Raw genomic sequence first — 57,671 nt, 5'->3', positions numbered from 1 at the left:
TATTTCAAGTATGGATTTAAAAATTGGTGGCATCACTTATCCTACTGCGCCATTTAACGGTTGGTATATGGTAAATGAAATTGCCGTTCGTAATTTTACTGATGTCTATCGCTATAATTTGTTAGAAAGTGTTGCAGAAGCATTTGAATTTGATACACTTAAAAATAATTCTTTCAATAAAGATCGTGCATTGGTTGAATTAAACGATGCTGTGTATCATTCTTTTAAAAATGCTGGCGTCTCTATCGTCGATCATTTAACAGCATCTAAACAATTTGAAAGATTCGAAATGAATGAAACGAAACACGATAGAGAAGTTACTGGTAAATGGTCTTGGTTAGCACCCTCTTTGTCTCCCACATTGGTGCCCAATTATCATCACGGATACAAAAATGTGATGAAAGAACCTAATTTCTTTTATAAAAAAACCGAAGACTCAGGTTGTCCATTCCATTAAATGATTCACTATATTTAGATAAACAAGGGGTTACATTACATGAAACTTTATTATTTAGGACCAAAGGGCACATTTTCTTATTTAGCTGCGACACAATATAAATCAGAATCAGAAATTGAATTTGTTCCAAAATCTAATTTATACGAAGTCGTCGCATCTGTTTCAGAAGATAGTCAAAGTATTGCTGTTGTGCCTATAGAAAATTCAATAGAAGGTACGATTAATATCGTAGCCGACGCATTAACACAACAGAATATATATACACAAGGTGAACTTCATTTAGATATACAATTTGCTTTATATGGTTCAGAAAACGCAACCGTAAATGATATTTCAACAGTATACTCAATTGGGCCTGCTATTAGTCAAACCAGCCAATATATACAAGCGCATGGATTTGATATTGCTTATGTAGACAGTACAATTAAAAGTTTAGATAAAATTTCACAAAATGTTGGTGCAATCGCACCTTTAGGTAGCGGTGAAGCTTATGGCTATACATCAATTGCACAAAACATTGAAGATTATCCACATAACGTCACTCGTTTCCTAGTCGTCAGTAATCAACCAAAACACATCGAACAAGCAACCGACACGATGTTATTAATTACACCGAAATTTGATAAACCAGGTCTATTAGCCAGTATATTAAATACGTTTGTATTATTTAATATTAACTTGTCTTGGATTGAATCTCGTCCATTAAAAACGCAATTAGGTATGTATCACTTTTTCGTTCAAGCAGACACACCTATTTCCGAAGACCTTTCAAAAGTGATAAAGATACTTAATACTTTAGACTTTCAAGTCACGATTATAGGTACCTTTAATAAACTCAATTAATTCTTGCTAGTAACTGTCCCATACAACTGTTTAGATGTTTTCATAGCAAAACTTCATCTTGTTATCATGTTGAATATGAAAAGAAGCGTTTGTAACAAAGTTTTGTTACAAACGCTTCTTTTATTTCAATGGCAATGGTTGTGTAACATCTATACCTAAAACAGGTGGCACTAAGAAGTATACAACCAACACGATTACGACAATACTTAATAAATTCACCCAAAAACCAACCGATGCCATTTTTTTGATACTGATTTTGCCAGTGCCAAATACAATGGCATTCGGAGGCGTTCCTACTGGTAACATATATGCACAATTTGCTGCCATAGCAGCAGGAACCATGAGTAACAATGGGTGCACATTAACTGCGACAGATAATGTGGCTAAGATCGGTAATATCATTGTAGCTGTAGCTGTATTGGATGTGATTTCAGTTAAGAATAAGACAAAAATTGTAATTACAAGCACAATAACCAATGGGCTGACACCTTCAATTAACTTTAATTGTTCTCCTAGCCAATTCGCTAAACCACTTTCTGAGATACCTTTTGCTAGTGCTAAACCGCCACCAAACAAAATTAATACTCCCCATGGTAAATCCTTAGCTACTTCCCAGTCTATAATACGTTTATGCTTTTCTTTATTTTTAGCAGGAATTAAGAATAATAAGACAGATATAAACATGGCAATCGTCCCATCAGCAACTTCTGAAGTGAATGTCCAATGCTTTAATAAAAATTCTCGTGTTATCCATAAAAAACTAGCAAGTAAAAATACAATCAATACTACTTTCTCTTCATATTTCATTTTTCCAAGTTCACTTAATTTTTTTCTAATTAAATCTTGCCCACCTGGCAATGTTTTCATATCATGTTTAAACGCAATGTAACGAATATATATCCAAACTAAAAACAGTAAGACGATGACTGTTGGTACACCAATAATCATCCATTTTGCAAAGCTAATTTCTTCACCAAAAGCTGATTGATATTGCCCCTTTAATATAATTAATGGTGGTGTTCCAATTAATGTACCTAAACCACCAATCGTACCTGCATAACCTATCGCTAAGACTAATGCTTGCTCAAATTTAGAAATACTTTCAGGTTTTGTATCTCCGTTTTTCAATTCATTTGCTTCTTTAATAATTGCTAAACCAATAGGTATCATAATCATAACCGCTGCAGTGTTCGAAACAAACATGGATAAAAAACCGGTTGCTATCATAAAGCCTAATAATATTCTTCCTGTACTCGTACCTAATGTATTAATGATTCGGAGCGCTACCCGAGTATGTAGATTCCACCTTTCCATTGCAATAGCTAGAATAAAGCCCCCTAAAAATAAGAAAATAATGTCATTACCATATTGAGCAGATACTTCTTCTGGATTGAGCACATGACCAACTGGAAGTAATATCAAAGGTAATAAACTTGTAGCAGCAATTGGAATCGCTTCGGTAATCCACCAAGTGGCAATCCATAATGTGATAGCTAAGACAAATACACCTTTATCAGATAAATTGTCAGGTTGAAATAACAACAATGTTAGTACAAAGAGCAAAGGACCTAAAATTAACCCTACTAATTGACCAACATTATAAGATTTATTCTCTTTTTTATTTGAGAAAAACATCAAATACTGCGACCTTCTCATATCCCCTTTATTTAAATTATTCATCAAGCTCCCCCTTTAAATTATTATCAGAATATTCACAATAATTTATTAGAGTATAACATAATATATTTCAAATTGGTTTATAATTTTAAATCGTTTACATCACCATTATTTATTATTCAATTTACAAATGATAATCAATCTATATTTACTTTTTTGAATCTGATATCGGCTTCGTTAGATATGTAAAGATGTTTGATATCCTTTAAATACACGCTTTGTGACTCATGATCAAATTCATTTTTTGCTATAACGATATTTTCATGTTTGATATTATTATAACTTTGAATACGTATAGCTTCTTTACGCATTTCTCCTATAAATTGATTTTGGAAAATATTTAAATTGTTTCCTGCTTGTGTCCCCCTTTCATTACCTTTCATATCTTTCGCATTTTTCCCATCTTTTACAGCTAAAAAGCGTATACCGCCCTCACAATTTTTAAAAACATTATGGTGAATATACGTATTTTTATTTTTCAATGGTGTGAGTGCATATTGTTTCATATTTTCAAAAACATTATAGCGAATATGAATATTGTCATAGTATTTATGATAACGGCTTGCATGAGAACCAATTGCTCGGTTCCAAGGTTGCATACCGGGTGTTTCTGAATTACCAAAATAGCAATTTTCTATTATGACATTCTTCGTAATTGTCCCATCAGTTGCACCAAATTTTGGAAAAGCACCTGAAACTTGTATATCTAACTGCACCGCTTCAGAAAAAAATCTTGTGCCATCCGGATCATTGAAACCTAAGAACTTGCATTGATTGATGTACAAACCGTTCACTCCACATGCATCCAAACAATGTCCTCCAACCACATCTTTAAAAGTAACATCCACAATTTGAACGTCACATGCATGTCCCATGCACATCGTCGTATTATTATAAGGGTAGTCGTACCCATTCATATCAAACGTGCCACCTGCTATATGAATATGACTATTTCCGTTATAACCATAATACGATTTAAAACGACGTCCGTTTTTCAATAATGTATCTTTACCGCATCTTTTTAAAATTGCTTTATCATCTAAAAGTAATGTTGTTGCCTCATATATCACAAGCGGCTTGCGAATATGATATTCTCCTTGAGGCACATATATCGTTGTTCCTTTATTTTTCTTTGCATAATTGAGTGCTTTTTGCATTGCACGTGTATCTGCCCATTTGTGTTCCCCTTTTAAACCAAATTGTTTTGCATTAATAATCATAGGCCAGTTCCTTTCATCGTTATTACTTAATAATTAACATAAATATGTTTTTTTAAACGCGTTTACTATATCTTTAATGATTTATCATCTTAGTATATAATTACTATTATATTTAATATTGGGAGTGTAACCATAATATGAAAAAAAGTGCGTTAATTGTAGTAGACTATTCAAATGATTTTGTAGCTGAAAATGGAAAATTAACTTGTGGATTTCCAGGTCAACAAATTGAAAGCTACATAGTGGAAAGAATCGAAGTTTATAACAAAAAGCAATCTGATATCTTTTTTATGATGGATTTGCATTATGAAGAAAATAAATATCATCCTGAAAGTAAGTTGTTTCCACCACATAATATCATCGGTACGTTTGGTCGTGAACTTTATGGTAAAGTAAATGATATTTATCAAAATATTTTATTTAACGATCATATCCACTATTTAGATAAAACACGTTATGATTCATTTTGCGGTACACCTTTAGACTTAATGTTGCGTGAGCGAAATATTAATCATTTAGAAATCGTTGGCGTTTGTACGGATATTTGTGTACTCCATACTGCAATCAGCGCATACAACTTAGGATATGGTATTTCCATTTCACATAGAGGTGTCGCTTCCTTTAATCCTTCAGGTCACGAGTGGGCATTAGATCATTTTAAAAATTCACTAGGTGCTGAAGTAGAATAACAATGCGAAATCATGCTAGAATAACATTAACTACTTAAAATAAGGAGAATTTAGATATGGCAAAAACTTATATTTTCGGACATAAAAATCCAGATACAGATGCAATTTCATCTGCTATTATCATGGCAGATTTTGAACAACAAACAGGTAATGCTGAGGCTACTGCATACCGTTTAGGCGAAGTAGGCCCTGAAACACAATATGCTTTAGATCATTTTAATGTAACTGCACCAGAGTTACTAAATGATGATTTAGCCGATCAAAATGTCATTTTAGTTGACCATAATGAATTCCAACAAAGTGCTGATTCAATTGCTGATGCAGCTGTTCAACACGTTGTCGATCATCACAGAATAGCTAACTTTGAAACTGCAGCACCTTTATATTACCGTGCTGAACCAGTTGGCTGTACTGCAACAATTTTATACAAAATGTATAAAGAACGTGGATTTGAAATCAAACCTGAAATTGCTGGTTTAATGATATCTGCAATTATTTCAGATAGTCTATTATTCAAATCACCTACTTGTACTGAGCAAGATGTACAAGCTGCAGAAGCATTAAAATCAATTGCTAATGTTGATTTAGAATCATATGGCTTAGAAATGTTAAAAGCTGGTGCTTCTACAAAAGATAAATCTGTTTCTGATATTTTATTTATGGACGCAAAATCATTTAATATGGGAGATTTTGTTACACGTATTGGTCAAGTAAATACAGTAGATATTGATGAAGTATTTGCACGCCAAGAAGAATTAGAAAAAGAAATGCTTGAAGTAAGCGCCAATGAAAAATATGATTTATTTGTATTAGTTGTTACTGACATTATTAATAGTGATTCTAAAATTCTTGTTGTTGGCGCCGAAAAAGATAAAGTCGGCGTTGCCTTCAATGTAACACTTGATAATAATACTGCCTTCTTACCAGGTGTCGTTTCACGTAAAAAACAAGTTGTACCACAAATTACAGAAGCATTAACGAAGTAATACATCTTTATTAACACAACACTTCGTACAATTTATTCAACATATTAAGTTTTTACAATTCATTATACTGGGACATAGTTGATATGTTCCAGTTTTTTATCAATATAAGTATATTGGACACCCATTCGTACTAGGAGGAATACATTTGAATTCAATAGAACAAACTTTCCATAATAGTAAACAATATTTTAATACACATGCGACCAAGGATCTTAAATTCAGAAAAAAACAACTAAAGCTCCTAAGCAAAAGTATTAAAAATCATGAAGATGCATTATTAAATGCTTTTCAAGAAGATTTAGGTAAAAACAAAGTAGAAGCCTATGCAACAGAAATCGGCTTTACTTTAAAAAATATCAAAACGGCTCGTAAAGAATTAAAAAACTGGGCTAAAAAGAAACAGGTTAATACACCGCTTTATATGTTTCCTACCAAAAGTTATATTGTTAAAGAACCATATGGCACAGTACTAATTATTGGGCCATTTAACTATCCATTCCAATTGCTTATTGAACCGCTTATAGGTGCTATAGCTGCAGGCAATACTGTAATCATTAAACCTTCGGAATTCACGCCACATGTGTCAGCAGTTGTAAAAAATATTATTGAAGATGTGTTCGAGCCTGAATACATCAGTATTTGCCAAGGTGACGCCGATACTACACAGTCACTGATTCATTTACCCTTCGATTATATCTTTTTCACCGGAAGCGAACGCGTTGGAAGAATTGTTTATCAAACAGCAAGTACCAATTTAACACCTGTCACTTTAGAATTAGGTGGCAAATCACCTGTCATCGTAGACGAAACCGCTAATATCAAAGTCGCTAGTGAACGCATCAGTTTTGGTAAATTCACTAATGCTGGCCAAACATGTGTCGCTCCAGATTATGTTCTTGTAAACCGTAAAGTCAAAGAAGACTTGATTAAAGCTTTAAAAAATACAATAACAGAATTTTATGGTAAAGAAATACAAGCAAGTCCTGACTTTGGACGTATCGTAAATCAAACGCATTTTGACCGTTTAAACGATTTATTAGGTGTACACAAATCGGAAATTGTTTTTGGTGGCCATTCTGATTCAGCTGAAAACTATATCGGACCTACTTTATTAGATGGTATTACATTTAATGATAAAATTATGGAAGGTGAAATTTTCGGTCCTATACTACCAATTATTACTTATGACGATTTTGATGAAGCGATTGATTTAATTCATACGAAACCCAAGCCACTCAGCCTTTACCTATTCAGTGAAGATGAAAACGCAACAGAACGTGTTCTAAATGAAATTTCTTTTGGTGGCGGTGCTATCAACGATACATTGATGCAATTAGCAAATCCAAACTTACCATTCGGTGGTGTTGGTGCTTCCGGTATTGGTCAATATCACGGCAAATTTAGTTTTGACACATTCAGTCATGATAAATCTTATATATTTAAATCAACTCGATTAGAGTCAAGCCTACTCTTTCCACCTTACAAAGGAAAATTTAAGTATATTAAAACATTTTTCAATAAATAATAAACACCTTTTTATAGGCTTGGACTATAAACTGTAGCTAATGAGAGTGGAACAGAAATCTTTATTTTATAATTTCTGTTCCACTCTCATTTATGTTATATAGTCACTACTTAAGTATTGGCCTGGATGTTCTTAAGCATATTATTTTCTATTTCATGATTACTTTCCTATTTTATGTCATCGACGATTTTAAACAAACGATTCCCTTTTATCTTCTATGGTTAAGATGCTACAAATGATATAATTGAAAAGTCGTCGTTCTACTTCTGTGCTGATTTTAGCATGGAAGGAGGTGACATCATGTTCAGTACACTATTTGTAACGTTTATAGCACCTATCGTAGTAGGTGTTATTGTCACATTATTTTCTTATTGGCTGAATAATCGTGACTGACGACTGACGACGGCAGCGCCAATACACCAAAAAGAGCCCGATAGCTATTCGTAGTAGCTACCGGGCTCGGTGTTTATCATGTTAGTACACTATTTGTTAACTGCATTATAACACCATTCATAATAAAAATGCAAAGTATATTATCTTAGAAACTGTACACAAACACCTTCTGGTGCCGTTTCTTGATTATCAACGATTTCTATGTTTCCAGTAACTTTATCACGTTTAAAAACGGTCAGAGCATAATCGCCTTCTTGGTGTGCACAAACTAAATAATCATCAGATTCAGTTATATTGAAGTCACGTGGAAATTCTCCACCACTTTTAACGATGTCTACTAATGAAATTGTTGCACCCTCGTCTCCTACTTTAAATATAGCAAGACTATCATGACCGCGATTACTTATATATAAGAAATTTTGATCATGCGATATTCTCACTGCTGCCAATTTAGTATCACCATCAAAGTTTTCTGGAATTGTTAAATGTCTTTCGATTTCAGTAAAATGACCATTCTCATATTTTAAAGTACTTACGATATTTGATAACTCATGTACAACGTAAGCATATTTTCCATTTTCATGGAACGTAATATGTCTTGGGCCATCTCCAGGCTCAAAATCTATAGTATCGTATACTTTTAAACCGTCATCTCTATATTCGTACGTAATCACTTTATCTGTACCTAGATCCATTGCCACAACATATTTTTCATCTGGTGTTGTGTTGAGATAATGGACATGTGGTTGCTCTTGTCTTTCAGAAGGACCAGTTGGATAATCATGCGCTAATTCTTGTATTAGACGAACAATTTCTCCTGTTTCTGGATTTGCTTCATAAATTCTTGCTAAACCAGCACCATAAATTGCTTCGAATATATATTTTCCATCCGGTGATGCAGATACATAGCAACCATTTCCAGCAGTTGACGCTAGACATTTGTTAATCAGACTTAATGTACCATCTGACTCTATTTTCAAACTAGCAATACCACAATCATCGCCTTCTTTAGTTACAGCATATAAAAAATGATTATGTTGATTTACATATGTTGATGCTTCTAGTTCATAGCCTGTTTTAACTTCCGTTATCTTGCCAGTTTCTTCATCTAGTTGGAAACGGTAAACCCCTTTACCTTCTTTTTTTGTATATGTACCAATATAACCTGTTGTCGTCATGTAAACCCCTCCATATTATTATACTCATATTTTAATAAAGATTTTGGGCAAAGACAATATAATGATTTAACCACTTGAAAAATAGAACGTATGTTCGTATAATGGATATATACTGATTGGAGTGATAATAAGTGAATGACTACAAGAATCAAGAAACAGATTATAGAAAAATACCTAGAGAACAGTTGAATCCCAACATACCGCAAGGCCGTGGCATGGTCAAATGGGCGCCCTTTGCTACTTTACCTGAACAATTCGAAAGTATTCAACAATATTTAATAGATCAAAATAAAATTGATCGTCCAATACTGTCAGATGACCAGCTAAACGAACTTAATTTACAACTCCATCAAGCCTTACATTCAGATACTTTTGTACATGTTGAATATTATAAAGACGGATGGCTAGAAAATATAACTGTTAAAATTAAAAATATAGATATGACGCAAATGTTTTTAGAAGGATACCTTTTAAAAACTTCAAACACAATCAAATTGTCCCTTTTTGATATTACAAAAATCACGATAGATAACTAGTTAGCCAACCATATTTAAGCATAGTCAAGTATTCTATAGGGCATACAAGCGATATGAATAGCATAAAAAACTGTCGATAACATTATCGACAGTTCAAAGTAAAAAACCTATTCATTTTCAATCAATTAATTATTAGATTCGATATCTGAAATAATTTCTTTTGTTTTGCTTTCGATATCTTCAAAGTCTTTTTTGAAAATATAAGCAAATACAACTGCACCAATGCCTGCTGCTAATGATACAGTTAGGATTGTACCGAATACAAATTTAAATAAACCTTTAATAAAATTCCACATTCTGTTTCACCTCAATAAATTATTAACATCACTATTATTAATGATAGCATATTTGATTACATCAATAAATATATACCCACTTTTCATTAATTTAAATCAACATATGAAAGTCGTATTTTTATGATATTATTGTATTAATGCTTCAACAAAACATAAAAAAATTGTTATCTACCAAAGGTTCTTACTACTTTAATATTCAGATAAACATGCGTATTACGTTTATAAGCATTTAAACATAATCATGAACATGAAAAAATTCAAACTTGTTTTGCTTTTAATATATATAGATTCATAGACATTCCAGTGATTATGCTTAATTGATAGAAATTTGCGCTATCACTATCATTGAAGGTGGTTTAACCAAAAAAGAGTGAGCTGAATATATCAGGCTCACTCCCATCGTAATTTGATTTATCTCCACCAAGTGGATACTGCATCTTTAATAGCATCATAATAGTTAGCCATTAACAATCACCTCATTAAAAGTATAATTCCTTAATCAGTCGTCGTTGTTATTCTTAATGATAAGGTCTAGTACCCTGTAATGCAATTAACACTACGTTACATTAAAGTTACAATTTTGTAAGACTACACTTTAAACATAGGAGATTTTGAAATGCAAAAAGTAAAATCTGATATTTTAACGCATCGTGGTTCACATTTCGACCTAGGTGTACAAACTGCACAATGGATGCAACATACACCACTATTAAAAAATAGAGAACAAGAATGGAAAAAACGTATGCCACGCTTTGATATTCACATCAAAGAGACTTATGATATTTTTCAAACTTACGCACCTCAAATCTGGGAAGAAATCAGAGGTATGCAGGAAGTGCTTAATTTACCTACACGTCAAATGATTTTAAATTTTGCCCATTACCGCTTTACACCTTTGAAAAATAGCGGTTGCACTGTCTATTTAGGTAACGATTATATGGTACGTAATTATGATTATCACCCTGCCACATATGATGGTCGCTATTTATTGTTTCAACCCAATGATGGTGGTTTAGCTCAAATTGGGCCAACATCTCGTGTCACGGGTAGAATGGATGGCATGAATGAGGCTGGATTAGCAATGGGGTATAATTTTATGCATCGTAAACATCCCGGTGACGGCTTTGTATGCTACATGATTGGCAGACTTGTATTACAGTACTGTAAAGATGTTCCTGAAGCTATTAAATTATTAAAAGAAATACCTCATAGAAGTTCATTTAGCTACATTGTTATGGATAAATATTTAAACCACGCAATCATTGAAGTTACACCACGTTCCATCGATGTGCGTTATGATCATACTTGTACAAATCACTTTAAATTATTAACGCATGAAAATAGAAATTATACAAAAGAATCAACAGAGCGTTTAGATAGGTTAATTAAACAAACACCTGCTCAATTAGGGAAAATGGATGCTTTCAAACTTTTTAATAACCCTGAATTTGAAATTTACAGTAAATTATTTAAAAGTTGGTCTGGCACGATACACACAAGTATGTATGAACCTCAATCGCTAACCGCTCATATTACTTTAGGTGAGAATAAGGCACCTGTGGAAATTGACTTTCAACAATGGTTGAATGGTGAATCTTTGAACATAAACGAACTCACAGGTCAAATTGATACCGAATTAACCTTTGCAACATATTAATATCAAAAGGAAAAAAAGAGTGGGATTAAGAAATCTTGCATACTTTGATTTCTATCCCACTCGCTCATTTAATTTATATAAATATCCCCATTTAATGTATAGAATTCCAATACATGATTACCAGCGCCTACTCTATCATTTGCAAAAGTTTTGTTATTAACGTTGGCTTTCCCTTTTTCTGGGTTTAATTTCAGCAAAGTATTATCCGGTGCTTGATTGTACGACATCTTTATATCCCCATGTTGTGTTGACGCTTTAAAAGCAGAGTCAATATCCATATCACTTAAATTGATATTACCCTGTTTCGCAGATAGTACCGAATCTTTAATTAGAGATTGCTTTCCGATAATACTGGCATTTTTAGTTTTTATATCTGCATTCAAGATCTCACTGCTATTAAAGTGAACTGTGGATTTTATACCTCTGTATATTAATTTTTTAATTGATGAATTCTTGATGAAAACACGTGCTGCACCAGTTTCAGGCATTGATAAATTAGCACTTTCGATATCTAAGTTCTGTATATTCACTTCATTAACTCTATTAGAAACATACAAATCATCCATTTTTTCACTTGGCATTGTGATATTAATTTCAGCATGTATCTGCCTAAACGGATTAAAATTCAAACCGTACTTATCTACTTTTTCATTGGTTTCATGAACACTTAACTCATTACCTTCTTGATTGATATCTACCTTATTTTGCCCCTTGTAACGCACTGTAAATTTGGCACCTTTTGTGATATTAACTTTAGTTGATATCCCTTTTATATTTAAAGAGTCGATCGATTTATCAGTAATGTTTTTATCTATGGTATTAATTTTATTATTTTGTTTTTCAAAGCCAAACCACGTTATACATCCTAGAAGAAAACAGACAATGAACAAACTCAAACCACTCAAAAATAATTTCTTCATTCTTCTGCACTTCCTTTAATCGTTCTAATATTCCAGCGTAAATATTTTAATATTAATCGATACACCAGTTCAGCCAACTTCGCAATAATTACAAATAAGACAATACCTAAACCACTAAATGCAAATGCAAATAAATAATTACTAATAGCCAAACTAAACATACTGTTCAGTAATCCATGTATGATTAAGAGTAACGGACTTATAGCTAAAACCATTGCAGCACATAACAATATCAACATAAATCCACCGACAAATATCATTGGAATCAGTATAATCACTAAGGATAAAATGCCCATACCTAACGAAGCCATGATTGCTCTTAAAATTGTCCTAGCATTGGTCCGGTATTCAGCAGATACAATTGCACTTCTAGCATTTATTTCTTTACCTATTTTTTTTGGTGGTTCTAAAGCCCCAATAATTTGATATTCATTTTTACCTTCACTTTCTTGCTCAAAAAAATATTGTTCATATTCATACATCACTTTATCTCGCTCAGCCCTAGGTAAATTATCGAGCTCTTGTTCAAGTTCATTTAAAAAAGTGATTTTATCCAAAATATCTACCACCATTCAAATTCTAAAGTCTATTTCTTAAATTATGTAAAATTAAAGAATGGTAATTATCCAATAAAATCACCATTCTTTAATTATTATTTTGAGTAAACTTCAATCTTTTTTATTTTATCATGTTTGTATATAATAGATAACTTTATATGATTATCTTTATCATAATATATCATTAAACGATAGGCATCGCGTAATTTCTTTTGTTTATAGCTACTTCCTAAATGATGTACAACATCTTGAATATTCCCTTCAATTTTCCCACCAAAGTTTGTATAAACATCAGTGTTTTTAATTAATGTCATACCCTTTATTTTTGAATTACCTTTATTCACTTTAAATACTAAATTAGGTTGATTATGTTTAGTGTATAAATTGTGTTTTTTTAAAAGAATTTCGTCATCTTCTATAAATTTATCTTTGTCTATTTTTGCATTTAATTGCATGTCATCAATGGTAATACGAGATAAATCTGTAGTATGTTCATTTTTTATGTAACTTACAATGAGTAATGTAGCTATTCCCATTAACATAAAAACACTCCATACTAGCCATTTATTTATTTTATGAAAATTCACTTTCCTTCAACTCCATTTACTTAATCAATATAGCATACACAATAGTCTCTTTCATCTTAAAAGAATGTCGTAAAATGCATAACTTTTCAAAGTATTTAAAATTTTCTTTCATATAAAATAATTGATATAATAATATCTAATAAGCTAAAGGGGGAAATATTATGACAAGTTTAGAAACATATTTCAAAAACAGTCAACCACTTGATCAATATATCGAGGTCATGACTGAAAACAAAGAGAATGTCTTATCTATTTACAATTCTTTCTCTTTACCATTAAATGATGATCGTATTGAAAAAATTAAATCATTAAATTATTCAAAAGTGTTAGTTATCACGGAAGATTGGTGTGGCGATGCCATGATGAATGTACCTATCTTAAAACATATTAGTGAAGCTTTAAATTTAGAAGTTCGCGTTTTCCATCGTGATGAGAACACTGATTTAATTGATCAGTATTTAACAAATGGTACTGCACGTTCAATACCTATTTTTGTATTCCTTAATGATAATTTTGAACAAGAAACGGTTTGGGGTCCCCGTGCTAGACAAGTTCAACATTTTGTTGAAGATACACGTTCAGATGTCCCTTCAAAAGATGATCCTACCTTTGAAGATAAGTCTGCAGAAGCACATAAAATTATGACGAATCGTTATAAAACAGATTCTCAACTTTGGAAATATGTATATGACTCCATTTTAGATAAATTAATCATTAAATAGTAAAAAGACGTATGAATGATGCTGAGACTAACCGCAAATTCATACGTCTTTTATATATTGACTTACTTATCGGTTATTATTTTAAATATCTTTCTTAGAAACATAGAAAATATTTACAATAAATAAAATTACAATTGAAGCTGAAGTAATAAACCATTGCCAATTTGTGAATGTATAGTCCCCAGAAGTTGTTTTTGAAGTTAAATAACTAAAAGGTATATACTTTAATGAATCTTGAATATGATCACCAATTTTAGGAATCATTGGTAAAAATGGTTCTGCGAAAGGAACAATTAATACTAAAAATATGCCTAGTGTAAAAATAAGTGCTGTCTTAGGCACAATAAGTGAAAATAAATAAAGTAATAAACCAAAGAATAAATGGAACATTAAGAAGAACCATAGTAATTCAAAAGCTTTACTAGTAGTAATGTTCTTCCCATCAACTACACCTTGCACAATATGTACAAATCCCACAAGAACTGCTGTAATCAGTATCGCAATAAGTATGATAGAAATTACTTTAGCTATTACATAACCAATACGGCTTGATGTTTTATTCATATAAAGCTGAATTGTACCTTGTGAAATATCACGCGTAATTGTTTTTATTACAAATAGTAAGCCCATAATTGAAAAGAACCAACTACCGATAGAGAGTAATGTATTACCATTCATTTCATCTGATTGTTGAACAAATAATATTGTAAAACCAATCAATGGTAAAATTGTTAAAAGTAATGCTAAGTAAGTTAATGGACTTTTAAAAATACTATACATATCATATTTTACGAGTTGTAAACTATTCATTATTGGCCACCTTTCTGATTAATATTGAAGTAAGTATCACGTAACGAACTCTTACGCGTCTCAATAAATTTAGGGAAAACAGATTCACTTGCTAAACCTTTTAGTACTTCTTTATAGCTGCGTTGTGCATTGATAATCACTTCGCCACTATCTTCTTGCGTTTGTACTACATTATATTGCTCTTTTAAGAAGGCTAATCCAGCTTCAAAATCCTCATTTTCAAATATAATGACTGTAGAATCAGATGCTGTGCCCTCTTTCATATTTACATCTTGCACGAACTTACCATCACGTAAAAATACGGCTCTATCACAAATCAATTCAATATCTTCAAGTTTATGACTAGAAATTAAAATTTTCATATCTAAGTCTTTAACAAGCGATTGTATTGTTTTAAGCACATCAATTGAACCATCCGGATCCATACCATTTGTTGGTTCATCTAAAATTAAATACTTTGGTTTATTCATTAATGAAACTGCTATGGCCAATTTTTGTTTCATACCCATAGAGTATTTTTTAACTTTCTTTTTAACATAGGGTCTCATACCAAATGCATCGATAATTTGATCTGCATATTTTTTATCAAAACCATTACCAAGGACATTAGCAAAAAGTTTTAAATTAAATAAACCTGTTTTATTATCATACAATTTAGGATGTTCAATTAAGTAACCAACATTTTGCTTATTACCTAATTTGACGTCTCCTTTATAATTGATAATATTTCCATTCATGACTTTCATTAAGGTTGTCTTTCCGACACCATTTTTACCAATCAAACCAACAATCTGACTTTGACCAAAATCAAAATCAATATGGTCAAGCACATTATTATTTCCATATGTTTTTGTTATATTCTTTAATTGCATAAATGCGCCTCCTTTTAAAGTTAATTTACTTTTTTATACTGTATAAAATAATTAGCTATAAGAAAAATGATACTTAAGCCTAAAAAGCCATAATTAAAAACTGGCTCAAAATAATCAAGTGCAGTTAACTTAATTTTGAATATGAGTAATACTGCTAATGTTATAAGCACTGCAACAATTGGAATAATGAGTGACATCACAAGCAAATACATTAAATAAGAAATATTTTCAGATTTTTGTTCGGAATATTTTTTAAATGCGATAGGTATTGCAAAGAAATTAATTGCGATATATGAATAAGGTAAAGTAACATCAATACTAATGCCACTAGCAGCAAAATTTGAATTAGGAATATGTAAAAAGTGATAATATTCCAGCCCCAATCAGTGTAAATAAAATTAAGGTTACATAGTTTGCATTAAGCATATCCTTTTTGGATACTGGCAAACTACCAAAAAAATCATACGCATTTGAGTGGCCTAACTTACTATTCAGTCGAAATACATGTCCTGAATCAAGGACAGAAACAAATAGTAAAATCATAGCAACTAAAGAATAAAGTATTCTTGTAAGCAATGAATGATTTTCGATTATTAATTGTAATGGAGATATTAATAATAATACGGCATAAATAACGATAGTCCATTTACGTAGTTTAATATTTCTAATTAGTAAATTCTTCATCGAATGGCCTCCCCACTATATAATTCCATCACTATACTGTTTATGTTTTCGTTGCCCTTTTTCGAGGTAAACCATTAGTTCTTCGATGGTTGGATTCGTTATTGCCACATCACTACCAAATAGTTCTTTAAACACATTAGCATGTGTCGTAAGTGCTGTAAAACCCGTATGATTATATTCAATGTAATGCGTTAAATCAATCAATTCATTATCTAGTTGATTTGGGTCGCCTTTAACAATTTGATATTGATTTAGAATATCATCTAAAAAGTGGTTCAAAATGATTTCTCCATCCTTGATATAAACCAGATAATCAGCAATTTTCTCCAAATCTGAAATGATATGTGTAGAAATAAAAACGGATTTTTTTCATCAATTAATTCTTCTTGAATGACATCTAACACTTCATTTCTAACAATTGGATCGAGACCAGAGGTTGGTTCATCAAGTATAAATAGCTCTGCATGATGACTAAATGCTATTGCATAAAAAGGCGCAATATAAGACTCAATTTTTTTAACATTCCACTTATCATTTAAATATAATTCTGAATAAATAAAACCAATTTTATTTTTTATTTCAACTGCATGACGATCCATTCTTTTATCAAATAAGCGAATTTCACCTTCATCTGGTTCTATAAGATCCATAATTAATCTAATGATTGTCGTTTTACCAACGCCATTAGCTCCAATAAATCCAGTAACAAATCCTTGAGGAACTCGAAAAGAAACGTCCTTTAGTTTGAATTCTTTATACTGATAATTGACAGCATTCAATTCTATCGCGTTCATTCTTCGCCCTCCTCAAAAATCAGCTCAACGATTTCTTGTAATTCAGATAAAGACATGCCTATTGTCTTAGCTTCTTTACTCATTGATTTAGCTAATAACTCAATAACAATAAATTGTTTTTCTTTTAAAATCGAATTATCTTGTTCCTTAACATAGGTACCTTTTCCTCTAACAGTATAAACAAAGCCGTCTTTTTCTAAATCTTCGTATGCACGCTTTGTTGTTATCACGCTAACACTTAAATCATGTGCTAATTCTCTCATAGACGGTAAATGCTCACCTGGTGCAACATAGCCCTTTAAAATGTTTTCTTTAATTTGTTGCTTAATTTGTTCATAAATAGGTCGTTCACTACTATTTTTTAAAAGTATTTTCATGGACGTCCTCCCCCTACAACTGTATATACACAATATATACAATATATACACGTTTGTAAAGTGTTAATTTATAATTAATTGCATATACTTTATTATTTTACTTGATAATGCAATTCGTCATTAGTCATTTTGCGTTTTAAAATAAAAAAATATAGCTAGTGCTTTGCTAAATTCGACTCAGCTCCACACTAACTATAGTTTTATTGACTCTATTTTCGATTTTGATTTCTCTTCTTACGTCTATTATTGCTTCTATTAATAAAAGCACAAATCATAAACATAATTGCAGCAATAAGTAATTTAATTCCAGAATCTTCTTGTCCTGTTGCCTGTAAATAATAACCAACGATGAACAAGACGATTGCAATAATTACAAATATCTTTGTTAAATGTTTCATCTCTTCACCTCAAACAATGTTATTGTACCAAATTTTACCAATAATTACTAAAAACCTATAATTGAGAACTTATATTTTTTTAATCATAAGTTATGTTAACTGTAAAATAAATTGATTGCAGTATTTCGTTCTGGATGATAAACTTGTAAATGTATCCACGGATTATATTACACAACCCCAAGTCTGGGCCAACAGACTTGGGGTTTTTTGTGTAAGGCCACCTATTTGTCATTCCATTTATTTTCTAACCAAACACGAAAAACAACAAGTAAGCTACCTGTTAATAAAGTTGTAATTATTTCTTGCCACCACGAGATCATATTACACCTCCCACAGAAAAAAGTACCATGTAGGAATTCGATGGCCTATCCACATTCTAACACAAAACAGAACGTGTGTTCGTATAAATGTATAGATTTTTTAAATTTTAATTTAATATAGCCACTAAGCTTTAATTTTAAGCTATTTCAAGATAATATAAAGGTATCATTGAAAAAGTAAAAGAGAGGTTGACCCACATATGAATCCTTTAGCTTTAGATTTAAATGAACAATTATCTAAATCAAACCCTGAAATTGCAGATATGTTATCTGACCTAGGAAAATTAATGTATTATCCAAAAGGCATTTTATCTCAATCTGCTGAAGCAAAATCTACTCAATATAATGCCACAATTGGTATGGCAACATATAAGCATAGCAAGATGTATGCTGACACGCTTAATGACGTTTTTACAAACTTAGAACCAGATGAAATCTTTCCATATGCCCCACCACAAGGTATAGAATCACTACGCGATTTATGGCAGCAGAAAATGCTAAAAGAAAATCCTGATTTAAATGCAACTGATATGACAAGACCAATACTTACAAATGCGTTAACACATGGTTTATCACTCGTTGCAGATATGTTTATTGATAGTGGCGATACGATTTTATTACCAACGCACAATTGGGGAAATTATAAATTAGTTTATAGTACGAGACATAGTGCGGATATCGAAACTTATGATATTTTTGATGAGTTAGGACACTTTACGACAGAAAACTTAATTGCAACTTTAGAAAATTATACAAAAGATAAAGTGATGTTAATTTTAAATTATCCAAATAACCCAACAGGCTATACACCTACAAAAGATGAAGTAAAAACAATTGTTGAAACAATTCAAGCATTAGCTAAACGTGGTACCAATGTAATTGCTTTAGTAGATGATGCTTATTACGGCTTATTCTATGAAGATGTTTATACACAATCATTATTTACTGCACTAACAAACTTGCATTTAGATAATTTATTACCTATCAGATTAGATGGTGCAACGAAAGAGTTCTTCGCTTGGGGATTACGTGTAGGTTTTATGAGCTTTGGTGTATCCAATGAAACAACAAAACAAGTCCTAGAAGCAAAAGTTAAAGGACTAATCAGAAGTAATATATCTAGCGGACCTATGCCTTCACAAAGTGCAGTGAAATATGTATTAGAGCATCCTGAAACTTTCGACAAAGAGATTCAAGAAAATATTGATACGCTACAAGCGAGATATGAAGTTACAAAAGCAGTGGTTTATGACCCACAATATGCATCCTACTGGAAAGCTTACGACTTTAATTCTGGTTATTTCATGGCTTTAAAAGTTTATGATGTAGATCCTGAACAATTACGACTTCATCTTATCAATAACTATTCTATCGGTATCATCGCACTTAACGATACTGATATTAGAATTGCATTTAGTTGTGTTGAAAAAGATGATATTCCACATGTATTTGATTCTATTGCAAAAGCTATTGCTGAGTTACAAAAATAATATAGTTAAAAAAATGGAGCATGTCACATCAGACACGCTCCATTTTTTTATTGTTGTTGTTTAAGTACACGCGACATTTCTTCTATTTTTCCAGCGTGTAACGGAATATGAATCGCATTGAGAACTAATAATTCATTTAATGTACTACAACCAGCTATTGTTTCAGTAAGCTCTTGTTCTAATTGTTCATCTGTAAGTTTGCGAGCACGTTCAGGTAATGTTCTAATGTGTTTAAATATTTCATCAATTGTAGGTACGTCACTATCTCCCCATTTTTCAGGTGAAGAACCATATCCAAATAAATTTGTATACTTAGCAATATCAACTTCATTTTGTTCACATAATGACAATACACTTTCAAAAATCGTTAGCACATGCCCATATTGCCAGTGAATTGTATTAGGAAAAGCGTCAATTTTATCGTCTAATACCTGTTCATTACTCCAATTATCGTAACCTGATAACAGATAATTCACTCCTGAATCAAGAACCTCATACACTGTTGGTTTTGTCATAATTTAGCTCCTTTTCTTATAAAATATTAGAAACTTATCACACTTGTATAAGAACCGTTACTAATTATACCTACTTACTTTACCCAAATCGTTAAAAAATTATTCATATAACAAATGTAATTCCTTATCTTATATATTGAAATTTTATTTTCTTAATATGAACGATACGACTCATTGACACTTAATATTTGTTATATAACCAAATTTCTATACATATTTTTAATATTTGACGGAAAATAGTTAAGGTGCTAAACTATTTTTAATTTCAAAAATTCAAAAATAAAGTGAGGAATCATTAATGTATCATTTCAGAACTGTGGCTATGCGTGACTTGAATACTATTTTACAAATTGAGAATAAGGGTTTTTCATCTGAAGCCGCTTCAAAAGAAGCACTTATTAATAGAATTAATGTTATCAAAGATACATTTATCGTAGCAGAATATGATGGTGAAATCGCTGGCTATGTCAATGGTCCTGTTATTAATCAAGCTTTTATCACTGATGATTTATTTGATGAAACTACAAAGAACCCTCCCCATGGCGGCTATATCGCTATTTTAGGGCTGGTTGTAGGTGAAAGTTATAGAAACCAAGGTCTTGCAGGAAAATTATTGGATCATTTAGAACATCTTGCAATAGAACATGAACGTCAAGGTATAACATTAACTTGCAAAGCTTCTTTGATTTCTTTTTACGAACAATATGGCTATATAAATTATGGCGTTTCTGAATCAAAACATGGCGGCATACAATAGTTTAATTTGGTTAAAAATTTGGATTAATTGTAGTGTCTACTTTTAATATATAGGTTAATGATTTCGTGTATCATTTATTAAATAATTTAAGTTTTCACTTATCATGTTTAAAAAATGCTCAATGTTTTCAAAATCTTTAGTATCATATGTTTCTAGTTTTTCTAAATAAGTGTTATAAACGTTACTATCTAATGCCTGATGATATTGAAATACTTTTTCGCCTTTATCAGTTAATTCGATACTGACTTCTCTAGAACTATGTGTACTTTTATTTTTAACAACTAAGCCTTTTTGAACAAGCCTTGTTATTTTTTGTGAAGCCGCGCTTTTAGTTCTATTCATTTGTTTAGCAATTTCAGATATATTCATTACCTTATTGACACCAATCAGATTAATCATATGTGCTTCGACCATATACAATTCATCATCTGTACCATATTTTCTCGGTATATTTTCATATTGATTTAATAAGTGTGCGGTTTCATAAAGTTGGTCAATCGCTTTTAAAAAAGTTGTTTTTCTAGTCATTACGTCGCTCCTAATAATCATTTGGTTTTATTTTAACATATGAAACAATCACACCATAAGTCATTATTCAAACTAAAAACGCTTCCCAAAAGTGTAAAACTTATGGAAAGCATAAATAAAATAATACATTAAAATTTTAAAGTTAAATGATAGTTATCAATAAACATACAAAGGTTAGTTAAAAATGGATGAGTTTTACATTATTTCTACTTTTATTGATATTATATGACTAACATTTATATATCTGCCACTATCTTTTAAATAAAAATAACGATGTTTTCTAATTGCTTTTTCAAATCGTTCCAAAGCTAATCTTTCATCGATTTCTAAAACATTTTCTACATACTCGCGAAATACATTCCCATCATTCGTTTCTATTATAAAAACAAAAATTTCATTCATCTATATTCACCCTATGTAATCATTATATATATAATTATCTAACTAATTACTTTTCAATGCAACACAGACACATGCACGACATCATTTTAATTGATATTGATTTAGTATTATTGAAATACATGGACAATTATATCACAAGGATTAACCGAAAATAATCAACGTCCGTTTCAAATAACAATTAGGAAACTAAAAAGACGCTTTCCAAAGGGTTGAGTGCCCTAATGGAAAACGTCTCTAATGAATTATTTTAAATTTTTATGTCAATATGATGTTATTCATGACTTTTAAATGCCTTCAAATCAGTGTTTGAATGCTATTTTACATCATACCTGGCATGCCACCCATACCTGCTTGTGCATCATTGTTACTTTCTTCTGGAATATTAGCAACAACTGCTTCTGTAGTAAGGAACATAGCTGCCACACTTGCAGCATGTTGAAGTGATGAACGTGTCACTTTCGTTGGATCTACGATACCTGCTTCTAACATATTCACCCATTCATTTGTCGCAGCATTAAAACCAATACCTATATCAGCATTCTTTAGTCGTTCAACAATAATTGAACCTTCTAGTCCAGCATTTTCAGCAATTTGACGAACTGGTGCTTCTAAAGCTTTTAAGACAATATTAATACCAGTAGCAATGTCGCCTTCTGCTTCAATTTTAGCTACTTTTTCATAAATATTCATAAATGCAGTACCACCACCAGCTACAATACCTTCTTCAACTGCAGCTCTAGTAGAGTTTAATGCATCTTCAATACGTAATTTACGTTCTTTTAATTCTGTTTCACTTGCTGCACCAACTTTAATTACTGCAACGCCACCAGCTAATTTAGCTAAGCGCTCTTGTAATTTTTCTTTGTCAAATTCAGAATCAGTTTCTTCAATTTGAGCTTTAATTTGGCTCACACGTGCATCGATACTGTTTTGATCTCCATCACCGTCAACAACTGTTGTGTTGTCTTTCGTAATTTCAGCTTTATTTGCAGTACCTAACATATCCATAGTCGCTTCTTTTAATTCTAAACCTAAGTCATCCGTAATTACTTGTGCACCTGTTAAGATAGCTAAATCTTCTAACATTGCTTTACGACGATCGCCAAATCCTGGTGCTTTCACTGCAACAGCAGTAAATGTGCCACGCATACGGTTAAGCACGATATTAGTTAATGCATCGCCTTCAACGTCATCAGCAACAATTAAGATAGGACGATTTGATTGTACGACTTGTTCTAATAACGGTAAGATGTCTTGGAATGATGAAATCTTTTTATCAGTAATTAAAATATATGGTCTTTCAAGATCAGCGACCATTTTATCTGAGTCAGTCACCATATATGGTGATTGATAACCTCGGTCAAATTGCATACCTTCTACTACTTCTAATTCTGTATTAAAACCACTAGACTCTTCAATAGTGATGACACCATCGTTACCTACTTTTTCCATTGCTTCAGAAATGTATTTACCAATTTCTTCATCTGCAGCTGAAATAGAACCAACTTGTGCAATTTCATTTTTATTATCTACATTTTGTGAAATTTCATGTAATGCCTCAATTGCTACTTCTACAGCTTTATCAATACCTTGTCTTAAACCAACAGGATTTGCACCACTTGTTACGTTTTTCAAACCTTCTTGAATCATAGCTTGTGCTAGCACTGTTGCTGTTGTCGTACCGTCACCAGCAATTTCATTTGTTTTATTTGCTACTTCTTGAACTAGTTTCGCACCCATATTTTCATAAGGATCTTCTAATTCAATTTCTTTAGCAATTGTAACACCATCATTAGTGATGAGTGGTGATGTATATTCTTTATCTAATACAACATTACGCCCCTTAGGACCGATTGTAACTTTAACGGCATTTGCTAATTTATCTACACCTCTTAGCATTGATTGACGTGCATCTTCAGAGAATTTTAAATCTTTCGCCATATTTTATATACCTCCATGTTGTTTCTATGATAATTATTGTTTATTTTTAAAATTTTTTTATATTAAGATTCAATTATTGCTAAAATATCTTCTTCATTAACGATTAAATATGTTTCGTCTCCTCGTTTAACTTCAGTTCCAGCATATTGTTGGAATACTACTTTGTCGCCTTCGTTTACTTCAGGAGCAACACGAGAACCATCTTTTAAAATACGTCCTGCACCTACTGCAATTATCGTACCTTCGTTGGATTTCTCTTTAGCGCTATCAGTTAATACGATACCACTTTTAGTTGTTTGCTCTTGTTCTGATTTTTGAATAATTACTCGGTTACCTAATGGCTTTAACATTTTTCGTTCCTCCTCAAAAGTTTAAATGTTAGCACTTTAAGTTAATGAGTGCTAATGTACTTTCTATAATAATCAAATTTAGTCAACTTTTCAAGTTAAAACCATTATCCTCTTAATTTTGTACAAACGATGATTTTGCGATAAAATAAAGTATCATTTAATTTTTGGAGGTTCATTATGTCTCGTTTATGGGTATCCATATTGACATTAGTTATTTATGGTTTAGCACAATTTGGTGTTATTTTATTACATATGGCTGGCCTATTTAACAATCTAAGTAGCAAGGAACTTGTCTTTGCTAACATATACACACAAGTTGGTTTATTTATAATAGCTGCTATTTTAATAATTATAATCAATAACTTTATTTCTAATCCTACCCGATTAGAGCAACAAGCAAAAGAAAAGAAACGTTACGTTATTGTTTGGGCAATTGTTGGTTATTTCGTTGTTATGATTTATCAGATACTTGCAGGCATGATTAATATGTACGTATTTGGTGCACCTCAATCAAGTCCAAATACTGAGCGACTGATGAAAGTTGCACAAGAAATACCCCTATTTATCATATTAATTTCAATTGTAGGACCAATACTTGAAGAGTTTGTTTTTAGAAAAGTTATTTTTGGTGAAATTTACAATTTAATTAATGCAAATAAAACGATAAAATTTTTAATTGCTGCCATTGTAAGTTCCATCATATTTAGTGCAGCACACGCAGATCCATCATTTTTTATAATTTATTTTGGTATGGGCTTCATTTTTGCTGCATTATACGTATATACCAAACGAATTTGGGTCCCTATCTTAGTGCACATGATGCAAAATGGATTTGTTGTCATCATACAAGTACTTATTGGACCAGAAAAAATAAAAGAGCTACAAGAATCAACATCATTCATATTTAATCTTTTATTTTTAATAATGTAAATATATAAAGGGAAGTACGTATGATTCATTTAGTACGTACTTCCCTTTTATTGTTTTTATTTTAATTTGTCATTCTTGCGTCTAACAAAGTAGCCAATAACCACACCAACAAAAATAATAAGCATTGCTGTGATTAAAGCAAATAAAGTTCTTTCAAATTTCATTTGAATCGTATCACTGGCTTCTTTATCTTTCGTATGTGTCATTTCTTCATCACTACTTGTATGATATTCATATTTACCTGTAGTATTTTTATTCTCTGGTTTTTTCAAATCTGGCATAGAACCAATATCACCAGTAATCAAAGCCAATACTTGTTTATCTAAATTTTTATAATAATCTCTTGATTTCAATGGATTAAAATATTGGAATTTAAAATAATTTGTATCTTTTTGTAATTCATTTAAAAATGCATTATCCGCAAAATTTTGTTTTTTTAAAACTGCGGAAATTTCACTATCAGAAACTTGTTCTTTATTACTACCTAATTGTTTAACTTGATTTAATACAAATGGATTGTATTTAAAAGAACCGGTGGTCATTTGATTAAATCGATTCATTAATTGGTGTTCATTCGATTCCCTATTTTGGTTATTTTCTGTTGTTTGATTCATAGACGGCTGATCTATATTATTCGAATTCGAGCTATTTTCCCCATTATTTGATTGACTATTTGAATCATTTTGCGTACTTGAGCGATGTGTTCTATTTACACTGTCACGATTATTTGTTTCTGTGCTCGATGCGTTGCCAGTCTCATTACTAGATTTATTTGAATTACTTGGTGTATAAGCGTTGCCACCTGAATTATTAGGTTTCTCTGGCTTTTCAGTAGTTCCATTGCCCTTGTTTGGCTGTTCTGGCTTTCCATTTCCTTCACCATGGTTATTGGGTTTTTGTGGTTTTCCTGATCCACCACCACTGCCATTTGGTTGTTGTGGTTCTTCGCTCCCTCCACCATCTTCATTTGAGTTGTCTGGCTTACCTAATCCGCCACCACTACCGCCTGAGTGGTTCGGTTCTTCGCTTCCTCCGCCATCTTCATTTGAGTTGTCTGGCTTACCTGATCCGCCACCACTACCGCCTGAGTGGTTCGGTTCTTTGCTCCCTCCACCTTGGTTATTGGAATCCTCTGAATCTCCTGTTTCTCCATCACTGCCATCTTGATTATTTTGCTTATCTGGATCTTCTGTTGATTGTTTATCTTCTTTTCCATTTTGTTTATCTGGATCTTCGGCTGACTGTTTATCTTCTTTTCCATTTTGTTTATCTGGATCTTCGGCTGACTGTTTATCTTCTTTTCCATTTTGTTTATCTAGATCTTCGGCTGACTGTTTATCTTCTTTTTCGTTTTGTTTATTTGGATCTCCGGTTGATCGTTCTTCGTCATTCACTTCACTCGTGTTATCTGTTTGTTCAGTTGCTCTAGTTTGACTATCAGATACTTTTTGATTGCTAGGAAGTGACACATTATTAGAACGGTCTACATCACTGCTTTGATTATTTTTATTTGTATTTTTACTATTTTTAGTTAATACATCATTATCATCCTTAATAACTGATGAACTATTATTTTGCGCATTTTTATCTAATTCATTTTCTTGCTGTTCTATTGCTTGTGTCGGGTGCGCAACTATAGACGTACTTAAAGCAATAGCAAAACTTGATATCACAAATTTATGAGCATTATACCGCTTCACATCATCACCTCCATTAAAAAACAAATATATTTATGTACAGTATATAGAAAATACTATACTTTTTCATTAAAAGTTGGTTTTTGAAAGAAAATATTAATACTTTTGAAATTTTATGTAAAATCTATTTACAAATAAAGATATAATAATTATACTAGGTATATAAAATAAATTGACTTGAAGGAGATTTTTCACATGGGATTATTTACAAAAAATGCTTCAACATTAGAAACTTTTCAAAATGCAATTGAAACAAGACGTTCTATTTACAGTTTAGAAAAAGAAATTTCTATATCTGATAAAGAAGTTGAGGATATTATTGAACATGCCATTAAACATGTACCATCTTCATTTAACTCACAATCTACACGTATCGTTTTATTATTAAATGATAATCATGATAAATTTTGGGACATTACTAAAAGAGAACTTAAAAATGCAATGGGTCCAGATCGTGAATTCCAAGCAACTGCTGACAAAGTTGATAACTTCAAACATTCGCACGGTACAATTCTTTATTTTGAAGACCAAGACGTTGTTGAAGGATTACAAAATCAAATGCCAAACTATGCTGAAAACTTTGCTGTTTGGTCAACTCAAACAAATGCAATGCACCAATTTGCTGTTTGGACAGCATTAGGAATAAAAGGTATCGGAGCATCTTTACAACATTATAACCCACTGGTAGATGTTGCAGTTACAGAGGCTTTCGATATTCCTAAAACTTGGAAACTTGTTGCACAAATGCCATTTGGTAACATTCGTGACGAAGCTGGAGAAAAAGCATTCCAAGATGTTAAAGATCGTTTCTTAGTTAGAAAATAATAAATTAACCTGCGATTCATCGTTTTCTATAAAATTAACGAGGTTCGGACATAGATGATATTGTCTAACCTCGTTTTTTTTATCAAATAAATTATTCAAACAGTGCTTACTTTGAGTTATCAGAATTTTTTTAGTATATTGGGACAAACAGCTTTTAAGGGGCGATGAATATGAATATAGAAATTTTTCAATTTAAAGTAGAACCAGCAAATACAGAATTAAATGAAGAAACAATTGCTACTTGGTTTTCTAACTATGTTACATCACAAACAGATGTCGTTGTATTACCTGAAATGTGGAATAACGGATATGCCCTACCACAACTTCAAGCATTATCTGATAGCCGATTGTCTCGTAGTTACGAGTTTATTTCTAAACTTGCAATAAAGTATCAGGTTGATGTTATTGCTGGATCTGTTTCAAATGCAAAAAGTAATGAAGTATATAATACTGCCTTTGCCGTTTCAAAATACGGAAAACTTTTAAATAACTACGATAAAGTACACTTAGTACCCATGTTGAATGAACCTAGCTTTTTAAATGCAGGTAATGCTGTGCCTGAGCCATTTAATTTATCGAATGGTGCGAGAGTCACACAAATCATTTGCTACGATTTACGTTTCCCCGAATTATTACGTTATCCAGCACGTAAAGATGCACAAATTGCTTTTTATGTTGCACAATGGCCATTAGTCAGATTAGATCATTGGATTGCGCTATTAAAAGCACGTGCTATTGAAAATGATATGTATGTCATTGGATGTAATGGATGTGGAGATGATGGTCAAACGGAATACGCAGGTAATTCTATCGTCATTAATCCTAATGGCGAAATATTGTCACAATTAGGTTATAAACCTGACCACATAACTTGCGAAATTGATTTGGAGGAAGTTGACAAGCAAAGAGACACTATTCCAGTGTTTAAAAATTTACGACCACATTTATATAAATAATAAAAAACCGTGAGCTTGGGAGGGACTCACGGTTTTTGTAACTTATTATTAAGGGAATGTTTTTACAGTTATTTCTCTATCTATTTTTGGGGATGTTAGTAATTATGAAAAAATTTAGTGAATTTACCGATTTAAAATGATAAATTGAATGATGTTTACGATAGCTTACATGTTAAAACTTTAAATTGTCTCTGTTATAGACAATGTTAAAATGATATTTGAATTGAGACTGGGAATGTTCTACAAATTCAAATTAGGGATTGCTTAATTTGCTTAAGCGCGTTGTGTACCTGAAAGTATTATTTTACGAAATCACTAATTACTGCTGAGAAATGGTTTGTCACTACATCAGCCTCCTCTTGTTTGTAATCAATTAATTGAAAAAACGAGTACTAATTGTGTAACTATAACAACTATACGAAGAAAGTACAGTTACAAAGATTAGTGTGTTCATTAGACCCCTGCTCAAAAGTCTAACCAACTTCATCATTCAAACAAAAATTTCAAACAAAATTTGATTAAATGATTTGTAAAATGTAATCACTTCTTTGTGATACAAGTACATTTAACCATGATTTTTCTACTAAGAGTTAAAAATTCCCTAACTCGACAAAATTCGTGCCTAAATGTTTTTAAAAATATGATAAAATTAGTCAGATAAGATTTTCAAACAGTTAGGAATTCAAAATATACAGTTAAGCAATAAGACGCATAAAACTTAATTACAATTGTATAATACGAGTAAGGAGAGAAACCAACATGGTAAAATTTATAGATGCTAAAATAGACAATTTTGCTAAACAACTGCAACAACGAAATAACTTGGACCGTATTGAATATTTAAAGATGCGTTTAGGTATGCAAGTTGTCGTAAATAATTTCTTTAAAACAATTGTTATTTATGGTGTTTCACTCCTTTGCCATATGTTTTTATACACACTAACTGTTCATTTAACATTTTTTTTAATTAGACACTTTGCGCATGGCGCACACGCTAAGAATTCTTTACTTTGTTATATACAAAGTGTAATTTATTTTGTTTTACTACCTTGGATAGTCGGGTATGTACAAGTGTCATCTCTAATTATGTATACTTTAGCACTAGTTGGATTAATCATAATTAGTATATATGCACCTTCTGCTACTAAAAAGCAACCTATACCTGAACGACTAAGAAGAGGTAAAAAAATTAAAGCAATATGTTTAACATTAATCTTTTTATTAATTTCGCTCTTTTTAAATGAGCCCTACCAGCAATTAATGTTATTAGGTATTGTGATTATATCTATTTTGCAGTTCCCGATATTTTTCCCTAAGGAGGATTATTAATAATGAATGTTATAAAATCTATTTCAAAATCTATTTCAAAATCTATTTCAAAATCTATTTCAAATTATTTCGCTAAAGTCTTTGCTTCTATAGGTTCAATATCTACTATCAATCCTTGTTTTGGTTATACTGATGAATCTGAAATTCCAAAAGAATTAACAGATCTTTACGAATAATAGTTATGTAGAAAGTGTGTATAATATGACATTTTTTTATTCTTTGTTTTTCTCATTATTACAAGCAATTATTATATTTTACAATATGAAACTTATTAGCGGCATCCGCTATACTAAAAGGGATTTTATTTCAATTATTGGAATAATAATCCCTTCAACCATTTTGTTTTTTATTTTTTCTTCTGCATCTGTTATATTTTTATTTTTTACAAGTACAATTCTTATGTATTATAAAAACAAATTTATAGGAGTTGTTACTTCATTAATCTGTTTTTTCATTTTATACATGGCTAACTTTACAAGTTTATGGTTAAGTAGTGTGATTGTAAATGCAATTGGTATTGATAGTGTTTATATGCTATTTGTAGCTATTTCATTCACTATATTCTCCATAATTTACGCTTATATAGCAAAATTCTTTATTAAACAATTATCAGTTTCAGACTTATCGTTAAATAAAATATATTTAACATTAGTTAGCCTATTTTTATTAACTATCTTAGGTCTAATTTACTTTTATTTACCTAATAGAGAGATGTCTTTTGGTGATGCAAAATTCATTTCGATTATGTATGCAGTTGTCATTATCACCACTGCTATTCTTATCATTACAATTTCTTTTAGCATTATTCGCCAAATACAATACAAACGTAATATGCAAGAAATTGAGAATTATTATAAATACACATTACAAATTGAAAAAATTAACCATGAGATGCGCAAATTCAGACATGACTATGTCAACATCTTATCTACTTTATCTGATTTTATTAGAGAAGAAGATATGAATGGACTTAGAAAGTATTTTCGATCTGAAATACTTCCAATGCAAGATAGCATGCAAATGAATGCAATTAAAATCAATGGTCTTGAGAACTTACATATTCGAGAAATTAAAGGACTGCTAACAACAAAGATATTACAAGCACAAGAAAAAAGTATCCGTATCAGTATAGAGGTACCTGACCCAATTGAAAAAATTGAAATGTCAACGATTAATTTAAGTAGAATTATTGGTATTATACTGGATAATGCGATAGAAGCTTCAGAAAAAATTGAAGATGATCCATTGATACGTATCGCGTTTATTAAAAACGAAGATGATTCTGTTATGTTCATCGTTATGAATAAATGCGAACCAAATATGCCAAAAGTTCATACCCTTTTCCAAGAAAACTTTTCTACAAAAGGAAAGAATCGTGGTCTCGGTTTATCTACTCTGAAGGAATTGACGGATTCCACAACAAATGTTTTATTAGATACAACCATTGATAATAACTACTTTATCCAAAAGGTAGAAATTTTAAATTCTGATTCATAAGGATGTGTAACTGTGAAAATATTCATTTGTGAAGATGATGAAAGACAACGTGAGCACATGGTTTCTATTATTAATAACTACATCATGATTGAAGAAAAGCCAATGGAAATCGAAGTTGCCACTGCTGATCCTTATGACATCTTAGAACGCTCTAAGAACCTCAATGATATTGGGTGTTATTTTTTAGATATTCAGCTTGAAGCTGATATTAATGGTATCAAACTTGCTAGTGAGATTCGTAAACATGATCCTGTAGGTAATATCATCTTTGTTACAAGTCACAGTGAGTTAACTTACCTAACATTTGTCTATAAGGTAGCCGCGATGGATTTCATTTTTAAAGATGATCCAGATGAATTAAAATCAAGAATTATTGACTGTCTTGAAACTTCAGAATCAAGATTGAAGCTTCTTTCAAAAGAAAGTAGTGTTGAAACAATTGAATTAAAACGTGGAAGTAATTCGATTTATGTCCAATATGATGATGTTATGTTCTTTGAATCATCTACTAAATCGCATCGATTGATTGCACATCTTGATAATCGTCAAATTGAGTTTTATGGCAATTTAAAAGAATTAGATCAACTTGATGAGCGATTTTTCAGATGTCATAATAGCTTTGTCGTCAATAGACACAATATAGATTCTATTGACTCTAAGTCACGTGTTGTCTATTTTAAAAATAATGAACATTGCTATGCATCTGTTAGAAATGTCAAAAAAATATAATATACATAAAAAAGCCAAACCAATAGTCATTACTGACAAATGGTTTGGCTTTCTTTTTTGATTGCTTCAACAATTCCTATTTAATATTTAATGCTTCTTTCACTTTGTCTAGTGAAGGGATACTTTCTATTGCACCGTATTGCGTCGTGACGATAGCAGCAACATAATTACTAAATTCTAGGATAGCATGCCCCTCACTCTTCAGTAACTGGATTATATCTCGCTCATTACTATCCAATAATCTACTAATCACCGCACCAATAAATGCATCACCAGCACCTGTCGTATCAATCGCCTTCACTTTATAGCCTTGCTCAACAATTGTTGTTCCATCCTTTAAGTAAATTGCAGCACCTTCTGCACCTTTGGTATAAATAACCGCTTGGACATGTCCTTGAAATAGCCATTGAATTGCTTGGCTCTCATCTTCATATCCTGTCACAAATGACAGTTCTTCATCGGAAATTTTGATGATATCTGCAAAAGGTACAAATGCTTGAATTGCTGATTTACAATCCGCTTCACTATCCCATAACGGTAAACGCACATTAGGATCAAATACAACTGTCCCATTAGCATGTCTAACTTTTTCAATTAGGGCTTTATGGGCCATTTTCATCGGACTATCTACGAGGTCTACTGAACAAAAGTGTAGTATATCTTGTTCCGTTACTTCTATTTGACTCACTTGTTCTTCATTATATAGCATATCTGCCGAAGGCTTACGATAAAATGAAAAATCCCTTTCTCCCTCTTTAGTTAAACTTACAAATGCGAGCGCAGTATTCGCTTCAGATGAACGTTTCAAATATTGCGTACCGACACCCAAATCTTCTAATGTTTCTACGATAAGATCACCGAAAGCATCTTCTCCTAATTGGGTAATCATTTCTGCCTGACCACCTAATTTTGTCGTAGTACAAGCAACATTACAAGGTGCCCCACCAACTTGTCTCGAAAATCCTTCTACATCTTTGAGTTTAGAATCTGTTGTATTAGGTATAAAATCAATTAGTGCTTCACCTATTGCGAGTAGACGTCTCATTGTGTATCACCTTTCAAATCATATTTTGTAAATCGTAAGTATACTTGTCCTGATTCTGTTGATGTTTTAATGCCAGTTGCATCTTCTCCAGAAAATATTCTAGAGGACATCACTCGTTCTCCATCGTTACAGAAAATTTCAATACTTGAAGTATCTACATATAACTGTAACTGCGATAAAGGTGTATCTAAATAAGTACTACGAGACGTACCTTCTACAGGATTAGGCAATGGTCCACTTTCACTTCTATCAAATGTTAATTTTTGTTCTTTAGTATTATACGTAATTAGCGACGTCTCCGTTTTACTCGTTCTCACTTCAAAGTATACTTCTGTTGCTTCATTTTCCAAAATATCAATAATTAATTCAAACTGTTTACCTTCATATGGATGTAACTGTTTCGTAAATTTATTAGCATATCCCAAAGCAGTTTCTTCATTTGAACGTAACTTTTCTAGTGCTTTAATCGGACGTTGTTTTAAATTACCTTCGTCTACTGTAAGTACACGTGGAATAGTTAAACAATGTGCCCATCCGTCTTCATCAGTTGGATAATTAATTTCTGGTAAGCCCATCCAACCAATGAGTATACGCTGTCCTTGTTCATCTAAAAATGTTTGTGGCGCATAAAAATCAAATCCATGATCTAACTCATGAAAATCACCATGATTCATAGTTAATTGATTCATATCATATTGTCCCATGATGTAGCCTGATTGATAAATATTTCTAAACTGATCCCCTTCAGCGTCAATACCTTGTGGACAGAATAATAACATATCATATCCATTTAAATTGAAATAATCTGGACATTCCCACATAAAACCAAAATTATCTAAATTTGTTTGTATTTCACCTTGGAATTCCCAATTAACAATATCTGAGGATCGATATTGTAAAATACGACCTTGCTTGTCAATATTTTGTGCAGCAATTACAGCATAATATATACCATCTTTTTGATAAACTTTCGGGTCTCTAAAGTGTTGCGTGTAACCAAAAGGTGGTGCTGAAATGACAGGCTTTGGAAATTTTTTTATTTCTCCATTCTTTGTCATTTTTGCTATCTGTTGGGTAGAAATTCGATGCCAATCTTCATCGCGATGATTCGCAGTATACATATAATATAAATGCTGGTTATATTCAAATGCACTACCACTATATACACCATGACTATCGTCGTTTGTATCTGGTTTGAGTGTTGGTCCTACTGCATTAAAATGAATAAGATCTTTACTCGTATATGTATACCAATATTTTAGTCCATGCACTGGTCCTAATGGGAACCACTGATGTGATATATAATAATTACCATTAAAATATATCAATCCATTTGGATCATTAAGTAAACCTGATTTAGGTTGTATATGAAAAGTTTGTCTGTATTTAGATTGATTAACACGTTCTGTTAATTCAGCTAAATATTGTTGATCTGCGTCTTCATATTTTTGATAACGTGCTTCCTTTGTCCACTCTACCATTTCGAGCTTCCTCCTAGTTTCAAGTAATTCATTGTCATTTTTGGTACCGGTTCCATTTATTCATATTTATAATATCATGTTTCGTTTAATTTTTAAACGAATGGTCAATTTCAATAGTGATTTGTTTTTCTACGTCTTTATGTTGTATTAATTGATTTAATTTTTCCATAGCAACTTCTCCTGCATAATCAAAAGCATATCTCACCGTATGTATAGATGGCGAAACAATTTTTGTAACTGGATCTCCACCAAAACCAACGATATATTTAGACATATGATGTTCCGAATTATATTTATGAACAGCTAAAGCTATCGAATCAGTCCCCCCTACGATGGCATCAAAATGTGGATATTTTTGTAATACGCTAGCTACGTCTGGTTTGGCTTCTTGATAGTTAAAAGATGTTATCGAAATACTGGGCTCAATACCATGAACTTTAAGTCCATCGATAAATCCTTGCTTTCTATATATACCTACAGCCGTATCTGTCTCCGTAACACCAAAAAATTGAATATCCTTATAGCCCTGTTTTCCCAGTGTATCTCCAACAAGATAACCAGCTTGATAATCATCGTGAACAATACAATGTAATTGTTCATGAGTTTGACCAACAATGATCACAGGTACATTGATTTTATGAATCACTTCTAAATGTTTATCTGTAATATCTGTGGCCATAAAGATAATCCCGTCCACTTTACTTCTGTAAAAAGTCTCTAGTGCATCTAGTTCTAAATCTGAATTCAAATTGGTGTAATTAAGCAATAGCCTATAATTTTGTTTATCGCATATCGTTTTAACACCTTTAATCGTTTCATCAACTGCAAACGAATTCATTCTTGGTATGATAGCGCCTATCATATTTGTACGATATGCTCTTAAGCTTTGTGCGAATTGATTCGGCTGATAATCATGTTCATGTATGATTTTATCTAATTTTTCTTTTGTTTTCATACTTACCGAGCCATCATTTAAATATCTAGAAACTGTACTTTTAGAGACACCGGCTAGTTTTGCTATATCATCAATATTTTTCATAGTTTCTCACTCTCATTACTTCACTATTATGAACAATATCAATTCTATCATAATGGAATCGCTTTAAATACTATTTAAATTAAAAACCAATTTGCTTCAATCAAGGTATACTACCTTAGATTAAACAAATTGGTTTAATGTATATTTAAGCTTTTTGAATTGTAATCGTCCATGAAGCATCGTCTAATTGTTCGTAATTCGTTACGGGGTAACCTTGCTCTGCTGCCCAATTAGGTAATGCTTCTGTTGCTTGTGTACAATCGAAGTCAATTTTTAATTCTTCACCATTGTCTAATGTATTCATTTTCTTTTGTGCTTCTATTAATGGAAATGGACAAACCATTCCAACTGTACCTAATTCATGTACCATATCGTATTACCTCCATTTTAATTATGATGTTTGCGTTTGTGATGAAACTTTCGTGTTTGAAGTTTGGCTTTGTGCTTTTTTCATTGGTCTAATAAATACAAAATAACTCATTGTCCATGCGCCTAATATCATTGAAGCAAGTGCAATCCAGCCTTTCCATGACATTGTCGCTGTCTCAACTAAACCATTCCCTATAGAGCAACCACCTGCTACAGATGCACCAAATCCCATTAACACACCGCCTATAATACTATTGCGTATTGTTTTTTTATCCGGTAATCTCCATTTAAACTCTTTAGCACCTTTAGCCGCAATATAAGAGCCAAAGAATATACCTAGAACCAGGAAGACACCCCAGTCCAATAATTTCAAGTCACCCGTTACAAAAAATTGTACCAAGTTTGCAGAAGGTGTTGTAATACCTAAACCATACATTCTACCAGTTGATTCACTCACTGGCCATGCGAGCAATGCGATAAGTCCTACTGCGATTGCTGCCACAAATGGGTGATATTTTTTCTCAAATAAATAATGACGTATACCTGTGAATTTTTGCTTTAATTTAGGTACTGCAAATTTTGGTTTTGGTTTACGTAATGTTTTTACTACGAAGAATAAAGTGATTACTATGAGTACAATTACGAAAACCCAGGTTGGAATACCTGTTGTTTGTGACATACTCGTATTTACATTAGTAGGTTTATTTAAACCGTTCATTAATGGTAGTAATAAACCAAATTTTGTTGCGGCGGAAGTAAAAGCATAAGCAATTAACGCCATCCAACTACCGATTAGTCCTTCACCAGCTCTATACCATGTTCCTGTAGCACAGCCACCTGCCATAATAATACCTAATCCAAAAATAAATGATCCAATCACTGTACCAATGATAGGATATGTTGACTCTGGTATTTCAACTAATCCTGTTGAAGTTAATAGCAATAAGCCAATACTTTGTACAGAAATCGCAATTAATAAGGCGTAAAACATTTTGTTACTCTTTTGAATATACATATCCCTAAATCCACCAGCTAGACAAAATCGTGTTCGCTGCATAACAAACCCCAATAGAGCGCCTACGACCAGTCCACTGATAATTAACCATGTCATATCATAACCTCTTTCCCGATAAAATCAATAAGATTAATAATATTAGATTTCGTATAAAATTTCAACCTTACAGTTTCACGAAAATTTATTTTAAAAATCAGCTAGCTTTTAAAATAATTAACAACTCGAAGACAAATAAAAAACTAGCTTTCCATAAATACTTTGTCCACATGGTTATCACATGCCGTATTTATCAAAAACTAGTTCATTACATTTTATTTATGACTATAATTCTTCATAAAGAATAATAAAGATTGCAGTTCTATACCCAAATCAATGTGATGTACTTGTACATCGGATGGCGTTTGTACACGACTAGGCGTAAAGTTCAATATACCTTTAACGCCTGCTTTCACTAATGTATCAGCAACCTTCTGAGCCGCTTCCTCAGGCGTTGTCAGAATAACGACATCTATCTGTTCATGCGATAGTATGTCTGTAATTTTTTCAAATGGACTAACTGTCACTTTCCCTATTTGTGTACCAATGACCTCTTCTCGAATATCAAATGCTTCTGTTATTGTCATTTCATCATGTATTGAGAAGTTATATGTTAATAATGCTTTACCTAAGTTCCCTACACCTACAATTGCAATCTTAATTTCATCGTTTTCGCTTATTTCGTTTTTAAAAAAATGTAATAAGCTATCTATATTATAGCCGTAACCCTTTTTACCTAATTCACCAAAATATGAAAAATCCCTACGTATCGTTGCAGAATCAATGTTTAAGCCTTCACTAATTGCTTTTGAATTAACTCTGTCTATACCTTTTGATTTTAATGTATTGACGAATCTATAATATAACGGTAAACGTTTCAATGTAGCACGAGGAATCTTTTCGCTTTGATTAGCCAAGATCATTTCCCCCTATTTCAATGTCTAATACTGTATAATCTTATAATCACTACAACATTATACATGAATGCATCATAAAAATAAACAATGATAGTTTTAACCACAGCGTGAATACTGTAGAATGATAATTGAATAGAGAGGTGCAAATCGGATGATATTATTACAACTTAATGATTTAACAAAGTCATTCGACGGTGAAGATATTTTTAACAATGTGGATTTCGAAGTCAAAACGGGCGAACGTATTGGAATTGTCGGACGTAATGGAGCTGGAAAATCAACATTAATGAAAATAATCGCTGGCGTCGAAGGGTATGATAGTGGTTATGTATCTAAAAGTAAAAATTTAAAACTTGGTTACTTAACACAACAAATGACCTTAGACACAAATCAAACTGTATTTGAAGAAATGTCTAAGACATTTGAAGCAATGAAAAAATTAGAACTAGAAATGAAAAAAGAAACGGATTGGCTTGCACAACATGCCAATGAATACGATACAGAAGCATATAAAATACATATTGATCGTTATGAGTCATTATCAAACACATTTGAACAACAAGATGGCTATCAATATGAAAGTAAAATTAAAACGGTGCTACATGGCTTAAACTTCACTGAATCAGATTTTAATAGACCCATTAATGATTTTAGTGGTGGTCAAAAGACCCGACTATCTTTAGCACAAATGTTACTAAGTGAACCAGATTTATTATTACTCGATGAGCCTACCAACCATTTAGACATGGAAACAACTCAATGGCTAGAAAGTTATTTGAATTATTTTAACGGGGCCATTGTAATCATCAGTCACGATAGATACTTCTTAGATAAAATTGTCACTCAAATATATGATGTAGCACTCGGTGATGTACAACACTATGTAGGAAACTATGCACAATTCATAGAACAACGAGATAAGTATTACGAAAAGCGCATGCAAGCCTATGAAAGTCAACAAGCTGAAATCAAACGCTTAGAAACATTCGTAGAAAAAAACATTGCGCGTGCCTCTACGACTGGGATGGCAAAAAGTCGTCGCAAAAAGTTAGATAAAATCGATCGCATTAATAAACCTATGATTGATGCTAAAAGTACAAATATTCAATTTGATTTCGACCGTAATACAGGTAATGACGTATTCCATATAAAAAATCTAGAGATTGGGTACAATACACCTATTACAAAAGGGATTAATATCGAAGTTACAAAGGGTGATCATATCGCTATTATTGGCCCGAATGGTATAGGTAAATCAACTTTAATTAAAACCATCGCTGGTCTACATGATCAATTAGGCGGCGAAGTCACAACGGGTGCCAATTTAAAAATAGGTTACTATGATCAAAAGCAAGCTGAATTTAAATCAAATAAAACGATCTTAGATTATTTATGGGATCAATACCCTACTATGAATGAAAAAGATATCAGAGCTGTTTTAGGTCGTTTCCTATTCGTTCAAGAAGATGTAAAAAAAATTATTAATGATTTATCTGGTGGAGAAAAAGCACGACTGCAACTCGCTTTATTAATGTTAGAACGTAATAATGTACTCATATTAGATGAGCCTACCAACCATCTAGATATTGATTCTAAAGAGATGTTAGAACAAGCTTTGGATAATTTTAAGGGCACAATTCTTTTTGTTTCACATGACCGTTATTTCATTAATCAACTTGCTAATAAAGTATATGATTTAAATTATGACGGTGGCACGATGTATTTAGGTGATTATCAATACTTCATTGAAAAAGTAGAAGAGCAAGCAGCAATACAAGCGAAAAAAGACTCAGAGAATCCTACTTCACCTGAAATAGAAGCATCAACAACTAATTCTTATATTGATCAGAAAGCTCAGAAACGTGAACAACGTCAAATCGAACGCCAAATTGAAACTTGTGAAGCAGATATTGAGCAATTTGAAGCGCAAATTAATGAAATCAATGAGCAGCTCACATTACCTGATGTATATTCAAACCCTGAAAAAGCGAATGATTTAGCAATATCCAAACAACATACCGAACAAAAATTAGAACAGGTTATGTCTGAATGGGCAGAATTACAAGAAAAGTTAATTTAAACGCTCATCCTATTAAAAAATGAAAGTAGAATTTTCTACTTTCATTTTTTTATTTCATGATTCATCACCAAAACTATTCACACAAAAAAACTTATGATAAAAGCTATCCACAAAGTTATCCTAGTTATCCACAAGTAAAATGTAATGTTTATTTCTATATAAAATTCAGAATTCAATCCCTATCCACACCATTTGCACCGACTTATCCACAAGTTGTGCACTATTTGTTGATAAGTACGCACGTTCCCTATTGACATCATTTTTGTCTCATGTAGTCATAGACAAATCTAGTTTGTGAAACAAATGAGACAATGTCATAATGAACAAGTACAAATTTAAGTTATTGAAAGGAAGTTTTGTAACTATGCCTGCAATTTTATGGTTTATTATTGCATTGATATTAGCCTCCCTATTATTAACAATCATCATGCCTATCATTGAAAATAAAAAATTAATGACAAAGATAAAAATGTTATGGTCAGCACAACGACCATTAGAATCATTCATTAGACCAAATCATAATTATAGTTATCAATTCGATACATATAAGCATAAGCATGATAGCGATGAACTACTCGATGATAAAACCTGGTCCGATTTAAATTTAGATAGTGTGTTGCAAAATATGAATTTTAATTTTACAGCAATTGGTGAAATGAGACTTTTTGCTACATTAAGACAGATGTTTGAAGTAAATAATCAGTCACTCATACATCACTTTAAATCGGATAGTCATTTTAGAAATCAACTGTCATTGCACTTAGCACAAATCGGAAAATCTATTTATCCAATTTTTCCTGATCAAATTGCATTTATAAAACGAAATCACTTTTATATGATTTGTACATATATCCCTATTGTAGGTTTACTTTTATCTTTCATATCACCAAGTGTTGGAATCCCATTAATCATCATTGCTTGTATTTATAATATGATTTTGAGTGGTTTCTTAAAACGGACATTTGAGCAAGATTTAAATTCAATGTTCTATACATCTAATGTTATTAAAAAAGCATATGCAATTCAGCAACTTGAACAAACACCTAGTTTAGATGTTAATTTCAAACATTTTACGACAGCACGTCGTTTTAGTGGATTACTCGGGCGCGTGAATACGAATGATGAAACTTCAATTTTCTCAATGCTTTTTAAATTAATATTTATGTTGGATTACCATTTGTTCCATTTAATTCAAAATAGTTTTAAAACATACGAAGATGAAGTAATGGCCTGTTATGATTATGTAGCAAGTATCGATAATCATTATGCCGTTGCTTTATGGCAAGAAACATTAGATGACTATACCATACCTGAACCATCACAGAATGACTCGATTATATTTGAAAATTTAACCCATCCGCTCATCTCTGATGCAGTACCTAATTCCTTAACGGTAGATCAACATATTTTATTAACTGGTTCTAATGCTTCAGGCAAATCAACATTTATGAAAGCCGTCGCTTTGAATATTGTGTTATCTCAAACAATTCATACTGCAACAGCGCATAAATTTATTTACAAACCAGGGCTTGTTTATACTTCAATGGTTAATCAAGATGATATTTTATCTGGAGATAGTTACTTCATGAGTGAAGTTAAATCGATTAAACGCCTTTTCGATATTCAATCACATAAAAAGATATATGTATTTATTGATGAAATTTTCAAGGGCACCAATACAACGGAACGGATTGCAGCATCAGAATCCGTATTAACTTATTTAAATCATTTACAATCTTTTAGAATCATTGCAGCTACACACGATATTGAGTTATCCACTTTATTAGAAGATACTTATTCAAATTATCATTTTAATGAATCCATCACAGATAATGAAATCTCTTTTGATTTTAAAATTAAAGCAGGCAAAGCTGATACCAGAAATGCGATTGAATTATTACGCATAATGGAATTTCCAAATCATGTTTACCATCGTGCTAAAGCTAAAGCAAATCATAATAATTAAAAATAGGAGCATATGACGTAATCAAAAATCACTTTGATTACATGATATGCTCCATTACTTAAAAAACACTTATTGAATATTAAGCGTATTTTATAATTTGATATACGACTTATTCTGCATTAATCATCCATGTAATACCGAATGGATCGTTGAACATACCATAAAATTCAGACCATTGCGTAGCACCTAATGGCATCGTCACTTCACAACCAGCTTCAACAGCTTTATCAAAAAATGCTTGAGCAGCTGCTTTATCCGCTTCATTACTATGGTTAAAAGTAAATGTCACGATGACACCACTATTATCAATCTTTTTATTTTTCCACGTGTCACTACAATAAAATCTTTCTCCAAGTATTTCAAAAGATGCATTCATCGTAAAATCTGGAGGTACTTGAAATTCTTCAGGCATATCATTAAACATCTCATTGTCTCCGCTAACACGTTGAATATTTGTTGCTCCTAAATGTTTTTCATAAAAATTTAATGCTGCTAAGCTATTTTGAAAATTGAAATATTGTACAGCTTTCATTTTATTTCTCATCCTTTAAAAATCTTCATCTCAAAAAATTTTATGTTGTTCAATTAATCTAAAATACCTATACCCTTATTTCATTTGTTTAAATTTAACTTACTAACAAAAAAACTGAGATATAAATATCTCAGTTCTTTTATTATTTTATGATTCAATTGAACATTGTTCAATATCCATATGATTGTAACCATTTAATGCCATATCTGCAGTCACACCAGCTTTAAATAAATAATAACCTGCAGCGCCTATCATTGCTGCATTATCTGTACATAGTTTAGGACTAGGTATGGATAAATTGATGTCATTTGACTCACATGCGGATGCTAAATGCGCTCTTAATCCTTTATTACTTGCAACACCACCAGCTACTATAAGTTGATTCACGTTATAATTTTTACATGCCGCTATTGTTTTACCAACCAATACTTCAACGACACTATTTTGAAAACTTGTAGCTACGTTTGCTTCATTTATTGCTTCACCTTTTTGGCGTAAGTTATGCAATTTATTAATTACTGCACTTTTTAAACCACTAAAGCTAAAATCATAACTGTTTTTATCTAACCATACTCTAGGGAAATCGTAACTATCCTCACCATGAGCCGCTAAATTATCTACTTGAGGTCCCCCCGGATAACTTAATCCAATGGTTCTCGCTACTTTATCATACGCCTCACCAACAGCGTCATCTCGCGTTTCACCGATCACTTCAAAGCTCAAATGATTTTTCATATAAACTAATTCAGTATGTCCCCCTGAAACAATCAGTGCGATTAAAGGGAACTGTAATGGCTTTTCTAGATGATTCGCATAAACATGACCAGCAATATGATGAACTGGAATTAATGGTTTATCATAAGCAAATGCAAGTGCTTTTGCAGCATTAATCCCTACCAATAATGCACCTATCAAGCCAGGTCCTTGTGTTACAGCCACTGCATCAATATCATTCATTGTAGTATTGGCACTGTTTAATGCCTCATCAATGGTTGTCGTAATCCCTTCAACATGATGTCTGCTTGCTACCTCAGGGACAACACCGCCAAATCGTTTATGACTCTCAATTTGACTTAATACGATATTACTAAGTATGTTTTTTCCATTTTCAATAATGCTAACACTTGTTTCATCACAGCTTGATTCTATCGCTAATATCAATGTTGTTTCACTCATTTAAATTCACCCACATCACTATTGCATCCTCACCTTCACCATAATAATTTTTACGTTTTCCTCCATATTGAAAACCTAAATTCGTATACACATGTTGTGCTACATCGTTATCAACTCGTACTTCTAAACTCATCACGTCACATTTTGTCTGCACGTAATTCATAGCATACTTAAGCAATAACTGTCCTAACCCGTATCCTCTATATGTTTCATCAATGGCAATTGTGGTAATTTGTGCTTGATCTATAACTAACCAAATTCCGATATAACCAATAATTTTTTCATTAAATTCTATAACAAAATAATGAGCAAATTCATTTTGCTCTACTTCGTGATAAAATGCATCAATTGACCAACTACTATCATTAAAACTATTTCTTTCAATATCAAATACTTGTGGCACATCATTTAAACCCATTAAACGAATATTTAATTCTTGTTCTGTTGGTCTAACCAATTTCTCTCTGCCTCTGATATTTTAATATAGTTGGGTTTGAATTGATGAATTTCAGTTGGATGATCAATCAGTGCTTTCATTTCTTTTGCTTTTGGCAAATTAGGTATGCAGTCATGGTTTAATAAATCAGCTAATTTTTCTGTATCTGCCCCTACAAATTTAAAAGGTTCACCTTGTTTATATAGCAATTCCTTTAACATTGTAATCGAAAGATACTGATCTTCAATCAATTGTACTAAATGTCCATTTTGATAGTGATATACACCTGAATAAACTGCTTCTCGTCTTGCGTCAAAGACAGGTACAATTAAAATGTTTTCTTCCTTTACTGTAGCTGCTAAGGCTTTTAATGAGGACACACCGTATAACTTCGTATTAAGTGCATATGCCAATGTTTTAGCTACAGTCACACCTATTCTTAAGCCAGTATAAGATCCTGGACCTTCCGCAACAATAATTGCATCAAGTTCCTTTTTATCTAATTGACTTTCTTCTAATATATTAGCAATTGCTGGCATCAATTGAACAGAATGGTTCTTTTTTTCATTTGTATTAAACTCACTTAGTACTTTATCATCTTGCATAATAGCAACAGATAAAGGCTGATTAGATGTATCAATCAGTAGATAATTCACGCAAAATCGACTCCTTAATATCTATATAATGCTTTCCAATAGCGTTCAATTCTATGGTTCTTTCTGTAGGGCTTATAGCTTTAATATCTAGTGTTAGTGACGTTACAGGAAGGTATTCTGAAATAAATTGACTCCACTCTATTAATACAATCGCTTGATCTTCAAAATATTCATCAAAGCCTAAATCTTCTTCCGTATTTTCTAATCTATAGCAATCCATATGGTGTAATTTCAGATGACTACCTTGATAAGATTTTATGATATTAAAAGTAGGAGAATTAATATTTCTCTTCACGCCCAATGCTTTGCCTATAAACTGACTTAACGTTGTCTTACCCGCACCTAAATCACCATTTAACAAAATCACATCACCAGCGGATAAATATTTTGTTAAAATGCCAGCAAATGTTTCCATATCTTCTAAATTTTTAATTTTTATCATTGGCCTCTCCTTTTTAAAGCAACTTCACAATTTATTGTGAATAGTTGCTTTTATGCATGAGCTTTTGCTCAAGTATTCTGCTAACATGATTTGGTTAGCGACATTTATGCATGAGCTTCAGCTCAGGTATTCCTTCATTAAATTTATTGTGCGTAGCTGATTTTCTTATTTAATATGAGTTAGCTTATGAATAGCCTTGTCATTTACTAACGGTTTTATATATATCTTAAAATTAACTACTCTAGTTTAACAAATTTTTCCATATAATACTTCAAAGTGAAACAATTTCCTTTAATTTTGAAATATTTGAATTGACAGAAAAATAAAAAAAGTTATTGACACAACCCATTTGATGTAGTAAATTTAATTTATCAAATTTTTAGACATTTCAAACAAATCAGAAAAAATAAACCATTCTATCGAGAGGAGTATAATAAAATGACCAAACATACAACGCAAGCTCAACCAACAACTTCAAATATTTTAGTCATTTTATTATGCTCATAGGACTGGAACTTTAGTAAAGAAACTACTAAACGTTTAAGTCCTTATTCTAGTTGAATGGGACTTTAAAGTGTCCCAATAAATTATTGGGACACTTTTTTTATTTTCAATTTTATGGGGGAATTAAATATGAGAAGTGACATGATCAAAAAAGGAGATCAACAAGCACCAGCAAGAAGTCTTTTACATGCAACGGGTGCATTAGAAAAACCAACAGATATGAACAAGCCATTCGTGGCAATTTGTAACTCATATATTGATATTGTCCCTGGACACGTACATCTTAGAGAATTAGCAGACATAGCTAAAGAAGCCATTCGTGAAGCTGGTGCGATTCCCTTTGAATTTGACACAATCGGTGTAGATGATGGTATTGCAATGGGCCATATTGGAATGAGATATTCTCTACCATCTAGAGAAATCATAGCTGATGCAGCTGAAACAGTTATTAATGCACATTGGTTTGATGGTGTATTCTACATCCCAAATTGCGATAAAATTACACCAGGCATGTTATTAGCATCTGTTCGTACCAATGTACCAGCTATCTTTTGTTCGGGTGGTCCAATGAAAGCCGGTTTATCTTCAGAAGGTAAAGCTTTAACACTTTCTTCAATGTTCGAAGCAGTTGGTGCATTTAAAGATGGATCTATTTCAAAAGATGAATTTTTAGATATGGAACAAAATGCTTGTCCAACTTGTGGTTCATGTTCTGGTATGTTTACTGCGAATTCAATGAACTGTTTAATGGAAGTGTTAGGGTTAGCCCTTCCATATAATGGTACTGCACTTGCAGTAAGTGACCAACGTAGAGAAATGATTAGAGAAGCTGCATTCAAACTAGTAGATAATATTAAAAACGATCTTAAACCAAAAGATATTGTAACCCGAGAAGCAATTGACGATGCTTTTGCATTAGACATGGCCATGGGTGGTTCAACCAATACTGTACTGCATACACTTGCTATCGCAAATGAAGCAGGTATTGATTATGATTTAACAAGAATTAATGAAATTGCTAAGAAAACACCATATCTTTCAAAAATAGCACCAAGCTCATCCTATTCAATGCATGATGTACATGAAGCTGGTGGTGTTCCAGCTATCATAAACGAATTATTTAAAAAAGAAGGTACATTGCATCCAGATAGAATTACAGCTACAGGTAAAACATTACGTGAAAACAATGAAGATAAAGAAATCTTAAATAGTGATGTTATAAGACATTTAGATAATCCATATGATAAACAAGGTGGACTTTCCATCCTTTATGGAAATATCGCTCCCAAAGGTGCTGTTATAAAAGTTGGTGGTGTAGACCCTTCCATTAAAGTCTTTAAAGGTAAAGCAATTTGTTTTGACTCACATGACGAAGCTGTCGAAGCGATTGATAACCATGATGTTCGTGAAGGTCACGTAGTTGTTATCCGATATGAAGGCCCTAAAGGTGGTCCAGGGATGCCAGAAATGTTAGCCCCTACTTCATCCATTGTAGGACGAGGCTTAGGAAAAGATGTAGCGCTTATCACAGATGGAAGATTTTCAGGTGCTACACGTGGTATTGCTGTTGGTCATATATCACCAGAAGCTGCAGCAGGTGGTCCAATTGGATTAATAGATGACGGAGATGAAATAACGATTGATTTAACGAACCGTACATTAGATCTCAATGTTTCAACTGAAGAATTAGACGCTAGAAAGCAAAACGTAAAACCATTTAAAGCAAAAGTAAAAACAGGTTATCTTGCGCGTTACACTGCATTAGTAACAAGTGCTAATACAGGTGGTATCATGCAAGTACCAGAAAATCTCATTTAAGGAGTGAGCATTATGTCTAAACAAACGGAAACACTTGAAAATGAATTGTCAGAAAATTTTGATTCTTTAGAAGCAGCTGAAGCCGTTGAACCTGAGGTAGAGTTAGAACAACAAACAATAGATGAGATGAAATCCGGGTCAGAATTGTTAGTAGAATCACTTGCAAATGAGAACGTAGACTTTATCTTTGGGTATCCGGGTGGTGCAGTACTCCCCCTTTACGACACATTTTATGATGGGAAAATTGAACATATCTTAGCAAGACATGAACAAGGTGCTACACACGCAGCTGAAGGGTATGCAAGAGTATCCGGTAATACAGGCGTTGTTGTCGTAACAAGCGGGCCAGGAGCAACCAATGCAATTACAGGTATTGCTGATGCTTATAGTGACTCATTGCCACTTGTTGTCATCACTGGTCAAGTCGCTACACCTGGTATTGGTAAAGATGCTTTCCAAGAAGCTGATTTACTTTCAATGACAACACCAATAACAAAACACAATTATCAAGTGAAAAATGTAAACGACATCCCTACTATCATTCATGAAGCGTTTCATATCGCCAATACTGGTAGAAAAGGTCCAGTTGTAATTGATTTTCCAAAAGATATGGGGATCTTATCAACAAACGCACAAGTAACAGAAGAATTAGAATTACCAGGTTATTCCGTACCAAATCAACCTAAAAAAGAAGAAATTCAAAAACTACGTGATTATTTAAAAAGTGCTAAAAAGCCTGTTGTACTTTCAGGTGCAGGTATTAATCATGCCAAAGCCAATAAAGTATTTACTGAATTTGTAAATAGACATCAATTACCTGTCGTTAGTACGCTATTAGGTCTCGGTGCTATACCATATGAACATCCCCTATTTTTAGGTATGGGTGGTATGCACGGCTCATATGCCAGCAATATGGCATTAACGGATTGCGATTTACTCATTAACTTTGGTAGTCGGTTTGACGATAGATTAGCAAGTGATCCAGAATCATTTGCACCAAATGCCAAAATAGTACATGTGGACATCGACGCATCTGAAATAAATAAAATCATCAAAGTAGATTTAGGTATCGTTGCTGACTGTAAAGCAACTTTAGAAGCATTATTAGATTTCGATAGTTATTCAATTAGACATGATGACTGGTTAGAAACTTGTAATGAAAATAAAGCTAAACAACCTTTTGCATATAAAGAAGATGAGGACGGCGTATTTTCTAAACCTCAAAGAACGATTGAATATATTGGTGAAATTACACAAGGTGACGCCGTAGTAACTACCGATGTCGGACAACATCAAATGTGGGTTGCCCAATTCTTTCCATTTAAAAATCATGGTCAATTAGTAACAAGTGGTGGTCTCGGCACAATGGGATTTGGTATCCCTGCTGCTATTGGAGCAAAACTTGCAGCACCTGATAAAACAGTCGTTGCCTTTGTTGGTGATGGTGGATTCCAAATGACAAACCAAGAAATGGCCATTTTAGAAGAATACAACCTTGATATCAAGATTGTCATTATTAACAACGGTACACTCGGCATGGTTAAGCAATGGCAGGATAAATTCTTTAATAAACGTTTCTCTCACTCAGTATTTAATGGCCAACCAGACTTTTTGAAATTAGCTGAAGCTTACAACGTGAAAGGTTACTTAGTTGAAAATCCAAGCCAATTAGAACAACAGTTAGATGCAGCTTTTCAACATGAAGGACCTGCACTCATTGATGTACGTATTTCACCTATTGAACCTGTATCACCAATGGTACCAAGCGGCAAAGCTAATCATGAAATGGAGGGTCTATTATGAGAAGGACTTTTAGAACAAAAGTAAGAGATAAAGCTGGGACGTTAAATCGCTTAACAAGTATCTTCGTCCGTAGACAGTTTAACATCGTGACATTGTCAGCGACTCCAACTTTAGAAGAAGGTATTTCGGACATTACTTTTGTAGCAGAAGTACCTGATAGAGATGTGTTACGTAATCTACTTCAACAACTAGAAAAACAAATAAACATTATTGATGTTGAAGACATTACTGAAAGTAACACTTACAACAGAGAGTTGGTGCTAGTGAAATTAAAAACACCGACGAATCAGCAAGATTTACAAAATGTAATCAAACCATATGATGCGCTAGTCTCTATATTAAAACATGAAGCACCTTTTACGTATCTTCAAGCTTCAGGCCCACAATATACAATGGACAACTTATTAGATGATCTATCATCATATGAAATTGAACAAGTTTCTAGAACTGGTTCAGCAGCATTAGTTTAACAAAGCTTCAACTATACTTAATTACAAAAATGGAGGATTTTATTATGACAACAGTTTATTATGACCAATCAGTTACGAAAGACGCTTTACAAGGTAAAAAAGTAGCAATCATAGGCTATGGTTCTCAGGGACACGCACATGCTCAAAATTTAAAAGACAACGGTTATGATGTCATTATCGGAATCAGACCTGGACGTTCTTTTGACAAAGCTAAAGATGATGGCTTCGAAGTATATCCTGTAGATGAAGCAGCAAAACAAGCTGATGTCATCATGGTGTTATTACCAGATGAAATTCAAGGCCAAGTATATAAAGAAGAAATTGAACCAAACTTAGAAGCAAACAATGCATTAGTATTCGCGCATGGTTTTAATATTCATTTCGGTGTTATTCAACCACCAGAAAACGTAGATGTATTCTTAGTAGCGCCTAAAGGACCTGGACATTTAGTACGTCGTACATTTGCTGAAGGAAGCGCAGTCCCTGCCCTATTCGCAGTTGAACAAGATCCGAGTGGTGAAGCTAGAGATTTAGCATTAAGCTATGCTAAAGGTATCGGTGCAACACGTGCAGGTGTATTAGAAACATCATTTAAAGAAGAAACAGAAACAGATTTATTCGGTGAACAAGCAGTGCTTTGTGGTGGTACGACTAAATTAGTACAATCTGGTTTCGAAACGTTAGTAGAAGCAGGTTACCAACCAGAAATTGCATACTTTGAAGTATTGCATGAAATGAAATTGATTGTTGATTTAATGTATGAAGGCGGTATGGAAAATATGCGCTATTCAATTTCAAATACAGCTGAATTTGGTGACTATGTTTCTGGACCACGTATTATCACACCGGATGTTAAAGATAATATGAAAGCTGTATTAGATGATATTCAAAAAGGAAACTTCAGTGATCGATTCATTAAAGATAATCAAAATAATTTTGAAGAATTCCATAAATTAAGAGAAGAACAACATGGTCATCAAATCGAAGCGGTTGGTAGAGAACTCCGTGATATGATGCCATTCATCAAATCTAAGAGCATTGAAAAATAATTAGGCAAACTACCATATCTATCGATAAAAATGACATCAAGCTAAGTTTTAATGCAAATCGTAATATTTTGCATTAGCTAACTTGGTAAGATGTTTCAAATTTCTCGATAAATATGATTGTCTAAAATTCATTTATAGGAGATGTTGAAAATGAGTAGCCATATTCAAATTTTTGATACAACACTAAGAGACGGCGAACAAACACCTGGCGTAAATTTTTCATTCGATGAAAGATTAAAGATTGCTAAACAACTTGAAAAATGGGGCGTAGACATTATTGAAGCAGGTTTCCCCGCTTCTAGTTCTGGTAGTTTCAAATCAGTTGAAGCTATTGCTAAAACATTAACTACTACCGCTGTCTGTGGCTTAGCACGTTGTGTAAAAAAAGACATAGATGCAGTATACGAATCAACTAAAGCAGCAGCTAAACCTAGGATTCATGTATTTATTGCAACAAGCCCTATCCATCGTGATTCAAAACTAATGATGTCAAAAGAAGAAGTATTAGCATCTATTAAGGAGCATGTTTCTTATGCTAAACAATATTTTGATGTTGTTCAGTTTTCACCAGAAGATGCAACAAGAACGGAATTACCATTTTTAATTGAATGTGTTCAAACAGCTGTTGATGCAGGCGCTAGTGTAATTAACATCCCTGATACTGTAGGTTTTAGCTATCCTAAAGAATATGGTGAAATTTTCAAAACATTACAAGAATCTGTTCATGCTGATCATGATGTGATTTATAGCGCACATTGTCACGATGATTTAGGCCTAGCAGTAGCAAATAGTATGGCAGCAATAGAGAATGGCGCAAAACGTATTGAAGGCACGCTTAATGGTATTGGCGAACGTGCTGGTAATACAGCTTTAGAAGAAGTTGCACTGGGCCTTTATGTTAGACAAGATCATTATGATAATCAAACTCAAATTAATTTAGAAGAAACAAAACAAACATCTGATTTAATTGCTCGATTCGCAGGTATTCGAGTCCCAAGAAACAAAGCCATTGTTGGACAAAACGCATTTAGTCATGAATCAGGTATACACCAAGATGGCGTTCTTAAAAATCCAGAAACTTATGAAATTATGACACCCCAACTTGTCGGAGTTAAAACAACAGAATTACCACTTGGTAAACTTTCTGGTAAGCACGCTTTTGCAGAAAAACTAACTGCCCTAGGTTACGATGTTGATCCTGAAGAACAAAAAACTTTATTCAAACAATTTAAAACGGTCGCTGATAAGAAAAAAGCAGTAACTGATCGTGACATCCATGCTTTAATTCAAGGTACGGAACATGAACAAAATGCAATTTATAAAGTAGAGACACTTCAATTACAATTTGTTTCTAATGGTTTACAAAGTGCTGTCGTTGTAATTAAAGATATAGACGGTAATACGTACCAAGATTCAAGTATTGGAACAGGCTCCATTGTTTCTGTATACAACGCTGTTGATCGTATCTTTGATCGTAAAACAGAACTTATTGAATATCGCATAGACTCTGTTACTGAAGGCACAGATGCTCAAGCTGAAGTACATGTTCAGATTAAGATAGATGATCAAATTGTTACTGGTGTAGGTATTGACCACGATATCTTACTCGCTTCTTGTAAATCATATGTTGAAGCGCATGCGAAATATGTAGCTAATACAAAAGTGGAAGAAGGTATTCATTCATGAGTTATAAGATTGTAGCCCTTCCTGGAGACGGAATTGGACCAGAAATATTAAATGGTTCATTAGAAATATTACAACAGCTAAGTAAAGAATTTCATTTTGAATATGAATTAGAATCACATGACTTTGGTGGTATTGCTATAGATAATCATGGCAAACCACTTCCAGATTCCACATTAAATGCTTGTAAAAATGCAGACGCAATCCTATTAGGTGCTGTGGGGGGACCCAAGTGGACAGATCCAAATAATAGACCAGAACAAGGTTTACTTGGCATTCGTAAAGCTTTGGGTCTGTTTGCAAATATACGCCCCACTACAGTTACAAATGGCACAAGCCATTTATCCCCTATTAAAGAAGAACGTGTCGCAAATACAGATTTTATTTTAGTAAGAGAATTAACCGGTGGCATCTATTTTGGTGAACCAAAACAATTAAGTGAAAACGACGCACTGGATTCCTTGACTTATACTAGAGATGAAATCGAAAGAATTGCTAGAGTTGGTTTTGAATTAGCTCAAAAGCGTCATAAAAAGTTAACTTCAGTTGATAAAGAAAATGTACTTTCATCTAGTAAATTATGGAGAAATGTAATAAATGAAGTATCTCAATCATATCCTGATGTTGAGGTAAACCATTTACTCGTCGATGCTTGTGCCATGCACTTAATAACAAATCCATCACAATTTGATGTCATTGTGACAGAAAATTTATTTGGCGATATTTTAAGTGACGAAGCTTCAGTCATTCCTGGTTCTTTGGGATTATCACCTTCAGCAAGCTTTAGCGAACAAGGTCCAAGACTATATGAACCTATTCATGGTTCAGCTCCAGATATTGCAAATCAAGATATTGCCAATCCTTTTGGCATGTTACTATCCGTGGCAATGTGTCTTAGAGAAAGTCTAAATGAAGACAAAGCAGCAGATAAATTAGAAAATGTTATATATCAATTAATAAAAGAAGGAAAAACAACCCGTGATCTCAATGGTAATTATCTTACATCAGAAATTTTTAATTACGTCAAAGAAAATCTTTAAAAAGGAGGAGATGTCATATGGGTAAAACACTATTTGATAAAGTTTGGAACAAGCATGTCTTAACTGGTAAAGAAGGTGACCCACAATTATTATATATTGACCTACATCTAATACATGAAGTCACATCTCCTCAAGCTTTTGAAGGATTAAGACTACAAAATAGACAATTGCGTAGACCTGATTTAACCTATGCAACACTTGATCATAACGTGCCAACGGTCGATATTTTCAATATTAAAGATGAAATTGCAAACAAACAAATCACAACTTTACAAAAAAATGCAAAGGCCTTTGGTGTTCATATTTTTGATATGGGATCCGATGAACAAGGTATCGTTCATATGGTTGGCCCAGAAACAGGATTGACTCAACCAGGAAAAACCATCGTCTGCGGTGACTCACATACTGCGACTCATGGTGCTTTTGGTGCAATCGCTTTTGGTATTGGTACAAGTGAAGTTGAACACGTTTTTGCAACACAATCACTTTGGCAAACTAAACCTAAAAATTTAAAAATTGAAGTAAATGGTAAATTACCTACAGGTGTTTACGCAAAAGATATTATTTTGCATCTTATCAATCAACATGGTGTTGATTTCGGTACTGGTTATGCTCTAGAATTTTCTGGTGAAACAATTCGCAGTTTATCCATGGAAGCGAGAATGACAATTTGCAATATGGCTATAGAAGCTGGTGCAAAATACGGTATGATGGCTCCAGATGAAACAACTTTTGAGTATGTTAAAGGACGTCCTTATGCTACAAATTATAAATATGATATTGATGCATGGCGCGAACTATATACTGATGAAGATGCAGAATTTGATAGAGTGATCACTTTAGATGTAACTGATCTAGAACCTCAAGTAACTTGGGGTACAAATCCTGAAATGGGTGTAAGTTTTAATACGCCCTTCCCTGAAATACAAAATGTAAATGATGAACGTGCTTATAATTACATGGGCCTTCAACCTGGTCAAAAAGCTGAGGACATAGACTTAGGTTATGTATTCTTAGGTTCTTGTACTAATGCTCGCCTTTCTGACTTGGTTGAAGCAAGTCACGTCGTTAAAGGGAATAAAGTACACCCAAACATTACTGCAATTGTTGTACCAGGTTCACGTACAGTTAAGATAGAAGCTGAAAAATTAGGTCTTGATAAAATATTTAAAGACGCTGGTTTTGATTGGAGAGAGCCTGGATGCTCCATGTGCCTGGGAATGAATCCAGACCAAGTGCCTAATGGTGTACATTGTGCTTCTACGAGTAACCGTAACTTTGAAGGACGACAAGGTAAAGGCGCTCGTACTCATTTAGTATCACCTGCAATGGCAGCAGCTGCTGCTATTAATGGAAAATTTGTAGATGTTAGAAAGGTGGTTGTATAAAATGGAAATCAAACCAATCACAACATACACTGGTAAAGTCGTACCACTTTTTAATGACAATATTGATACCGATCAAATTATTCCAAAAGTACATTTAAAACGTATTTCTAAGTCAGGTTTTGGACCTTTTGCATTTGATGAATGGCGCTATTTAGATGATGGTTCTGATAACCCAGATTTTAATCCTAATAAACCAGAATATAAAGATGCTTCAATTTTAATTACTGGTGAAAATTTTGGATGTGGATCCAGTCGTGAACATGCGGCATGGGCTATTAAAGACTATGGTTTTGACATTATTATCGCCGGTAGCTATAGTGATATTTTTTATATGAATTGTACTAAAAATGCAATGTTGCCTATTGTATTAGACAAAGAAGCAAGAGAGTATCTAGCAGATGCTGGAGAGATTACAATAGATTTACCAAATCAAACTGTTTCGACAAAAGATAAATCATTTGATTTTCAAATTGATGAAACATGGAAGAAAAAACTCGTCAATGGACTTGATGATATTGATATCACTTTACAGTTTGAAGATGCAATCAAAAATTACGAAGCAGCAAAAACATACTAATTAATACAAAAAGGGTGAAACTAATGACTGTAAAAACAACAGTTTCTTCAAAGGATATAGATGAAGCTTATTTACAATTAAAAGATATAGTTAAAGAGACACCATTACAAAAAGATCACTATTTATCACAAAAATATGATTGTAACGTTTATTTAAAACGTGAAGATTTGCAATGGGTTAGGTCATTTAAACTCAGAGGTGCATATAACGCGATTATTGCTTTAGATGAAGCTGATCGTCAAAACGGTATCACGTGTGCAAGTGCGGGTAATCATGCACAAGGCGTAGCTTATACAGCTAGTAACTTAAACTTGAATACTGTCATATTTATGCCAGTAACTACCCCACTTCAAAAAATTAACCAAGTGAAATTCTTTGGTGGCGACAATACTGAAGTCGTATTAACTGGTGATACTTTTGACGACTGCCTTAAAGAAGCCCTTGTTTATACTGAAGAAAATAAAATGAACTTTATTGACCCTTTTAATAATATTTATACTATTGCTGGTCAAGGCACATTAGCTAAAGAAATACTTGAACAATCTAAAGATAACGACATTCAATTCGATTATTTATTTGCTGCAATCGGTGGTGGTGGTTTAATTTCTGGAGTTGGTACTTATTTCAAAACGCATTCTCCAGAAACTTCAATTATAGGTGTTGAGCCTGCGGGTGCAGCAAGTATGTATACTTCAGTAGTATTGGAAAATCAACTAGTTACTTTACCAGATATTGATAAATTTGTAGATGGCGCATCTGTAGCGCGTGTTGGACAAATTACTTTTGATATTTCTAAAGATATCGTTGATGATTATATCCAAGTACATGAGGGTGCTGTTTGTTCAACTATTTTAGATATGTACTCTAAACAAGCTATTATTGCTGAACCTGCGGGTGCATTAAGTGTAGCTGCACTTGATCAATATCAAGCAGAAATCAAAGGAAAAACTGTTGTCTGTGTTGTTAGTGGTGGCAATAATGATATTAATCGTATGAAGGAAATTGAAGAACGTTCATTATTATTTGAAGAGATGAAGCATTACTTCATCCTAAATTTCCCGCAACGTCCAGGCGCATTAAGAGAATTTGTTAACGAAGTACTTGGTCCTAAAGATGATATTACGAAATTTGAATATCTCAAAAAATCTTCCCAAAATACTGGAACTGTAATTATAGGTATTCAGTTGAATAATCATAAAGATTTGGGACATTTAAAAGCAAATGTTGATGAATTTGATAAATCAAATATTTATATTAACGAAAATAAAATGTTATATTCATTGCTGATTTAAGCATTATAAGAGGCCTAATCCTTACTATATAGGGTTAGGCCTCTTTATATTTAAAATTATTTTGCAATTTTGATCGTACATTACTTGTTAGGTGTATGTTTGCTCCTGTAGTCGCACTCATTCTATTTACTGCAGTAAGTACGTTCATATATAGAGTGTCTTTCCAATTTATTGGATTTAGTTATTCTTACATACGAGTTTTGACTTGTATGTTCATTTAATCAATACCGCTTGTAAGCTCGCTTCGTCTTTTGCTCAGTTCGTCAGCTTCAAACACTTTCTCATAATAGCTTATTTTAGGCTTTTCAGTTCTTCGAACTGGAGAAGTTAAGCCTTTTTTGACATAAAAAAAAGAGACCTCTCGGTCTCGGCTCATCGCATCCTATTAATGCTGCCTGGCAACGTCCTACTCT

General features: G+C 32.6%; 60 protein-coding genes and 1 pseudogene (1 of these 61 running past the window's edge). 29 read left to right on the top strand and 32 right to left on the bottom strand.

Translation table 11 applies throughout. The features are described 5' to 3' along the window. Nucleotides 1–457 carry the end of a nitric oxide synthase oxygenase gene (locus KA893_RS11760; protein WP_011302756.1) on the top strand. It extends 608 nt beyond the left edge of the window, so 457 of the gene's 1,065 nt are visible here — the last part of the coding sequence; its start codon lies off the left edge, out of view; its stop codon occupies nt 455–457. 39 nt (nt 458–496) lie between these two features. Then, the gene (locus KA893_RS11755) at nt 497–1,300 is read left to right on the top strand and encodes a prephenate dehydratase (protein WP_002482814.1); all 804 of its coding nucleotides are present in this window, start codon (nt 497–499) and stop codon (nt 1,298–1,300) included. A gap of 120 nt (nt 1,301–1,420) precedes the next feature. On the opposite strand, the gene KA893_RS11750 is transcribed toward KA893_RS11755, so the two are convergent. Next, nucleotides 1,421–2,980 (bottom strand): SLC13 family permease, encoded by a 1,560-nt coding sequence (locus KA893_RS11750; RefSeq protein WP_037538103.1) that lies wholly within the window; start codon nt 2,978–2,980, stop codon nt 1,421–1,423. 134 nt (nt 2,981–3,114) lie between these two features. Continuing rightward, nucleotides 3,115–4,197 carry a glycosyl hydrolase family 28-related protein gene (locus tag KA893_RS11745; protein WP_011302753.1) on the bottom strand — a complete coding sequence of 361 codons (1,083 nt, stop codon included), beginning with the start codon at nt 4,195–4,197 and terminating at the stop codon, nt 3,115–3,117. A gap of 137 nt (nt 4,198–4,334) precedes the next feature. On the opposite strand from KA893_RS11745, the gene KA893_RS11740 reads away from it, so the two are divergent. The 4 genes from KA893_RS11740 (at nt 4,335) to KA893_RS11725 (ending at nt 7,790) form a co-directional block, all read left to right on the top strand. Further along, nucleotides 4,335–4,886, top strand: a complete 552-nt coding sequence (locus KA893_RS11740) for a cysteine hydrolase family protein (protein WP_002482811.1) — start codon at nt 4,335–4,337, stop codon at nt 4,884–4,886. A gap of 56 nt (nt 4,887–4,942) precedes the next feature. Further along, nucleotides 4,943–5,872: a manganese-dependent inorganic pyrophosphatase gene (locus KA893_RS11735; RefSeq protein ID WP_210125831.1), complete on the top strand. Its 930-nt coding sequence runs from the start codon at nt 4,943–4,945 to the stop codon at nt 5,870–5,872. A gap of 145 nt (nt 5,873–6,017) precedes the next feature. After that, nucleotides 6,018–7,397, top strand: coding sequence for an aldehyde dehydrogenase (locus KA893_RS11730; RefSeq protein ID WP_210125829.1), 1,380 nt, complete (start codon nt 6,018–6,020; stop codon nt 7,395–7,397). Between the two features lie 300 nt (nt 7,398–7,697). Next, nucleotides 7,698–7,790: a type I toxin-antitoxin system Fst family toxin gene (locus KA893_RS11725; protein WP_075340056.1), complete on the top strand. Its 93-nt coding sequence runs from the start codon at nt 7,698–7,700 to the stop codon at nt 7,788–7,790. A 140-nt stretch (nt 7,791–7,930) separates the two neighbouring features. On the opposite strand, the gene pglS is transcribed toward KA893_RS11725, so the two are convergent. Then, nucleotides 7,931–8,968 carry a 6-phosphogluconolactonase gene (gene pglS, locus KA893_RS11720; protein ID WP_075340055.1) on the bottom strand — a complete coding sequence of 346 codons (1,038 nt, stop codon included), beginning with the start codon at nt 8,966–8,968 and terminating at the stop codon, nt 7,931–7,933. A 131-nt stretch (nt 8,969–9,099) separates the two neighbouring features. Here pglS and KA893_RS11715 point away from each other — a divergent pair, with 131 nt between their 5' ends. Further along, nucleotides 9,100–9,504 carry a YolD-like family protein gene (locus tag KA893_RS11715; protein WP_075340054.1) on the top strand — a complete coding sequence of 135 codons (405 nt, stop codon included), beginning with the start codon at nt 9,100–9,102 and terminating at the stop codon, nt 9,502–9,504. Nucleotides 9,505–9,629: 125 nt separating this feature from the next. Here the strand turns inward: KA893_RS11715 and KA893_RS11710 are convergent, their stop codons facing one another. Further along, nucleotides 9,630–9,800, bottom strand: coding sequence for a hypothetical protein (locus KA893_RS11710; RefSeq protein WP_002482806.1), 171 nt, complete (start codon nt 9,798–9,800; stop codon nt 9,630–9,632). A gap of 616 nt (nt 9,801–10,416) precedes the next feature. On the opposite strand from KA893_RS11710, the gene KA893_RS11705 reads away from it, so the two are divergent. Then, the gene (locus KA893_RS11705) at nt 10,417–11,457 is read left to right on the top strand and encodes a C45 family autoproteolytic acyltransferase/hydrolase (RefSeq protein ID WP_002482805.1); all 1,041 of its coding nucleotides are present in this window, start codon (nt 10,417–10,419) and stop codon (nt 11,455–11,457) included. A 68-nt stretch (nt 11,458–11,525) separates the two neighbouring features. Here the strand turns inward: KA893_RS11705 and KA893_RS11700 are convergent, their stop codons facing one another. The 3 genes from KA893_RS11700 to KA893_RS11690 form a co-directional block, all read right to left on the bottom strand. After that, nucleotides 11,526–12,377, bottom strand: a complete 852-nt coding sequence (locus KA893_RS11700) for a DUF4097 family beta strand repeat-containing protein (RefSeq protein WP_069821655.1) — start codon at nt 12,375–12,377, stop codon at nt 11,526–11,528. After that, nucleotides 12,374–12,934, bottom strand: coding sequence for an HAAS signaling domain-containing protein (locus KA893_RS11695; RefSeq protein WP_037538099.1), 561 nt, complete (start codon nt 12,932–12,934; stop codon nt 12,374–12,376). The genes KA893_RS11700 and KA893_RS11695 overlap by 4 nt, the downstream gene beginning before the upstream one ends. Nucleotides 12,935–13,029: 95 nt before the next feature. Further along, entirely contained in the window at nt 13,030–13,476 is a 447-nt protein-coding gene (locus KA893_RS11690) for a hypothetical protein (RefSeq protein ID WP_228161157.1), read from the bottom strand. Nucleotides 13,477–13,682: 206 nt separating this feature from the next. Between KA893_RS11690 and KA893_RS11685 the strand changes: the two genes are divergently transcribed. Then, entirely contained in the window at nt 13,683–14,243 is a 561-nt protein-coding gene (locus KA893_RS11685; RefSeq protein ID WP_002482801.1) for a thioredoxin family protein, read from the top strand. Between the two features lie 81 nt (nt 14,244–14,324). Here KA893_RS11685 and pmtD read toward each other — a convergent pair whose 3' ends face one another. From pmtD to KA893_RS14075, 8 genes and pseudogenes are all read right to left on the bottom strand, one after another. Next, on the bottom strand, nt 14,325–15,053 hold the full coding sequence (gene pmtD / locus KA893_RS11680; RefSeq protein WP_069821657.1) for a phenol-soluble modulin export ABC transporter permease subunit PmtD: 729 nt from the start codon (nt 15,051–15,053) through the stop codon (nt 14,325–14,327). Then, complete coding sequence (gene pmtC, locus KA893_RS11675) at nt 15,053–15,925, bottom strand: phenol-soluble modulin export ABC transporter ATP-binding protein PmtC (RefSeq protein WP_037538096.1); 873 nt, start codon at nt 15,923–15,925, stop codon at nt 15,053–15,055. Before pmtC ends, pmtD begins: the two co-directional genes overlap by 1 nt. Before the next feature lie 20 nt (nt 15,926–15,945). After that, complete coding sequence (gene pmtB / locus KA893_RS14085) at nt 15,946–16,308, bottom strand: phenol-soluble modulin export ABC transporter permease subunit PmtB (protein WP_238538397.1); 363 nt, start codon at nt 16,306–16,308, stop codon at nt 15,946–15,948. Then, complete coding sequence (pmtB, locus tag KA893_RS14080) at nt 16,271–16,609, bottom strand: phenol-soluble modulin export ABC transporter permease subunit PmtB (RefSeq protein WP_228161153.1); 339 nt, start codon at nt 16,607–16,609, stop codon at nt 16,271–16,273. The genes pmtB (KA893_RS14085) and pmtB (KA893_RS14080) overlap by 38 nt, the downstream gene beginning before the upstream one ends. Nucleotides 16,610–16,624: 15 nt before the next feature. After that, nucleotides 16,625–17,403 (bottom strand): annotated as a pseudogene (locus KA893_RS11665) (ATP-binding cassette domain-containing protein). After that, nucleotides 17,400–17,780, bottom strand: coding sequence for a PSM export ABC transporter transcriptional regulator PmtR (gene pmtR / locus KA893_RS11660; RefSeq protein WP_210125827.1), 381 nt, complete (start codon nt 17,778–17,780; stop codon nt 17,400–17,402). Before pmtR ends, KA893_RS11665 begins: the two are co-directional and overlap by 4 nt. A 209-nt stretch (nt 17,781–17,989) precedes the next feature. After that, nucleotides 17,990–18,178: an SE1626 family protein gene (locus KA893_RS11655; protein WP_002482795.1), complete on the bottom strand. Its 189-nt coding sequence runs from the start codon at nt 18,176–18,178 to the stop codon at nt 17,990–17,992. Nucleotides 18,179–18,399: 221 nt separating this feature from the next. Beyond that, a complete protein-coding gene (locus KA893_RS14075) occupies nt 18,400–18,495 on the bottom strand; it encodes a Trp-rich small protein (RefSeq protein ID WP_100217374.1) in 96 nt (31 codons plus the stop codon). A 203-nt stretch (nt 18,496–18,698) separates the two neighbouring features. Here KA893_RS14075 and KA893_RS11650 point away from each other — a divergent pair, with 203 nt between their 5' ends. After that, nucleotides 18,699–19,988 (top strand): aminotransferase class I/II-fold pyridoxal phosphate-dependent enzyme, encoded by a 1,290-nt coding sequence (locus KA893_RS11650; RefSeq protein WP_041079946.1) that lies wholly within the window; start codon nt 18,699–18,701, stop codon nt 19,986–19,988. 47 nt (nt 19,989–20,035) lie between these two features. Here the strand turns inward: KA893_RS11650 and KA893_RS11645 are convergent, their stop codons facing one another. Then, the gene (locus KA893_RS11645) at nt 20,036–20,503 is read right to left on the bottom strand and encodes a bacillithiol transferase BstA (protein WP_002482793.1); all 468 of its coding nucleotides are present in this window, start codon (nt 20,501–20,503) and stop codon (nt 20,036–20,038) included. A 298-nt stretch (nt 20,504–20,801) separates the two neighbouring features. Between KA893_RS11645 and KA893_RS11640 the strand changes: the two genes are divergently transcribed. Then, nucleotides 20,802–21,260 (top strand): GNAT family N-acetyltransferase, encoded by a 459-nt coding sequence (locus KA893_RS11640; RefSeq protein ID WP_041079944.1) that lies wholly within the window; start codon nt 20,802–20,804, stop codon nt 21,258–21,260. Nucleotides 21,261–21,314: 54 nt separating this feature from the next. Here KA893_RS11640 and KA893_RS11635 read toward each other — a convergent pair whose 3' ends face one another. From KA893_RS11635 to groES, 4 genes are all read right to left on the bottom strand, one after another. After that, nucleotides 21,315–21,788 carry a MarR family winged helix-turn-helix transcriptional regulator gene (locus KA893_RS11635; RefSeq protein WP_041079942.1) on the bottom strand — a complete coding sequence of 158 codons (474 nt, stop codon included), beginning with the start codon at nt 21,786–21,788 and terminating at the stop codon, nt 21,315–21,317. A 195-nt stretch (nt 21,789–21,983) separates the two neighbouring features. Beyond that, on the bottom strand, nt 21,984–22,190 hold the full coding sequence (locus tag KA893_RS11630) for a hypothetical protein (protein ID WP_011302733.1): 207 nt from the start codon (nt 22,188–22,190) through the stop codon (nt 21,984–21,986). 318 nt (nt 22,191–22,508) lie between these two features. Then, a complete protein-coding gene (groL, locus tag KA893_RS11625) occupies nt 22,509–24,131 on the bottom strand; it encodes a chaperonin GroEL (protein ID WP_002482790.1) in 1,623 nt (540 codons plus the stop codon). Nucleotides 24,132–24,193: 62 nt separating this feature from the next. After that, the gene (gene groES, locus KA893_RS11620; protein WP_002482789.1) at nt 24,194–24,481 is read right to left on the bottom strand and encodes a co-chaperone GroES; all 288 of its coding nucleotides are present in this window, start codon (nt 24,479–24,481) and stop codon (nt 24,194–24,196) included. A gap of 177 nt (nt 24,482–24,658) precedes the next feature. Here groES and mroQ point away from each other — a divergent pair, with 177 nt between their 5' ends. Beyond that, nucleotides 24,659–25,411, top strand: a complete 753-nt coding sequence (gene mroQ / locus KA893_RS11615) for an intramembrane glutamic endopeptidase MroQ (protein WP_041079918.1) — start codon at nt 24,659–24,661, stop codon at nt 25,409–25,411. A 56-nt stretch (nt 25,412–25,467) separates the two neighbouring features. On the opposite strand, the gene KA893_RS11610 is transcribed toward mroQ, so the two are convergent. Next, entirely contained in the window at nt 25,468–27,084 is a 1,617-nt protein-coding gene (locus KA893_RS11610) for an SdrH family protein (RefSeq protein WP_348634469.1), read from the bottom strand. 219 nt (nt 27,085–27,303) lie between these two features. Between KA893_RS11610 and KA893_RS11605 the strand changes: the two genes are divergently transcribed. From KA893_RS11605 to agrA, 6 genes are all read left to right on the top strand, one after another. Next, nucleotides 27,304–27,933, top strand: coding sequence for a nitroreductase family protein (locus KA893_RS11605; RefSeq protein WP_069821659.1), 630 nt, complete (start codon nt 27,304–27,306; stop codon nt 27,931–27,933). Nucleotides 27,934–28,103: 170 nt separating this feature from the next. Next, a complete protein-coding gene (locus KA893_RS11600; protein WP_011302730.1) occupies nt 28,104–28,889 on the top strand; it encodes a carbon-nitrogen family hydrolase in 786 nt (261 codons plus the stop codon). A 759-nt stretch (nt 28,890–29,648) separates the two neighbouring features. Next, nucleotides 29,649–30,218, top strand: a complete 570-nt coding sequence (locus KA893_RS11595; protein ID WP_041079872.1) for an accessory gene regulator AgrB — start codon at nt 29,649–29,651, stop codon at nt 30,216–30,218. A 2-nt stretch (nt 30,219–30,220) separates the two neighbouring features. Continuing rightward, a complete protein-coding gene (agrD, locus tag KA893_RS11590) occupies nt 30,221–30,394 on the top strand; it encodes a cyclic lactone autoinducer peptide AgrD (protein ID WP_069838087.1) in 174 nt (57 codons plus the stop codon). 25 nt (nt 30,395–30,419) lie between these two features. Next, nucleotides 30,420–31,715: a quorum-sensing sensor histidine kinase AgrC gene (gene agrC, locus KA893_RS11585; RefSeq protein WP_041079873.1), complete on the top strand. Its 1,296-nt coding sequence runs from the start codon at nt 30,420–30,422 to the stop codon at nt 31,713–31,715. A gap of 12 nt (nt 31,716–31,727) precedes the next feature. After that, complete coding sequence (agrA, locus tag KA893_RS11580) at nt 31,728–32,444, top strand: quorum-sensing response regulator AgrA (RefSeq protein ID WP_002482781.1); 717 nt, start codon at nt 31,728–31,730, stop codon at nt 32,442–32,444. A 76-nt stretch (nt 32,445–32,520) separates the two neighbouring features. Here the strand turns inward: agrA and KA893_RS11575 are convergent, their stop codons facing one another. The 6 genes from KA893_RS11575 to KA893_RS11550 all read right to left on the bottom strand — a co-directional run bounded on the left by KA893_RS11575 (nt 32,521) and on the right by KA893_RS11550 (nt 38,352). Further along, nucleotides 32,521–33,489, bottom strand: a complete 969-nt coding sequence (locus KA893_RS11575; protein WP_002482780.1) for a carbohydrate kinase family protein — start codon at nt 33,487–33,489, stop codon at nt 32,521–32,523. After that, entirely contained in the window at nt 33,486–34,970 is a 1,485-nt protein-coding gene (locus tag KA893_RS11570) for a sucrose-6-phosphate hydrolase (RefSeq protein ID WP_210125823.1), read from the bottom strand. Before KA893_RS11570 ends, KA893_RS11575 begins: the two co-directional genes overlap by 4 nt. A gap of 85 nt (nt 34,971–35,055) precedes the next feature. Continuing rightward, entirely contained in the window at nt 35,056–36,009 is a 954-nt protein-coding gene (locus KA893_RS11565) for a LacI family DNA-binding transcriptional regulator (protein WP_002482778.1), read from the bottom strand. A gap of 145 nt (nt 36,010–36,154) precedes the next feature. Beyond that, entirely contained in the window at nt 36,155–36,379 is a 225-nt protein-coding gene (locus KA893_RS11560) for a sulfurtransferase TusA family protein (RefSeq protein ID WP_002482777.1), read from the bottom strand. Nucleotides 36,380–36,400: 21 nt separating this feature from the next. Next, nucleotides 36,401–37,489 carry a YeeE/YedE family protein gene (locus tag KA893_RS11555; RefSeq protein WP_037538082.1) on the bottom strand — a complete coding sequence of 363 codons (1,089 nt, stop codon included), beginning with the start codon at nt 37,487–37,489 and terminating at the stop codon, nt 36,401–36,403. Nucleotides 37,490–37,704: 215 nt separating this feature from the next. After that, nucleotides 37,705–38,352, bottom strand: a complete 648-nt coding sequence (locus KA893_RS11550; protein WP_002482775.1) for a redox-sensing transcriptional repressor Rex — start codon at nt 38,350–38,352, stop codon at nt 37,705–37,707. 145 nt (nt 38,353–38,497) lie between these two features. Here KA893_RS11550 and KA893_RS11545 point away from each other — a divergent pair, with 145 nt between their 5' ends. Together KA893_RS11545 and KA893_RS11540 are read left to right on the top strand one after the other, a co-directional pair. Beyond that, nucleotides 38,498–40,426 carry an ABC-F family ATP-binding cassette domain-containing protein gene (locus tag KA893_RS11545; RefSeq protein WP_115338434.1) on the top strand — a complete coding sequence of 643 codons (1,929 nt, stop codon included), beginning with the start codon at nt 38,498–38,500 and terminating at the stop codon, nt 40,424–40,426. 364 nt (nt 40,427–40,790) lie between these two features. After that, a complete protein-coding gene (locus KA893_RS11540; RefSeq protein WP_037538078.1) occupies nt 40,791–42,392 on the top strand; it encodes a MutS-related protein in 1,602 nt (533 codons plus the stop codon). A 109-nt stretch (nt 42,393–42,501) separates the two neighbouring features. On the opposite strand, the gene KA893_RS11535 is transcribed toward KA893_RS11540, so the two are convergent. The 5 genes from KA893_RS11535 to tsaE form a co-directional block, all read right to left on the bottom strand. Next, nucleotides 42,502–42,924 carry a VOC family protein gene (locus KA893_RS11535; RefSeq protein ID WP_002482772.1) on the bottom strand — a complete coding sequence of 141 codons (423 nt, stop codon included), beginning with the start codon at nt 42,922–42,924 and terminating at the stop codon, nt 42,502–42,504. 147 nt (nt 42,925–43,071) lie between these two features. Next, a complete protein-coding gene (gene tsaD / locus KA893_RS11530; RefSeq protein WP_002482771.1) occupies nt 43,072–44,100 on the bottom strand; it encodes a tRNA (adenosine(37)-N6)-threonylcarbamoyltransferase complex transferase subunit TsaD in 1,029 nt (342 codons plus the stop codon). After that, complete coding sequence (gene rimI / locus KA893_RS11525) at nt 44,093–44,557, bottom strand: ribosomal protein S18-alanine N-acetyltransferase (protein WP_002482770.1); 465 nt, start codon at nt 44,555–44,557, stop codon at nt 44,093–44,095. Before rimI ends, tsaD begins: the two co-directional genes overlap by 8 nt. Continuing rightward, complete coding sequence (gene tsaB, locus KA893_RS11520) at nt 44,530–45,192, bottom strand: tRNA (adenosine(37)-N6)-threonylcarbamoyltransferase complex dimerization subunit type 1 TsaB (RefSeq protein WP_041079878.1); 663 nt, start codon at nt 45,190–45,192, stop codon at nt 44,530–44,532. Before tsaB ends, rimI begins: the two co-directional genes overlap by 28 nt. Then, nucleotides 45,173–45,634: a tRNA (adenosine(37)-N6)-threonylcarbamoyltransferase complex ATPase subunit type 1 TsaE gene (gene tsaE / locus KA893_RS11515; RefSeq protein WP_041079879.1), complete on the bottom strand. Its 462-nt coding sequence runs from the start codon at nt 45,632–45,634 to the stop codon at nt 45,173–45,175. Before tsaE ends, tsaB begins: the two co-directional genes overlap by 20 nt. Before the next feature lie 633 nt (nt 45,635–46,267). Here tsaE and ilvD point away from each other — a divergent pair. From ilvD to ilvA, 9 genes are all read left to right on the top strand, one after another. After that, complete coding sequence (ilvD, locus tag KA893_RS11510; protein ID WP_210125821.1) at nt 46,268–47,956, top strand: dihydroxy-acid dehydratase; 1,689 nt, start codon at nt 46,268–46,270, stop codon at nt 47,954–47,956. A gap of 12 nt (nt 47,957–47,968) precedes the next feature. Next, nucleotides 47,969–49,759 carry a biosynthetic-type acetolactate synthase large subunit gene (ilvB, locus tag KA893_RS11505; RefSeq protein ID WP_002482766.1) on the top strand — a complete coding sequence of 597 codons (1,791 nt, stop codon included), beginning with the start codon at nt 47,969–47,971 and terminating at the stop codon, nt 49,757–49,759. Next, nucleotides 49,756–50,229, top strand: a complete 474-nt coding sequence (ilvN, locus tag KA893_RS11500; protein ID WP_002482765.1) for an acetolactate synthase small subunit — start codon at nt 49,756–49,758, stop codon at nt 50,227–50,229. The genes ilvB and ilvN overlap by 4 nt, the downstream gene beginning before the upstream one ends. 44 nt (nt 50,230–50,273) lie before the next feature. After that, the gene (gene ilvC / locus KA893_RS11495) at nt 50,274–51,278 is read left to right on the top strand and encodes a ketol-acid reductoisomerase (protein WP_037538061.1); all 1,005 of its coding nucleotides are present in this window, start codon (nt 50,274–50,276) and stop codon (nt 51,276–51,278) included. Nucleotides 51,279–51,428: 150 nt separating this feature from the next. Then, entirely contained in the window at nt 51,429–52,964 is a 1,536-nt protein-coding gene (locus tag KA893_RS11490; RefSeq protein WP_011302712.1) for a 2-isopropylmalate synthase, read from the top strand. After that, nucleotides 52,961–54,001 carry a 3-isopropylmalate dehydrogenase gene (gene leuB / locus KA893_RS11485; protein WP_011302711.1) on the top strand — a complete coding sequence of 347 codons (1,041 nt, stop codon included), beginning with the start codon at nt 52,961–52,963 and terminating at the stop codon, nt 53,999–54,001. The genes KA893_RS11490 and leuB overlap by 4 nt, the downstream gene beginning before the upstream one ends. A 17-nt stretch (nt 54,002–54,018) precedes the next feature. After that, on the top strand, nt 54,019–55,389 hold the full coding sequence (gene leuC / locus KA893_RS11480) for a 3-isopropylmalate dehydratase large subunit (RefSeq protein WP_002482761.1): 1,371 nt from the start codon (nt 54,019–54,021) through the stop codon (nt 55,387–55,389). A gap of 1 nt (nt 55,390) precedes the next feature. After that, complete coding sequence (gene leuD, locus KA893_RS11475) at nt 55,391–55,966, top strand: 3-isopropylmalate dehydratase small subunit (protein ID WP_002482760.1); 576 nt, start codon at nt 55,391–55,393, stop codon at nt 55,964–55,966. A gap of 23 nt (nt 55,967–55,989) precedes the next feature. Beyond that, entirely contained in the window at nt 55,990–57,258 is a 1,269-nt protein-coding gene (gene ilvA, locus KA893_RS11470; protein WP_041079881.1) for a threonine ammonia-lyase IlvA, read from the top strand. Nucleotides 57,259–57,671 lie beyond the last annotated feature (413 nt).

This window comes from Staphylococcus sp. GDY8P126P, from assembly GCF_017891965.1.
Classification (GTDB): domain Bacteria; phylum Bacillota; class Bacilli; order Staphylococcales; family Staphylococcaceae; genus Staphylococcus; species Staphylococcus saprophyticus.
This window is presented reverse-complemented; position numbering and strand designations above follow the sequence as displayed.

What these genes read in the sequence shown, in the direction of transcription:
- pmtB (WP_228161153.1), bottom strand. Translation starts at nt 16,609, where the DNA reads ATGAAGAATTTACTAATTAGAAATATTAAACTACGTAAATGGACTATC.
- KA893_RS11710 (WP_002482806.1), bottom strand. Translation starts at nt 9,800, where the DNA reads ATGTGGAATTTTATTAAAGGTTTATTTAAATTTGTATTCGGTACAATC.
- KA893_RS11735 (WP_210125831.1), top strand. Translation starts at nt 4,943, where the DNA reads ATGGCAAAAACTTATATTTTCGGACATAAAAATCCAGATACAGATGCA.
- KA893_RS11685 (WP_002482801.1), top strand. Translation starts at nt 13,683, where the DNA reads ATGACAAGTTTAGAAACATATTTCAAAAACAGTCAACCACTTGATCAA.
- KA893_RS11645 (WP_002482793.1), bottom strand. Translation starts at nt 20,503, where the DNA reads ATGACAAAACCAACAGTGTATGAGGTTCTTGATTCAGGAGTGAATTAT.
- KA893_RS11630 (WP_011302733.1), bottom strand. Translation starts at nt 22,190, where the DNA reads ATGAATGAAATTTTTGTTTTTATAATAGAAACGAATGATGGGAATGTA.
- leuC (WP_002482761.1), top strand. Translation starts at nt 54,019, where the DNA reads ATGGGTAAAACACTATTTGATAAAGTTTGGAACAAGCATGTCTTAACT.
- agrD (WP_069838087.1), top strand. Translation starts at nt 30,221, where the DNA reads ATGAATGTTATAAAATCTATTTCAAAATCTATTTCAAAATCTATTTCA.
- KA893_RS11700 (WP_069821655.1), bottom strand. Translation starts at nt 12,377, where the DNA reads ATGAAGAAATTATTTTTGAGTGGTTTGAGTTTGTTCATTGTCTGTTTT.
- KA893_RS11650 (WP_041079946.1), top strand. Translation starts at nt 18,699, where the DNA reads ATGAATCCTTTAGCTTTAGATTTAAATGAACAATTATCTAAATCAAAC.
- KA893_RS11555 (WP_037538082.1), bottom strand. Translation starts at nt 37,489, where the DNA reads ATGACATGGTTAATTATCAGTGGACTGGTCGTAGGCGCTCTATTGGGG.
- tsaD (WP_002482771.1), bottom strand. Translation starts at nt 44,100, where the DNA reads ATGAGTGAAACAACATTGATATTAGCGATAGAATCAAGCTGTGATGAA.
- KA893_RS11490 (WP_011302712.1), top strand. Translation starts at nt 51,429, where the DNA reads ATGAGTAGCCATATTCAAATTTTTGATACAACACTAAGAGACGGCGAA.
- KA893_RS11705 (WP_002482805.1), top strand. Translation starts at nt 10,417, where the DNA reads ATGCAAAAAGTAAAATCTGATATTTTAACGCATCGTGGTTCACATTTC.
- KA893_RS11605 (WP_069821659.1), top strand. Translation starts at nt 27,304, where the DNA reads ATGGGATTATTTACAAAAAATGCTTCAACATTAGAAACTTTTCAAAAT.
- KA893_RS11690 (WP_228161157.1), bottom strand. Translation starts at nt 13,476, where the DNA reads ATGTTAATGGGAATAGCTACATTACTCATTGTAAGTTACATAAAAAAT.
- KA893_RS11560 (WP_002482777.1), bottom strand. Translation starts at nt 36,379, where the DNA reads ATGGTACATGAATTAGGTACAGTTGGAATGGTTTGTCCATTTCCATTA.
- KA893_RS11570 (WP_210125823.1), bottom strand. Translation starts at nt 34,970, where the DNA reads ATGGTAGAGTGGACAAAGGAAGCACGTTATCAAAAATATGAAGACGCA.
- KA893_RS11755 (WP_002482814.1), top strand. Translation starts at nt 497, where the DNA reads ATGAAACTTTATTATTTAGGACCAAAGGGCACATTTTCTTATTTAGCT.
- KA893_RS11600 (WP_011302730.1), top strand. Translation starts at nt 28,104, where the DNA reads ATGAATATAGAAATTTTTCAATTTAAAGTAGAACCAGCAAATACAGAA.
- ilvA (WP_041079881.1), top strand. Translation starts at nt 55,990, where the DNA reads ATGACTGTAAAAACAACAGTTTCTTCAAAGGATATAGATGAAGCTTAT.
- pmtC (WP_037538096.1), bottom strand. Translation starts at nt 15,925, where the DNA reads ATGCAATTAAAGAATATAACAAAAACATATGGAAATAATAATGTGCTT.
- KA893_RS11725 (WP_075340056.1), top strand. Translation starts at nt 7,698, where the DNA reads ATGTTCAGTACACTATTTGTAACGTTTATAGCACCTATCGTAGTAGGT.
- KA893_RS11535 (WP_002482772.1), bottom strand. Translation starts at nt 42,924, where the DNA reads ATGAAAGCTGTACAATATTTCAATTTTCAAAATAGCTTAGCAGCATTA.
- groL (WP_002482790.1), bottom strand. Translation starts at nt 24,131, where the DNA reads ATGGCGAAAGATTTAAAATTCTCTGAAGATGCACGTCAATCAATGCTA.
- ilvD (WP_210125821.1), top strand. Translation starts at nt 46,268, where the DNA reads ATGAGAAGTGACATGATCAAAAAAGGAGATCAACAAGCACCAGCAAGA.
- KA893_RS11565 (WP_002482778.1), bottom strand. Translation starts at nt 36,009, where the DNA reads ATGAAAAATATTGATGATATAGCAAAACTAGCCGGTGTCTCTAAAAGT.
- ilvB (WP_002482766.1), top strand. Translation starts at nt 47,969, where the DNA reads ATGTCTAAACAAACGGAAACACTTGAAAATGAATTGTCAGAAAATTTT.
- KA893_RS11545 (WP_115338434.1), top strand. Translation starts at nt 38,498, where the DNA reads ATGATATTATTACAACTTAATGATTTAACAAAGTCATTCGACGGTGAA.
- KA893_RS11740 (WP_002482811.1), top strand. Translation starts at nt 4,335, where the DNA reads ATGAAAAAAAGTGCGTTAATTGTAGTAGACTATTCAAATGATTTTGTA.
- KA893_RS11655 (WP_002482795.1), bottom strand. Translation starts at nt 18,178, where the DNA reads ATGAAACATTTAACAAAGATATTTGTAATTATTGCAATCGTCTTGTTC.
- groES (WP_002482789.1), bottom strand. Translation starts at nt 24,481, where the DNA reads ATGTTAAAGCCATTAGGTAACCGAGTAATTATTCAAAAATCAGAACAA.
- pmtR (WP_210125827.1), bottom strand. Translation starts at nt 17,780, where the DNA reads ATGAAAATACTTTTAAAAAATAGTAGTGAACGACCTATTTATGAACAA.
- KA893_RS11635 (WP_041079942.1), bottom strand. Translation starts at nt 21,788, where the DNA reads ATGACTAGAAAAACAACTTTTTTAAAAGCGATTGACCAACTTTATGAA.
- KA893_RS11550 (WP_002482775.1), bottom strand. Translation starts at nt 38,352, where the DNA reads ATGATCTTGGCTAATCAAAGCGAAAAGATTCCTCGTGCTACATTGAAA.
- agrC (WP_041079873.1), top strand. Translation starts at nt 30,420, where the DNA reads ATGACATTTTTTTATTCTTTGTTTTTCTCATTATTACAAGCAATTATT.
- leuB (WP_011302711.1), top strand. Translation starts at nt 52,961, where the DNA reads ATGAGTTATAAGATTGTAGCCCTTCCTGGAGACGGAATTGGACCAGAA.
- ilvN (WP_002482765.1), top strand. Translation starts at nt 49,756, where the DNA reads ATGAGAAGGACTTTTAGAACAAAAGTAAGAGATAAAGCTGGGACGTTA.
- tsaE (WP_041079879.1), bottom strand. Translation starts at nt 45,634, where the DNA reads ATGATAAAAATTAAAAATTTAGAAGATATGGAAACATTTGCTGGCATT.
- KA893_RS11575 (WP_002482780.1), bottom strand. Translation starts at nt 33,489, where the DNA reads ATGAGACGTCTACTCGCAATAGGTGAAGCACTAATTGATTTTATACCT.
- leuD (WP_002482760.1), top strand. Translation starts at nt 55,391, where the DNA reads ATGGAAATCAAACCAATCACAACATACACTGGTAAAGTCGTACCACTT.
- ilvC (WP_037538061.1), top strand. Translation starts at nt 50,274, where the DNA reads ATGACAACAGTTTATTATGACCAATCAGTTACGAAAGACGCTTTACAA.
- KA893_RS11595 (WP_041079872.1), top strand. Translation starts at nt 29,649, where the DNA reads ATGGTAAAATTTATAGATGCTAAAATAGACAATTTTGCTAAACAACTG.
- mroQ (WP_041079918.1), top strand. Translation starts at nt 24,659, where the DNA reads ATGTCTCGTTTATGGGTATCCATATTGACATTAGTTATTTATGGTTTA.
- KA893_RS11750 (WP_037538103.1), bottom strand. Translation starts at nt 2,980, where the DNA reads ATGAATAATTTAAATAAAGGGGATATGAGAAGGTCGCAGTATTTGATG.
- pglS (WP_075340055.1), bottom strand. Translation starts at nt 8,968, where the DNA reads ATGACGACAACAGGTTATATTGGTACATATACAAAAAAAGAAGGTAAA.
- KA893_RS11540 (WP_037538078.1), top strand. Translation starts at nt 40,791, where the DNA reads ATGCCTGCAATTTTATGGTTTATTATTGCATTGATATTAGCCTCCCTA.
- KA893_RS11640 (WP_041079944.1), top strand. Translation starts at nt 20,802, where the DNA reads ATGTATCATTTCAGAACTGTGGCTATGCGTGACTTGAATACTATTTTA.
- KA893_RS11745 (WP_011302753.1), bottom strand. Translation starts at nt 4,197, where the DNA reads ATGATTATTAATGCAAAACAATTTGGTTTAAAAGGGGAACACAAATGG.
- pmtD (WP_069821657.1), bottom strand. Translation starts at nt 15,053, where the DNA reads ATGAATAGTTTACAACTCGTAAAATATGATATGTATAGTATTTTTAAA.